Source organism: Salinibacterium amurskyense, from assembly GCF_002797685.1.
Classification (GTDB): domain Bacteria; phylum Actinomycetota; class Actinomycetes; order Actinomycetales; family Microbacteriaceae; genus Rhodoglobus; species Rhodoglobus amurskyensis.
Genome location: NZ_PGFH01000003.1, coordinates 113,732 through 170,813 on the forward strand (window position 1 = coordinate 113,732; position 57,082 = coordinate 170,813).

At 62.4% G+C, this 57,082-nt stretch carries 53 protein-coding genes (2 of these 53 cut by a window edge); 44 read left to right on the forward strand and 9 right to left on the reverse strand.

The window, feature by feature from the left end:
* Nucleotides 1-537 carry the final stretch of a 1-deoxy-D-xylulose-5-phosphate reductoisomerase gene (locus CLV85_RS12630; protein ID WP_100389999.1) on the forward strand. The gene continues 546 nt to the left of window position 1, outside the view, so only the last 537 of its 1,083 coding nucleotides appear in the window; its start codon lies beyond the left edge, outside the window; it ends in the stop codon at nucleotides 535-537.
* A gap of 102 nt (nucleotides 538-639) precedes the next feature.
* Nucleotides 640-1,968: a M50 family metallopeptidase gene (locus CLV85_RS12635; RefSeq protein ID WP_100390000.1), complete on the forward strand. Its 1,329-nt coding sequence runs from the start codon at nucleotides 640-642 to the stop codon at nucleotides 1,966-1,968.
* Between the two features lie 134 nt (nucleotides 1,969-2,102).
* Here CLV85_RS12635 and CLV85_RS12640 read toward each other — a convergent pair whose 3' ends face one another.
* On the reverse strand, nucleotides 2,103-3,299 hold the full coding sequence (locus CLV85_RS12640) for an acetyl-CoA C-acetyltransferase (protein WP_100390001.1): 1,197 nt from the start codon (nucleotides 3,297-3,299) through the stop codon (nucleotides 2,103-2,105).
* Between the two features lie 127 nt (nucleotides 3,300-3,426).
* Between CLV85_RS12640 and CLV85_RS12645 the strand changes: the two genes are divergently transcribed.
* From CLV85_RS12645 to rbfA, 18 genes are all read left to right on the forward strand, one after another.
* Nucleotides 3,427-4,617 (forward strand): substrate-binding domain-containing protein, encoded by a 1,191-nt coding sequence (locus CLV85_RS12645; protein WP_100390002.1) that lies wholly within the window; start codon nucleotides 3,427-3,429, stop codon nucleotides 4,615-4,617.
* A gap of 14 nt (nucleotides 4,618-4,631) precedes the next feature.
* Complete coding sequence (locus CLV85_RS12650; protein ID WP_100390003.1) at nucleotides 4,632-5,387, forward strand: ABC transporter ATP-binding protein; 756 nt, start codon at nucleotides 4,632-4,634, stop codon at nucleotides 5,385-5,387.
* The gene (locus tag CLV85_RS12655; protein ID WP_189621858.1) at nucleotides 5,384-6,091 is read left to right on the forward strand and encodes an ABC transporter ATP-binding protein; all 708 of its coding nucleotides are present in this window, start codon (nucleotides 5,384-5,386) and stop codon (nucleotides 6,089-6,091) included. The genes CLV85_RS12650 and CLV85_RS12655 overlap by 4 nt, the downstream gene beginning before the upstream one ends.
* On the forward strand, nucleotides 6,088-6,963 hold the full coding sequence (locus tag CLV85_RS12660) for a branched-chain amino acid ABC transporter permease (RefSeq protein WP_100390004.1): 876 nt from the start codon (nucleotides 6,088-6,090) through the stop codon (nucleotides 6,961-6,963). The genes CLV85_RS12655 and CLV85_RS12660 overlap by 4 nt, the downstream gene beginning before the upstream one ends.
* Nucleotides 6,960-8,039: a branched-chain amino acid ABC transporter permease gene (locus CLV85_RS12665; protein WP_100390005.1), complete on the forward strand. Its 1,080-nt coding sequence runs from the start codon at nucleotides 6,960-6,962 to the stop codon at nucleotides 8,037-8,039. The genes CLV85_RS12660 and CLV85_RS12665 overlap by 4 nt, the downstream gene beginning before the upstream one ends.
* On the forward strand, nucleotides 8,036-9,598 hold the full coding sequence (locus tag CLV85_RS12670) for a class I adenylate-forming enzyme family protein (protein WP_100390006.1): 1,563 nt from the start codon (nucleotides 8,036-8,038) through the stop codon (nucleotides 9,596-9,598). Before CLV85_RS12665 ends, CLV85_RS12670 begins: the two co-directional genes overlap by 4 nt.
* On the forward strand, nucleotides 9,595-10,251 hold the full coding sequence (locus tag CLV85_RS12675) for a TetR/AcrR family transcriptional regulator (protein ID WP_100390007.1): 657 nt from the start codon (nucleotides 9,595-9,597) through the stop codon (nucleotides 10,249-10,251). The genes CLV85_RS12670 and CLV85_RS12675 overlap by 4 nt, the downstream gene beginning before the upstream one ends.
* Nucleotides 10,248-10,994, forward strand: coding sequence for a 3-hydroxybutyrate dehydrogenase (locus tag CLV85_RS12680; protein WP_100390008.1), 747 nt, complete (start codon nucleotides 10,248-10,250; stop codon nucleotides 10,992-10,994). Before CLV85_RS12675 ends, CLV85_RS12680 begins: the two co-directional genes overlap by 4 nt.
* Nucleotides 10,991-11,899, forward strand: a complete 909-nt coding sequence (locus CLV85_RS12685; protein ID WP_229820459.1) for an alpha/beta fold hydrolase — start codon at nucleotides 10,991-10,993, stop codon at nucleotides 11,897-11,899. The genes CLV85_RS12680 and CLV85_RS12685 overlap by 4 nt, the downstream gene beginning before the upstream one ends.
* Nucleotides 11,900-11,913: 14 nt before the next feature.
* Nucleotides 11,914-12,672, forward strand: a complete 759-nt coding sequence (locus CLV85_RS12690) for a CoA transferase subunit A (protein WP_100390128.1) — start codon at nucleotides 11,914-11,916, stop codon at nucleotides 12,670-12,672.
* A complete protein-coding gene (locus CLV85_RS12695) occupies nucleotides 12,672-13,313 on the forward strand; it encodes a CoA transferase subunit B (protein ID WP_189621860.1) in 642 nt (213 codons plus the stop codon). Before CLV85_RS12690 ends, CLV85_RS12695 begins: the two co-directional genes overlap by 1 nt.
* A gap of 45 nt (nucleotides 13,314-13,358) precedes the next feature.
* Nucleotides 13,359-14,417: an alpha/beta fold hydrolase gene (locus tag CLV85_RS12700; protein WP_100390009.1), complete on the forward strand. Its 1,059-nt coding sequence runs from the start codon at nucleotides 13,359-13,361 to the stop codon at nucleotides 14,415-14,417.
* Between the two features lie 40 nt (nucleotides 14,418-14,457).
* The gene (gene ispG, locus CLV85_RS12705) at nucleotides 14,458-15,606 is read left to right on the forward strand and encodes a flavodoxin-dependent (E)-4-hydroxy-3-methylbut-2-enyl-diphosphate synthase (protein WP_189621863.1); all 1,149 of its coding nucleotides are present in this window, start codon (nucleotides 14,458-14,460) and stop codon (nucleotides 15,604-15,606) included.
* Between the two features lie 18 nt (nucleotides 15,607-15,624).
* Entirely contained in the window at nucleotides 15,625-17,406 is a 1,782-nt protein-coding gene (locus tag CLV85_RS12710; RefSeq protein WP_100390010.1) for a proline--tRNA ligase, read from the forward strand.
* A 75-nt stretch (nucleotides 17,407-17,481) separates the two neighbouring features.
* Nucleotides 17,482-18,483, forward strand: coding sequence for a transcription termination factor NusA (gene nusA, locus CLV85_RS12715; protein WP_100390011.1), 1,002 nt, complete (start codon nucleotides 17,482-17,484; stop codon nucleotides 18,481-18,483).
* A gap of 118 nt (nucleotides 18,484-18,601) precedes the next feature.
* Complete coding sequence (locus CLV85_RS12720; RefSeq protein ID WP_100390012.1) at nucleotides 18,602-18,892, forward strand: YlxR family protein; 291 nt, start codon at nucleotides 18,602-18,604, stop codon at nucleotides 18,890-18,892.
* Between the two features lie 90 nt (nucleotides 18,893-18,982).
* A complete protein-coding gene (gene infB / locus CLV85_RS12725) occupies nucleotides 18,983-21,793 on the forward strand; it encodes a translation initiation factor IF-2 (RefSeq protein WP_100390013.1) in 2,811 nt (936 codons plus the stop codon).
* Nucleotides 21,794-21,919: 126 nt separating this feature from the next.
* On the forward strand, nucleotides 21,920-22,420 hold the full coding sequence (gene rbfA, locus CLV85_RS12730; RefSeq protein ID WP_100390014.1) for a 30S ribosome-binding factor RbfA: 501 nt from the start codon (nucleotides 21,920-21,922) through the stop codon (nucleotides 22,418-22,420).
* 51 nt (nucleotides 22,421-22,471) lie between these two features.
* On the opposite strand, the gene CLV85_RS12735 is transcribed toward rbfA, so the two are convergent.
* Both CLV85_RS12735 and CLV85_RS12740 read right to left on the reverse strand, forming a co-directional pair.
* Complete coding sequence (locus CLV85_RS12735) at nucleotides 22,472-23,365, reverse strand: HhH-GPD family protein (RefSeq protein WP_189621867.1); 894 nt, start codon at nucleotides 23,363-23,365, stop codon at nucleotides 22,472-22,474.
* On the reverse strand, nucleotides 23,362-24,366 hold the full coding sequence (locus CLV85_RS12740; protein ID WP_100390015.1) for a ketopantoate reductase family protein: 1,005 nt from the start codon (nucleotides 24,364-24,366) through the stop codon (nucleotides 23,362-23,364). Before CLV85_RS12740 ends, CLV85_RS12735 begins: the two co-directional genes overlap by 4 nt.
* A 132-nt stretch (nucleotides 24,367-24,498) precedes the next feature.
* Between CLV85_RS12740 and truB the strand changes: the two genes are divergently transcribed.
* From truB to CLV85_RS12760, 4 genes are read left to right on the forward strand one after another with little or no spacing between them, the layout of a single operon-like run.
* A complete protein-coding gene (gene truB, locus CLV85_RS12745; protein WP_100390016.1) occupies nucleotides 24,499-25,473 on the forward strand; it encodes a tRNA pseudouridine(55) synthase TruB in 975 nt (324 codons plus the stop codon).
* A complete protein-coding gene (locus tag CLV85_RS12750) occupies nucleotides 25,466-25,834 on the forward strand; it encodes a hypothetical protein (RefSeq protein WP_100390017.1) in 369 nt (122 codons plus the stop codon). The genes truB and CLV85_RS12750 overlap by 8 nt, the downstream gene beginning before the upstream one ends.
* A 25-nt stretch (nucleotides 25,835-25,859) precedes the next feature.
* Complete coding sequence (locus CLV85_RS12755) at nucleotides 25,860-26,273, forward strand: hypothetical protein (protein WP_100390018.1); 414 nt, start codon at nucleotides 25,860-25,862, stop codon at nucleotides 26,271-26,273.
* A gap of 1 nt (nucleotide 26,274) precedes the next feature.
* Nucleotides 26,275-27,231 carry a bifunctional riboflavin kinase/FAD synthetase gene (locus tag CLV85_RS12760; RefSeq protein WP_100390019.1) on the forward strand — a complete coding sequence of 319 codons (957 nt, stop codon included), beginning with the start codon at nucleotides 26,275-26,277 and terminating at the stop codon, nucleotides 27,229-27,231.
* A gap of 9 nt (nucleotides 27,232-27,240) precedes the next feature.
* On the opposite strand, the gene CLV85_RS12765 is transcribed toward CLV85_RS12760, so the two are convergent.
* Nucleotides 27,241-27,510, reverse strand: coding sequence for a hypothetical protein (locus tag CLV85_RS12765; RefSeq protein ID WP_100390020.1), 270 nt, complete (start codon nucleotides 27,508-27,510; stop codon nucleotides 27,241-27,243).
* 90 nt (nucleotides 27,511-27,600) lie between these two features.
* Here CLV85_RS12765 and CLV85_RS12770 point away from each other — a divergent pair, with 90 nt between their 5' ends.
* Nucleotides 27,601-28,848, forward strand: coding sequence for an MFS transporter (locus CLV85_RS12770; RefSeq protein WP_100390021.1), 1,248 nt, complete (start codon nucleotides 27,601-27,603; stop codon nucleotides 28,846-28,848).
* Here the strand turns inward: CLV85_RS12770 and CLV85_RS12775 are convergent.
* Entirely contained in the window at nucleotides 28,845-29,810 is a 966-nt protein-coding gene (locus CLV85_RS12775; RefSeq protein WP_100390022.1) for an ROK family protein, read from the reverse strand. The two genes, CLV85_RS12770 and CLV85_RS12775, sit on opposite strands and share 4 nt — an antisense overlap.
* Before the next feature lie 189 nt (nucleotides 29,811-29,999).
* Here CLV85_RS12775 and CLV85_RS12780 point away from each other — a divergent pair, with 189 nt between their 5' ends.
* From CLV85_RS12780 to CLV85_RS12815, 8 genes are all read left to right on the forward strand, one after another.
* Nucleotides 30,000-30,944, forward strand: a complete 945-nt coding sequence (locus tag CLV85_RS12780; protein WP_100390023.1) for a sugar-binding transcriptional regulator — start codon at nucleotides 30,000-30,002, stop codon at nucleotides 30,942-30,944.
* Entirely contained in the window at nucleotides 30,941-31,954 is a 1,014-nt protein-coding gene (gene deoC / locus CLV85_RS12785; RefSeq protein ID WP_100390024.1) for a deoxyribose-phosphate aldolase, read from the forward strand. The genes CLV85_RS12780 and deoC overlap by 4 nt, the downstream gene beginning before the upstream one ends.
* Nucleotides 31,955-31,962: 8 nt before the next feature.
* Entirely contained in the window at nucleotides 31,963-33,474 is a 1,512-nt protein-coding gene (locus CLV85_RS12790; protein ID WP_100390025.1) for an aldehyde dehydrogenase family protein, read from the forward strand.
* Nucleotides 33,471-34,328: an aldehyde dehydrogenase family protein gene (locus CLV85_RS12795; RefSeq protein WP_100390026.1), complete on the forward strand. Its 858-nt coding sequence runs from the start codon at nucleotides 33,471-33,473 to the stop codon at nucleotides 34,326-34,328. The genes CLV85_RS12790 and CLV85_RS12795 overlap by 4 nt, the downstream gene beginning before the upstream one ends.
* A gap of 58 nt (nucleotides 34,329-34,386) precedes the next feature.
* Nucleotides 34,387-35,223: a CAP domain-containing protein gene (locus CLV85_RS12800; RefSeq protein ID WP_100390027.1), complete on the forward strand. Its 837-nt coding sequence runs from the start codon at nucleotides 34,387-34,389 to the stop codon at nucleotides 35,221-35,223.
* A gap of 66 nt (nucleotides 35,224-35,289) precedes the next feature.
* Nucleotides 35,290-36,765 (forward strand): SDR family oxidoreductase, encoded by a 1,476-nt coding sequence (locus CLV85_RS12805; RefSeq protein ID WP_100390028.1) that lies wholly within the window; start codon nucleotides 35,290-35,292, stop codon nucleotides 36,763-36,765.
* A gap of 36 nt (nucleotides 36,766-36,801) precedes the next feature.
* Nucleotides 36,802-37,704, forward strand: a complete 903-nt coding sequence (locus tag CLV85_RS12810; protein WP_100390029.1) for a ribokinase — start codon at nucleotides 36,802-36,804, stop codon at nucleotides 37,702-37,704.
* A gap of 89 nt (nucleotides 37,705-37,793) precedes the next feature.
* Complete coding sequence (locus CLV85_RS12815) at nucleotides 37,794-38,726, forward strand: glycerophosphodiester phosphodiesterase (protein WP_100390030.1); 933 nt, start codon at nucleotides 37,794-37,796, stop codon at nucleotides 38,724-38,726.
* Nucleotides 38,727-38,758: 32 nt separating this feature from the next.
* On the opposite strand, the gene CLV85_RS12820 is transcribed toward CLV85_RS12815, so the two are convergent.
* Entirely contained in the window at nucleotides 38,759-40,090 is a 1,332-nt protein-coding gene (locus CLV85_RS12820; RefSeq protein ID WP_100390031.1) for a M20/M25/M40 family metallo-hydrolase, read from the reverse strand.
* A 129-nt stretch (nucleotides 40,091-40,219) separates the two neighbouring features.
* Between CLV85_RS12820 and CLV85_RS12825 the strand changes: the two genes are divergently transcribed.
* The 4 genes from CLV85_RS12825 to CLV85_RS12840 all read left to right on the forward strand — a co-directional run bounded on the left by CLV85_RS12825 (nucleotide 40,220) and on the right by CLV85_RS12840 (nucleotide 46,469).
* Nucleotides 40,220-42,040: a DUF2207 domain-containing protein gene (locus CLV85_RS12825; protein ID WP_229820462.1), complete on the forward strand. Its 1,821-nt coding sequence runs from the start codon at nucleotides 40,220-40,222 to the stop codon at nucleotides 42,038-42,040.
* 137 nt (nucleotides 42,041-42,177) lie between these two features.
* Nucleotides 42,178-42,522 (forward strand): DUF6804 family protein, encoded by a 345-nt coding sequence (locus CLV85_RS12830; RefSeq protein WP_100390033.1) that lies wholly within the window; start codon nucleotides 42,178-42,180, stop codon nucleotides 42,520-42,522.
* Nucleotides 42,523-42,730: 208 nt separating this feature from the next.
* Nucleotides 42,731-44,875, forward strand: a complete 2,145-nt coding sequence (locus CLV85_RS12835) for a DEAD/DEAH box helicase (protein ID WP_100390034.1) — start codon at nucleotides 42,731-42,733, stop codon at nucleotides 44,873-44,875.
* Between the two features lie 145 nt (nucleotides 44,876-45,020).
* The gene (locus CLV85_RS12840; protein ID WP_169925823.1) at nucleotides 45,021-46,469 is read left to right on the forward strand and encodes an aspartate ammonia-lyase; all 1,449 of its coding nucleotides are present in this window, start codon (nucleotides 45,021-45,023) and stop codon (nucleotides 46,467-46,469) included.
* 77 nt (nucleotides 46,470-46,546) lie between these two features.
* Here CLV85_RS12840 and CLV85_RS12845 read toward each other — a convergent pair whose 3' ends face one another.
* Both CLV85_RS12845 and CLV85_RS12850 read right to left on the reverse strand, forming a co-directional pair.
* Nucleotides 46,547-47,164: a protoporphyrinogen oxidase gene (locus CLV85_RS12845; RefSeq protein ID WP_100390036.1), complete on the reverse strand. Its 618-nt coding sequence runs from the start codon at nucleotides 47,162-47,164 to the stop codon at nucleotides 46,547-46,549.
* A 36-nt stretch (nucleotides 47,165-47,200) separates the two neighbouring features.
* Entirely contained in the window at nucleotides 47,201-48,649 is a 1,449-nt protein-coding gene (locus CLV85_RS12850) for an AlkA N-terminal domain-containing protein (RefSeq protein WP_100390037.1), read from the reverse strand.
* A gap of 124 nt (nucleotides 48,650-48,773) precedes the next feature.
* Between CLV85_RS12850 and CLV85_RS12855 the strand changes: the two genes are divergently transcribed.
* Together CLV85_RS12855 and CLV85_RS12860 are read left to right on the forward strand one after the other, a co-directional pair.
* On the forward strand, nucleotides 48,774-49,604 hold the full coding sequence (locus tag CLV85_RS12855) for a hypothetical protein (RefSeq protein ID WP_100390038.1): 831 nt from the start codon (nucleotides 48,774-48,776) through the stop codon (nucleotides 49,602-49,604).
* Between the two features lie 39 nt (nucleotides 49,605-49,643).
* Nucleotides 49,644-50,885 (forward strand): PrsW family intramembrane metalloprotease, encoded by a 1,242-nt coding sequence (locus CLV85_RS12860; protein WP_100390039.1) that lies wholly within the window; start codon nucleotides 49,644-49,646, stop codon nucleotides 50,883-50,885.
* Nucleotides 50,886-50,933: 48 nt separating this feature from the next.
* Here CLV85_RS12860 and CLV85_RS12865 read toward each other — a convergent pair whose 3' ends face one another.
* Entirely contained in the window at nucleotides 50,934-52,010 is a 1,077-nt protein-coding gene (locus CLV85_RS12865) for a hypothetical protein (RefSeq protein ID WP_100390040.1), read from the reverse strand.
* Nucleotides 52,011-52,373: 363 nt separating this feature from the next.
* Between CLV85_RS12865 and CLV85_RS12870 the strand changes: the two genes are divergently transcribed.
* From CLV85_RS12870 to CLV85_RS12890, 5 genes are all read left to right on the forward strand, one after another.
* Nucleotides 52,374-54,644, forward strand: a complete 2,271-nt coding sequence (locus CLV85_RS12870) for a UvrD-helicase domain-containing protein (protein WP_100390041.1) — start codon at nucleotides 52,374-52,376, stop codon at nucleotides 54,642-54,644.
* Between the two features lie 218 nt (nucleotides 54,645-54,862).
* Entirely contained in the window at nucleotides 54,863-55,660 is a 798-nt protein-coding gene (locus CLV85_RS12875) for a nuclease-related domain-containing protein (protein WP_229820464.1), read from the forward strand.
* Nucleotides 55,661-55,703: 43 nt separating this feature from the next.
* Nucleotides 55,704-56,165: a VanZ family protein gene (locus CLV85_RS12880; protein WP_100390043.1), complete on the forward strand. Its 462-nt coding sequence runs from the start codon at nucleotides 55,704-55,706 to the stop codon at nucleotides 56,163-56,165.
* Between the two features lie 19 nt (nucleotides 56,166-56,184).
* Entirely contained in the window at nucleotides 56,185-56,847 is a 663-nt protein-coding gene (locus tag CLV85_RS12885; RefSeq protein ID WP_147433376.1) for a lysoplasmalogenase, read from the forward strand.
* Nucleotides 56,844-57,082, forward strand: partial view of a hypothetical protein gene (locus CLV85_RS12890; RefSeq protein WP_100390045.1) — the start only. The gene runs 439 nt beyond the window's last position; only the first 239 of its 678 coding nucleotides appear in the window; the start codon lies at nucleotides 56,844-56,846; the stop codon falls past the right edge of the window. Before CLV85_RS12885 ends, CLV85_RS12890 begins: the two co-directional genes overlap by 4 nt.

Consider the following 57,082-nt stretch of genomic DNA (forward strand, 5'->3'; position numbering starts at 1 on the left):
ACGACGAATTCCTCAACCCTCGTGAACAAGGGCCTCGAAGTGATCGAGGCGCACTTGTTGTTCGACGTACCTTATGACCGTATTGCTGTGACGGTGCATCCGCAGTCGATCGTTCATTCGATGGTCGAGTTCGTAGACGGCTCCACCATTGCCCAGGCCAGCCCGCCCGACATGCGGTTGCCGATTTCGCTCGGTTTGGACTGGCCGAACCGCGTCGCGGGCGTCGGCGCTCCACTCGACTGGACGACGGCGAGCACCTGGAACTTTGAGCCTCTCGACAACGAGGTCTTCCCTGCGGTGGAAATGGCGAAAGCTGTTGGCGCGGCCGGCCTCACCTTCCCCGCGGTCTTCAATGCAGCGAACGAGCAGGCAGTGTTGGCCTTCCATGCCGGTGCCATTGGCTACCTCGACATCTTGGATGTCGTTGAGCAGGTCGTGCAGAGCCACGAGACAACCGAGCTGACGTTGGATGCTCTCGCCGAGGCAGAGTCGTGGGCGCGACGTACCGCTGATGCTGTGGTCGCCACTCGCTCCTAGCGGCGGCACTGAACGGGTAGTTCGCCCCCAGTGTGGGGTTGTTCTGCCGCTTCCACAGCACCGGTACAGGTGACCGTCGGTGCGCGTGGCTATTCTTAGCGGGTGGAAAACGTGCTCTTGTACATTCTTGGCATCCTCGTCGTTCTCGTCGGGCTTGCTGTGTCTATTGGCCTGCATGAAATCGGACACTTGCTGCCCGCCAAGCTCTTTGGCGTGCGCGTCAGTCAGTACATGATTGGTTTCGGACCAACGATCTTCTCGCGCAAGCGTGGGGAGACGGAGTACGGCGTGAAGGCGATTCCGCTTGGTGGCTATATCTCGATGGCGGGCATGTTCCCTCCCGGCAAATCTGAGAGTGGAAGTCGCACGGCCACCACCGGCGTTTTTCAAGCGCTCGTTCAAGACGCTCGTACCGCCAGCGCCGACACCCTGGTCGACGTGGATGAATCGCGCGCGTTCTACAAGCTTCCCGTGCTGAAGCGCGTGGTGATCATGCTCGGTGGTCCGGTGATGAACCTGCTCATCGCGATCGTGATGTTCGCCATTCTCTTCATGGGATTCGGTGTCGCGCAGCCCTCCACGACAGTAGGCAGCGTTTCTGAGTGCGTTCTCGCCGCGACCTCCGAACGACAGACGTGTGAAAGCACCGACCCCGACGCTCCCGGCTTCGCCGCGGGAATCATGCCCGGAGACCGACTCGTGTCAATGGATGGCCAAGCCGTCTCCTCGTGGGCCGAAGCGACCGAATTCATCCGTGCCGCCGCTGGCGATGAACTGAACATCGTTGTCGAGCGCAACGGTGCCGAGGTCTCTCTCGTCGCTGAGCCATTGCTCACTGAGCGCTACGTTTACGACGATCGCGGTCAGATCGTTGAGGATGCCGACGGCGTCGCCCAGACGGAAGAATACGGCTTCTTGGGCATCGGTTCCGCTCTCGAGACCGTGCAGCAGCCGGTAACCGCCGTGCTGCCTGCGGTCGGCGACAACATCGTTTCGGTGGCCAATGTCATCCTCAACCTGCCTCAGCGCATGGTCGACGTCGCCAACGCGGCCTTCGGTCCTGACGAGCGTGACCCCAATGGCCCCATCAGCGTAGTGGGTGTCGGTCGTATCGCTGGTGAGATCACGAGCCTCGATAACGCCCCCGTGGCCGACAAAGTAGCGTCTCTCGTGGGCCTCATTGGCTCGCTCAACGTTGCACTCTTTGTCTTCAACCTCGTGCCGCTCATGCCGCTCGACGGTGGACACGTGGCTGGTGCGCTGTTTGAGGGCGTTCGCCGTTTCTTCGCCAAGCTCTTCGGTAAGCCCGACCCGGGCCCCTTCGATGCCGCGAAGTTCATTCCGCTCACGCTGGTTGTCGTCGTTCTGTTGGGTGCCATGAGCGCCATGCTGATTTACGCGGACATCGTAAAGCCGATCTCGATCTTCTAGGCCGCTGCGGCTGCCGCTGCCGTGCTGCCGCTCGAGCGCTCGCTATCGCGACCGCTGCTGCGGTTGCGGCAGAACGGTGGCCGGAGTCTTGTCGACTCCGGCCACCGTTGCTGTCGGTCTAACGATCAGCGTTTCTAGCGGGTGAGTAGCAGCGCGTCGCCCTGACCGCCGCCACCACAGAGCGCTACGGCCGCGCGGCCCGAGCCACGGCGTGCCAACTCGTGAGCGGCGTGAACCACTAGGCGAGCACCGGATGCCCCGACGGGGTGGCCAATGGCGATAGCGCCACCGTGGATGTTCACGATGTCGTGGCTGAGCCCGAGTTCGGCGGTGGAGCGCAGACTCACGGCCGCGAACGCTTCGTTGATTTCGGCAAAGTCGAGATCTCTGGCACTCCAGCCGGCGTTGTCGAGGGCAGCGGCAATAGCGCGAGCGGGCTGCGAGTGCAGGGAGTTGTCGGGGCCGGCGACATGACCCGAGCGGTCGAGCACAGCAAGCCACGTGAGGCCGTGTTCTTCGGCCCATGCGCGACTGGCCAGAATCACGGCGGATGCTCCGTCGCTCAGCGGCGAAGAGTTGCCGGCGGTGATGGTGCCTTCGGGGTCGAAGGCGGGGCGCAATCCGGCGAGGGTTTCAACGGTGGTGTTGGCGCGGACGCCCTCATCGGTGTCGAGAACGAGGTCGTCACCCTTGCGCTGCGGGATCGTCACCGGCGCGATTTCGTCGGCGAAGATGCCGGCTTCGATCGCGGCGGTGGCACGCTGGTGCGAAGCGGCGGCAATCTCATCCTGCTCAGTGCGTCCGATATCGAGGCGGCCGTTGTGGCGCTCGGTGCTGGCGCCCATCGATTCGGCGTCGAAGGCATCCGTGAGGGCATCGTGCGCGGCGGAGTCGAGGGCAGAGACTGTTCCGTACGCCCAACCCATGCGCGATCCGGGGAGCACGTGCGGGGCGTTGGTCATGGATTCTTGACCACCGGCAGCCACGACGTTGGCTTCTCCGAGACGGATGAGGCGCGCAGCATCCACGATCGCAGCGAGCCCGGAGAGGCAGACCTTGTTGATGGTGACGGTGGGGGTTTTCCACGCGAGTCCGGCGGCAATGGCCGTCTGGCGAGCTGGGTTTTGCCCGGCACCGGCCTGAATGACCTGGCCGAAGATCACTTGGTCGATGGAGTCAACGTCAACACCGGAGCGTTCGACTGCGGCGCGGAGGGCAACAGCGCCGAGCTCGACGGCGGAGAGTGAAGCGAGTTGTCCGCGCAATTTTCCCTGTGGGGTGCGTGTTGCGGAAAGGATCACTACATCGTTGGGTGCGGGGGTATTGGCCACTGTGCAAACTCCTTTGTTTGGTCGCCGTTGTTGACAGCGTGGTTGCGCAACCATAGGCTACATGAAACCTGAACCGGGTCTCAGGTTCAGATCACAATCCTCCTAAGGCAGCAGGAAAGGTCCCATCATGCGGGTCAGTAAAAAGTACCTCGCTCCGGCGTTAATTGCGACGGTTGCACTCACACTGGCGGGTTGTGCTCCCGCCGTCGACAGCGGAAGCGGCGGCGATGACCTCGCCCCCGTCGATGTCTCGGTCATTACCTCGCAGACGGGCCCTCTTGCGGCCTATGGTGAGGCCTATCTCGCCGGCTTCGATGCCGGTCTCGACTACGCCACCGACGGCACAGGCACCGTCGATGGTCGCGAACTCAACATCACGATCACGGATGACGCGGGCGACGCCGATAAGGCAGTCACCGCAGCCAAGGACGTGATTGGTCAAGGCCAAAAGATCATCGTCGGTACGGTTTCTTCGGGAATCGCGCTTGCCCTCGCTGAGCAGGCCGAGCAGAACAAGGTTCTCTACATCTCCGGCCCGGCCGCAGCAGACGGCATCACGGGCGTGAACGACTACACGTTCCGCTCGGGTCGCCAGAGCTTCCAAGACGTCGCTACCGCGGGTACCTTCATCGGTGACCCGGCAGGCAAGTCGGTTCTGGTCTTCGCTCAGGACACGGCCTTCGGTCAGGGCAACGTTGCCGCCGCCACCGCCGTTCTTGGCGGCCAGGGCGCTGACGTCACGAGCCTTCTCGTTCCTGAGGACGCCACCGAGTTCACTCCCTTCGCCCAGCAGATCGTTGATGCTCAGCCCGACCTCGTGTTCGTTGCGTGGGCCGGAGCAACATCCGGTGCCATGTGGGAGGCACTCAGCCAGCAGGGCGTGTTCGACAGCGTTCCTGTCGCGACCGGTCTCGGTGATGTCTCGACCTACGGTGCTTACGGCGCTGCGAGCGACCAGATCAGCTTCCTCAACCACTACTTCGGTGGTGCTACGGACAACGACGCGAACGCGGCAATGGTCAGCTACCTCGAAGCAGAGGGCAAGCAGGCTGACCTGTTCTCGCCCGACGGTTTCGTTGCAGCACAGATGGTCGTTCAGGCCGTTCGTGAAGGTGGCGACGATGTGGATGCCATGATCGCCGCTCTCGAGGGCTGGACGTTCGACTCGGTCAAGGGCTCCATCACGGTTCGCGCCGAGGACCACGCCATGATCCAGCCGATGTTCCAGGTCTCCCTTGTTGCCGATGGTGACTCGTGGATTCCTGAACTGGTCACGGCCGTTGACGCTGACGCCGTAACCCCGCCCGTCGCAGAGTAAGTAGCTAACGAACTATGTCGAACCAGCCCGTGCTCACGGTCGAGCACCTTGCCCTCACGATCGGGGGTGCCGTCATCATCGATGACGTGTCACTCTCGATCGCTCAGGGTGAGATGCTCGGCGTGATCGGCCCTAACGGGGCCGGCAAAACCACGCTCTTCAACCTCATTTCTGGGGTGATGACTCCCACCGGCGGAGTCGTCACGCTTGAGGGGCGTGACGTCACGAATCAGTCCATTGATGCGCGGGCCCGGGCTGGGCTCGGCAGAACCTTTCAAACATCCAGTCTCTTTCCGGCGCTCAGTGCGCTCGAGAATGTTCGCCTTGCAGCCCAAGTGAAACTGGGCGGCGCGACCTCGGTCATCCATTTTCCGCGGGCGCACGACAAAGCAACAACCATCGCTCGAGCTCGCCTCGACGAAGTGGGGCTCAGCCACCACAGCGAAACCGAAGCCGGGGTTCTTTCTCACGGCGACAAGCGCAAGCTCGAGATCGCGATGCTGCTGGCCACCGACCCGAGCGTGATCCTGCTCGACGAGCCGATGGCCGGTGTCGCTTCGGGCGACGTGGCCGGGCTCACCGAAGTGATCCGTCAGGTGCATCAGTCGGGTCGTACCGTGCTCATGGTCGAACACCACATGGATGTCGTACTCGGCCTGGTCGATCGCGTTGCGGTCATGCACCATGGCCAGCTTCTCGCCTGTGACACCCCGGATGCCGTGATGGCTGACGAAGCGGTGCAGAAAGCTTATTTGGGGGCTCCACTATGACCGAGATTGTGACCGAGTCGATTCTGTCGGTTGCTGGCTTGAGTGCGAGTATCGCCGGCCAGCAGGTTGTCGAAGACGTCAGTTTCGAGATGCTGCCCGTCGGCGTGACGGCGCTTCTGGGCCGTAACGGCGTGGGAAAGACCAGCACGTTGCGCGCCATCATGGGCTTGATCGAACGCTCCGGCGAGGTGACGATTGCGGGCCAGCGCGTTGATCGCGAACCCACTCATCGCATTGTGCAGCGCGGCGTCGGCTATGTGCCGGAGGACCGCGAAGTCTTTTCCTCGCTTACCGTTGCCGAAAACTTGCGGTTGGCCGAGCGCGATTCTTCGCCAAACCGCCAATTGATTCACGAACTTTTTCCTGATCTTACGGATCGGGCCGGCCAGCTTGCAGGCACGCTTTCGGGCGGTCAGCAGCAGATGGTGTCGCTTGCTCGGGCTCTCGTCAACGACAATCGTGTGCTCCTGGTCGACGAGCCCACCAAGGGTCTCGCTCCACTCATCGTGATGGATGTCGCTAAAGCTCTCGAGCGTGCGGCCCAGACGGTGCCGGTGCTACTCGTTGAACAAAACCTGCAGGTCGTGCGGATGCTCGCCGAGAAAGCCATTGTGCTTGAAGGCGGTCGCGTGGTCTACGACGGCAGTGCCGAAGAACTCTTGAGCAACGAAGCGCTCACGAAAGAACTGTTGGGGGTCGCATGAGCACCATAATTCTTCTGCTCATCACGGGCCTCGGGCTCGGTGCGCTCTACTTCTTGGTCGCCTCCGGCCTCTCGCTGATTTACGGACTCATGGGTGTGCTGAACTTTGCGCACGGCTCGTTCCTCACGCTCGGCGCTTTTGCTGGCTGGGAGCTGGCACGGCGGATGGACGGCAGCAGTTGGGGCACCCTCATCGCCTCGCTGGTGCTCGGAATGGCGGTCGGTGCCTTTGTGGCTGCCGCTACCGAGTTCCTTCTCATCCGACGGCTCTACAACCGACATATCGAGCAAGTGCTCGTGACGGTCGGTCTGGCTCTCGCCTCGGTTGCTCTCTTCGAGGGTATTTGGGGTACGGACGCGATCTATGTCACCGCCCCTGAATGGCTCTCGCAGACAACCGAAATCTTGGGCGCCCGCGTTCCTAACGATCGCTTCTTAATGATCGGCGCCGCGGTGCTGGTGCTGCTCGGTATTGTCGCCTTCCTGCGGTACACCCGCTTCGGGCTCATCATCCGGGCCGGCGTTGAAAACCGTTCGATGGTGACCGCTCTCGGTATCGACGTGCGCAAGGCCTTTACGGTCGTGTTCGCGATCGGTGGCGCTGCCGCAGGTCTGGGCGGAGTGCTCGCCTCGCACTACTTCGGCTACGTGTCGCCCCAGCTCGGTGGATCCCTGCTGATCTTCGCATTCATCGTCACCGTGATTGGTGGGCTTGGTTCGCTCGCGGGTGCCGCTATCGCTTCGGTTGTTGTCGCGGTGCTTCAGCAATTCGCTAACTACTTTTGGGGCGGAACTGGCGACTTGATGGTCGTCCTGTTGCTCGCCGTCGTGCTGTTGGTTCGCCCGACCGGAATCTTGGGGAAGAAAGCATGAAGTCGCTCTCGAAGTTGAGCCAGCGCACCTGGTGGATCGTCGGTGGCGTTCTCGTAGTCATCGCCGCTCTCTTGCCGTTGCTGAATATCTCGATCCCGGGTGTACTGCCCGGGGCAACCTACACGCCGGGCACGCTGCAACTGCTCGCCCTTGCGCTGCTCTTCGCCTCGCTCGCACTGAGCTACCACCTGCTGTTCGGTACCGCTGGGATGCTCTCCTTCGGTCACGCGCTGTACTTCGCTCTGGGGGCCTATGGCCTTGGCATCGTGCTGCACGAGACTGAACTGACACTGTTGCCGGCCCTGGGTCTTACGCTCGCGATTGTTATTACGGCGGCCTATTTGCTGGGCTCGTTGAGTCTGCGAGTGACCGGCATCTCCTTCGCGATGGTGACGCTGGCCTTCGCTCAAGCAGGCAACGTGCTCGTGCGCCGCAACCCCGGCATCACGGGCGGTGAAGAGGGTCTGCGACTCGACACCGAGCACATCCCGGATTTCTTCATTGGTGTCGTGAATACGCGCAACCTGTACTGGCTCGCGCTTGCGCTGCTCGTCGTCGTGTTCGTGGTTGTCGCCTGGTTCGAGAACTCCCGCGCCGGTCATGCGGTGACGGCCACGCGCGAGAACGAGTTGCGCGTGCGAGTGCTTGGCCTCCGCCCCTTCGGCGTCAAGCTCATGGCGTTTGTCATCGCCTCCGTGTTGGCGTCGCTCGTGGGAATGGTGCACTTGCTGCTGCAGAGCGGCACAACACCCCGCGCCACGTCTGCTGACTTCACCCTCACGATCCTCGTGATCGTGGTGCTCGGTGGTGTCGGCTCGCGCTGGGGCGCGATCGTCGGCGGCATCATTTACACCCTGCTTGATCAGCGCCTCACGGCACTGGCCAGCTCGGATGCCATCGACGGACTTCCGGCAATCTTGCGGATTCCACTCTCCGAACCGCTCTTTATCCTCGGCACGCTGTTTATCCTTGTGGTGTTGTTCCTTCCCGGAGGAATCGCCGGTGCGGTGCAGCGCCTCTCCACAGGCACCAGTCTCGCGCCGCAGAAGCGTCAGCGGCTCGAGGAGGCAGAATGACCCAGTCTGAAGGGCTACACACGCTCGGGCGGTGGACTGCCGATCGCGCCCTCGCTACGCCCGACAGAGTGGCCGTCGACGACCGCGGCGTCGTGCTGACCTACCGTCAACTGGATGACCGGGCCACGGCGCTCGCCGAAGCCTTCCTCGCGGGCGGCTACGGTGTCGGTGATCGCATCGCCACCATTACGGGCAACAGTTCGGACCACGTGGTCGTGTTCTTCGCGTGTGCCAAGGCCGGACTCGTGCTCGTTCCGCTCTCGTGGCGCCTGTCACCGCGGGAGATCGCTCAGCAGCTTGAGCAGGCTGATCCTGCACTGCTCCTCGTTGAGGACGAGTTCTCGACGCTGGGCACCCTCGCCACCGATCGTCTTGTCGCACCAATTGCTCGCGGTATCCTCGGCACCCACGGTATTGAGCGGGACATCGTGGCACCGTTGCGCAGTGAGGCAACGACTCCCGTGCATCGCCCCGTGCGCGACGAGGATGCCCTGCTCATCATCTTCACCTCGGGAACGCTCGACCAGGCCAAGGGTGCCATTCTCAGCCACGCTAATTGCTTTTGGACCAACCTCTCGCTTTCGCGCACGGCCGAGATCACGAGTGCCGACACGGTGCTGGCCGTCATGCCCCAGTACCACGTGGGCGGCTGGAACATTCAGCCACTGCTGGCCTGGTGGATGGGCGCGACGGTCGTGCTCGAGCGCACCTTCGACCCCGCTCGCGTGCTGCAGCTCATCGCCGACCGCCGCATCACCACGATGATGGGCGTGCCCGCCAACTACCTGATCCTCTCGCAGCATCCGCGATTCGCCTCGAGCGATCTCTCGAGCCTCGCGCACGCCATTGTCGGGGGAGCGCCGATGCCCGAACCGCTCTTGCGCGTGTGGCACAGCCGCGGTGTGGCCTTGACCCAGGGGTATGGCCTGACCGAGGCAGCGCCCAACGTGTTGTGTCTGCCCGATGAAGAAGCGCGCACGCGCATCGGTTCAGCGGGCAAGCCCTACCCGCACGTGGATGTCGACATTGCCGACCCCGTGACGGGAGAGCGCATCGAGGGTGCTGGCCAGGGCGAACTACTGGTCAAGGGCCCCGGAGTATTCAGCGGCTACTTCCGTGCCCCCGAGGCCACCGCGCTGGCGCTGCGCAACGGCTGGCTCGCCACCGGCGATCTTGTCAGCCGCGATTCCGAAGGCTACTACCGCGTTCTCGATCGCCTCAAAGACATCTTCATCACCGGGGGAGAGTCCGTTGCTCCCGCCGAGATTGAGGGCGTTCTCTTCGGGCATCCCGCGATCGCCGATGTGGCTGTCGTTGGGGTTCCCGATGAGAAGTGGGGCGAAGTCGCCGTGGCCTGGGTTGTCGTGCGCTCCGGAGCCTCCACGGATGAAACCGACGTACTCAACTTTGCGAGCGCCAGCCTGGCGAAGTACAAAGTGCCCCGGCGCGTGATCTTTACCGAACACATCCCACGGTCATCCAGCGACAAAGTTCGTCGCCGGGTGCTGCTGGGGCAATGGACAGAAGAGTCCGCACAAGCAGGACGGATCAGTTCATGAGCACACCACTCACCGCTCGCGGCACCCGCACCAAGGCGAAGCTCATCGAGGCCGCCGAAACGGTCTTTGCGCGCTACGGCTACACGGATGCCTCGGTCGTGCGCATCACCGAAGAAGCGGGCGTCGGCCAAGGAACGTTCTACCTGTACTTCGCGAGCAAGCTCGAGATCTTCGAGGAGCTCGTGGAAGACCTCAACCGCCGCGTACGTCGCGCCATGAGCGAAGCCTCGGGCGCAGCATCCAACCGCATCGAATCTGAGCGGGCCGGCTTTCGTGCGTTCTTCGAGTTCACCGCGGAACACCCCGCGCTCTATCGCGTGGTGCGCGAAGCAGAATTCGTCTCGCCCAAGTCGCTGCGCCTGCACTACTCGCGCATTGTCGACGGCTACATCGAAGGTCTCAAAGAAGCTCAATTGCTGGGCGAGATCGGCGACATCGACCCGACCGTTGCCGCCTGGGCCCTCATGGGCATTGGCGAAATGATCGGGATGCGCTGGGTGCTGTGGGGAGACTCAGCCGACGCCGGTAACGACGCCGACCCCACCGCCAGCGGCACCTCGCGCGTGCCCGACGACGTTCTCGATCAGATGATCACGTTTATCCGCCGCGCTTTGGCCGTTCCAGAGCCGAGCACCGAAGGAGTCGAGAAATGACCGATCTCACGGGCCGTCGCGCCCTCGTCACCGGTGGTGCGAGCGGTATTGGTGCCGCCTGTACCGTCGCACTCGCGAAAGCGGGAGCCCACGTGATCGTGGCTGACCTCAATGGCGATGCCGCTCGGGCTCAAGCCGAACTTGTGGGCGGCGAAGCCTGGCAGGTCGACCTGACCGATACGGCGGCGCTCGCCGACCTCTCACTCGACGTCGACGTGATCGTGAACAACGCAGGCATCCAACATGTGAATCCCATCGAGACGTTCGACCCCGTGATGTTTAGCCGCATCCTCGACCTCATGGTCGAGGCACCCTTCTTGCTCGTGCGAGCGGCTCTGCCGAAGATGTATGAACGCAGCTTCGGGCGCATCATCAACCTCAGCTCTGTTCACGGATTACGCGCTTCGCCCTACAAGTCGGCGTACGTCACCGCCAAGCATGGGCTTGAAGGCTTCTCCAAGGTCACCGCGCTCGAGGGCGGCGCCCATGGCGTCACGAGCAACTGCGTGAACCCGGGCTACGTGCGCACGCCACTCGTCGAGAAACAGATCGCTGATCAGGCCAAGGTGCACGGCATCCCGGAATCCGAAGTGGTCGAAAAAGTCATGCTCACCGAGAGCGCCATCAAGCGCCTCGTTGAGCCGGCTGAAGTGGCCGACCTCGTGCTGTGGCTAGCGGGCGACAGCGCCGGCATGGTCACGGGCGCTTCGTACACGATGGATGGCGGCTGGAGCGCACGATGACTGAACCACACACGACCATCACCGTTCCCGTCATCGGCGGCGAACTGACCGCGGCCGTCTGGGAACCCGAGTCGGAACCTGTCGCCACGATCCTTCTGATTCATGGCATTACGGCCTCTCATATGTCGTGGCCGCTCATCGCCGCGGCGTTCCCCAACTGTCGGGTTATTGCTCCCGACCTTCGCGGTCGCGGTGCGAGCCGCGACCTTCCCGCTCCGTTCGGGATGCCGCAGCACGCCGCCGACATGAACGCTCTGTTAGAAGCAACCGGCACTGACTCCGCGCTCGTCGTCGGGCATTCGATGGGCGGATTCGTCGCTGCAACCCTGGCGGCGCAGCACCCGGAGCGTGTCTCCAGCCTGCTCCTCATCGACGGCGGCTTGCCGATCCCAGCACCGGAGGGCACCTCGATGGAGGAGCTGCCGCAGGTGATTTTGGGCCCGGCAGCGGAGCGGCTTTCGATGACGTTCCCTGATCGAGAGAGCTACCAAGAGTTCTGGCGCGTGCATCCGGCCTTCGCCGACAACTTCACGTCGGCAGTGCGTGACTACGTCGACTACGACCTCGTCGGCTCGGCACCGCACCTGCACCCCGCGAGCTCGATCGACGCGGTGAGCTTCGATGCCTTGCAGTTGAGCGGGGACGCCCAGTATCGCGCGGCTCTCGAGGGACTCAGCATGCCCGTTCACTTCATTCGGGCACCGCGGGGTCTTCTCAATCAGGTACCGGCGTTGTATCCTCCGGAACAGTGTGACCACTGGCGGTCAGAGCTTCCTCATGTGGAATTTCACGAAGCGTCAGACGTCAATCACTACACAATTACTTTGACGCAACGAGGCGCAGATATCGTCGCGGGCGTCATGACTCAACTAATGGCGAACCAACCGCGGGAGGTCCGAGCGTGAGTATCGACAAGACAATGGGGTCGGCGGCAGAGGCGGTCGCTGATATTCCGAGTGGAGCATCCTTGGCAGTCGGCGGCTTCGGCCTGTGCGGCAACCCGATGGTGCTCATCCAAGCGCTGTTGGAGTTGGGCTCCGACGACCTCAGTATCGTGAGTAACAACTGCGGTGTGGATGACTGGGGGCTCGGCGTGCTGCTGGCCGCCCGCCGCATCCGCAAAATGACGTCGTCGTATGTGGGGGAGAACAAAGAGTTCGAGCGCCAGTTCTTGACGGGGGAGCTCGAAGTGGAGTTGACCCCGCAGGGAACCCTCGCCGAGAAGCTCCGGGCCGGCGGCTCGGGAGTAGCCGCGTTCTTCACGCAGACCGGCGTCGGCACTCAGGTAGCCGAGGGCGGCCTGCCGCGCCGCTACGACGGTTCGGGCGGCATTGCGATTGCCTCGCCGCAAAAAGAGGTCCGTTCGTTCGACGTCAATGGCACCGCCAAAGACTTCGTGCTCGAAGAGTCGATCACGACAGACTTCTCGCTCGTCCACGCGCTCAAGGGAGACCGCCACGGCAACCTTGTCTTTGCCAAGTCGGCGCGCAACTTCTCACCGCTCGCTGCGATGGCCGGGCGTATCTGTATCGCCCAGGTCGAAGAACTCGTCGAGCCCGGCGAGATTGATCCGGATGCCGTTCACCTGCCCGGCGTGTACGTCTCGCGAGTGATCGAAGTTGGCTCCGATGTCGAGAAACGAATCGAACGTCGCACAGTGCAGAAGGTGGTCGCATAATGGCTTTGACTCGCGAAGAGATGGCGGCACGTGCCGCTCTCGAACTGGCCGATGGCTCGTATGTGAATCTCGGAATCGGTCTTCCGACGCTCGTGCCGAACTATGTGCCGGAAGGTCGCACGGTGGTGCTGCAATCGGAGAATGGCATCCTCGGTGTCGGCCCGTATCCGACCGAAGAGAACGTTGACCCCGACCTGATCAACGCAGGCAAGGAGACGGTGACGACCCTCCCGGGCACGGCCTTCTTCGACTCCGCCATGAGCTTTGGCATGATCCGCGGCGGCAAGATCGATGCGGCCATCCTTGGTGCCATGCAGGTCTCTGTTGCTGGCGATCTTGCGAACTGGATGATCCCCGGCAAGATGGTCAAGGGCCCCGGCGGTGCCATGGACCTCGTGCACGGTGCAGCGCGCGTCATTGTGCTGATGGAACACGTCGCAAAAGATGGCAGCCCCAAGATCGTGAATGAGTGCTCGCTGCCCCTGACCGGCCGCGGTGTCGTTCACCGCATCATTACCGACCTCGCGGTCATCGACGTGACCGATCGCGGTCTCGTGCTTCGCGAACTCGCTCCCGGCGTTGACGAAGATACCGTGCGCGCCGCCACCGGACCCGAGCTCATTGTCGAGCTCACCGGCTAACCAGTTTCGCCACTTCCCGTAGTTCAACTCACCAAAGGACACACCATGGCTACCCTTCTCGACGGCATCGTTCAGCACAGCGTCACGACACCGCGCATTGTCGCATCGGTGTTGGAGCGCCCGGCCGACAACCCCACAGCGACCGTCGTGTTCGTGCACGGCAACGTGTCCTCGTCGCTGTTCTGGCAGCCAACAATGCTCGCGCTCGACAGCAGCGTGCGCGCACTGGCCATCGATCTGCGTGGTTTTGGTGACAGCGAAACGCTTCCCGTGGATGCCACGCGGGGCGTTCGTGATTTCTCCGACGACATCGCCTCGGTTCTCGACGCGCTCAATATCGAGCGGGCGAGCTTCGTCGGCTGGAGCATGGGCGGTGGGGTCGTTATGCAGTTCATGCTCGACTATGCCGAGCGCGTCGACACCGTCTCGTTTGTGTCTCCCGTCTCACCCTTCGGCTTCGGCGGAACCAAGGGTGCGAATGGCGAACTGCTGAACCCCGAGTGCTCCGGCACGGGCGGCGGGGGAGCGAATCCCGACTTCGTGGCCCAGCTGAACGCGGGCGATGCGGCCGACGAGTCGCCGACATCCGCTCGCATGGTGTTCCGCACGGCGTATGTGGCGGATGCCGCAGCCCACACCGAACACGAAGATCTCTGGGTCGAATCAATGCTCACGACCGCGACGGGCGAGGACAACTACCCGGGCGACTCGGTTGCTGTTGACGCCTGGCCTGGCTTCGGCCCCGGCGGACGTGGCGTACTCAACACCATGACACCCAATCACTTCAACGTCAGCGCCATTACTGAACTGCCCACGAAGCCGCGTGTTCTGTGGGTTCGTGGTCTGCAAGACGCGATCGTGTCGGATGCCTCAGGCTTCGATCTCAACTTCTTGGGGCAGCTTGGTGTTATCCCGGGCTGGCCCGGCGCAGAAGTTGCTCCGCCGCAGCCGATGATCGAACAGACTCGCGCGGTCTTCGAGCAGTACAAGGCCAATGGCGGCGAGTACACCGAACTGGCGTGGGAGAACTGTGGTCACTCCGCTCATCTTGAGCGTCCGGAGGAATTCGTGGCGGCACTGACTGCTCACCTCGGCGCGCGCTAGCGTTCCGCCGATGTTCAGGTGTCGGCTTTAGGATAGATGAGTGCCAGCAATCAATCTCGGAATGCCGAAAGTCCCCGAAGTCCTCGCTCCCCGTCGCAAGACCCGGCAGATCAAGGTCGGTTCAGTAGGCGTCGGTAGTGAGTCGCAAGTCAGCGTTCAGTCCATGACGACAACGCAAACCACCAATATCGATGCCACTCTGCAGCAAATTGCAGAGCTGACAGCATCGGGTTGCGACATTGTGCGCGTTGCTGTGCCTCATCAAGACGACGCGGATGTGCTGCACATCATTGCGAAGAAGAGCCAGATTCCGGTTATTGCCGACATCCACTTTCAGCCCCGTTACGTCTTCTCGGCGATTGATGCCGGAGTGGGCGCCGTACGCGTCAACCCCGGAAACATCCGCAAGTTTGACGACAAGGTCGGCGAGATCGCTAAGGCTGCCAAGGATGCGGGCACAAGCCTGCGCATTGGTGTCAACGCTGGTTCGCTCGAGCCGAGCCTGCTGCAGAAGTATGGCAAGGCCACGGCAGAGGCGCTCGTGGAGAGCGCTGTCTGGGAGGCAAGCCTCTTCGAAGAGCACGACTTCCACGACTTCAAGATTTCGGTCAAGCACAACGACCCCATCGTCATGGTCAAGGCCTACCGCATGCTTGCCGAGCGCGGTGACTGGCCGCTGCACCTCGGTGTGACCGAGGCCGGGCCGGAGTTCCAGGGCACGATCAAGAGCGCTACCGCGTTCGGCATCCTGCTCTCGGAGGGCATCGGAGACACGATTCGTGTGTCGCTGTCGGCACCTCCCGTGCAAGAAATCAAGGTTGGCCTGCAGATTCTGCAGTCGCTCAACCTGCGTGAGCGCAAGCTCGAAATCGTTTCATGCCCGTCGTGTGGTCGCGCTCAGGTAGACGTCTACAAGCTCGCCAACGATGTTACTGAGGGCCTTGAGGGCATGACGGTTCCGTTGCGCGTCGCTGTAATGGGCTGTGTCGTCAATGGACCGGGTGAAGCCCGCGAAGCTGACCTCGGTGTGGCCAGCGGTAACGGTAAGGGCCAGATCTTTGTCAAGGGTGAAGTCATCAAGACGGTTCCCGAAGCAGACATCGTGGCCACGCTGATCGAAGAGGCGAACCGCATCGCAGCAGAGATGCCTGCCGGTGCTACGGGAAGTCCGCAAGTTCTCACCCCGTAGGCGCACTACCATTGAGGCGTGTCTACACGTCTCTCTCAACTCTTTGTCCGCACGCTTCGCGAAGATCCCGTCGATGCTGAAGTAGCCAGCCACCGCCTTTTGGTGCGCGCCGGCTACATCCGTCGTCAGGCTCCCGGTGTTTTTGCGTGGTTGCCTCTCGGTCTTAAGGTTCGCCGCAAGATCGAGGCGGTCATCCGTGAAGAACTCGAAGCGTTTGGTGCGCAAGAAGTGTTGTTCCCGGCTCTGCTGCCGCGCGAACCCTACGAGCTCACGGGGCGTTGGACCGAGTACGGTGACGGAATTTTCCGCCTCAAAGACCGCAAAGATGCCGACTACCTGTTGGCACCCACGCACGAAGAGGTCTTCACGTTGCTCGTGAAAGACCTGTACTCGAGCTACAAAGACTTGCCGCTGTCGCTCTACCAAATCCAGGACAAGTACCGCGACGAGGCCCGCCCCCGTGCCGGTCTGCTCCGCGGTCGCGAATTCTCGATGAAGGACAGCTACTCCTTCGACTACACGGATGCCGGTCTCGACCTGTCGTACCAGCAGCACCGTGATGCCTACGAGCGTATTTTCACCCGCTTGGGCCTCGAGTACGTTGTGGTGTCAGCGGATGCCGGAGCGATGGGTGGCTCGAAGAGTGAAGAGTTCCTGCACCCGACTCCCATCGGGGAAGACACTTTCGTGCGTTCGGCTGGCGGTTATGCGGCCAACGTTGAGGCGTACCGCACGACTCCGCCTGAGGCGCAGCCGATCGAGGGCCTGCCTGCGCCGCTCGTCTTTGATTCGCCCAACACGCCCACGATCGACACCCTCGTTGCTCTCGCGAACGAGCAGCAGCCTCGCGCTGATCGTCCGTGGACGGCGGCCGACACCCTCAAGAACATCGTGCTGGCGCTCACCTCGATCGATGGCTCTCGCGAACTCGTCGTCGTTGGCCTCCCTGGCGACCGTGATGTCGACATGAAGCGTGCCGAAGTGGCGTTTGCTCCGGCTGAGGTCGAGCCCGCCACCGAGAAAGACTTTGCAGAACTGGCCAAGCTCGAGGGCAACCCCGGCTTCGTCAAGGGCTACATCGGTCCCTGGTCGCCCGAGGGCGCCGTTATCGGCGAGAAGTCGGCTACCGGAGTGCGCTTCGTTCTCGACCCCCGCGTTGTTGATGGCACCCAGTGGATCACGGGCGCCAATGTTCATGAGAAGCACGTTCTTGGCCTCGTGGCTGGGCGCGACTTCATCGCTGATGGCACCGTTGAAGTGGCGGATGTCCGCGCCGGCGATCCTGCTCCTGACGGAAGTGGTCCCATTGAGACCGCTCGCGGCATGGAGATCGGTCACGTCTTCCAGCTCGGCCGCAAGTACGCCGAGGTTCTCGGGCTCAAGGTTCTCGATGAGAACGGCAAGCTCGTCACCGTCACGATGGGTTCCTACGGAATCGGTGTCACGCGGTTGATGGCAGCAATCGCCGAGACTACGAACGATGGCAAGGGACTCCTCTGGCCCAAGAACATCAGCCCCTTCGACGTTCACATCGTCGCAGCGGGCAAGGATGCCGTGGTCTTCGAGACTGCGGAGACCCTCGTTGGTTCGCTCGAGAGCGCTGGCCTCGACGTTGTATTCGATGACCGCCCCAAGGTCTCGCCCGGCGTCAAGTTCGGCGACGCTGAGCTTCTGGGTGTTCCCATGATCGTGATCGTGGGCCGCGATGCTGCCAACGGAATGGTCGAAGTCTGGGATCGCGCTACTAACGAACGCACGAGTACGCCGGTTGCCGACGTCGTCGCTGCACTCACTAAATAAGCCAGCTAAACTAGCAAGTTCGGAGCCGCAGACGGTTCTGAGTCACAACCCCTAAATGAATATCGGAGGTCCTCAATGGATATCGACTTGAGCGTGCTGCGCATGATGGAGCGCGAGCGAGAGATACCGTTCGAAGAACTGGTGCAGATCATTGAGCAGGCGATTTTGAGCGCCTATCTCAAGCACGTTGAGGCTCCCGAAGGTAAGGCTGTCGAAGTACAGCCGACCGCTCGTGTTGTGCTTGACCGCAAAACCGGCCACGTGAGTGTCTGGGTCCCTGAGTACGACGAAGAGGGTGCGGTTATTGGCGAGGCTGAAGACAGCCCCAGTGATTTCGGACGTATTGCCGCGTTCGCAGCAAAACAGGTCATCAACCAGCGCTTGCGCGACATCGGTGACGACAAGGTTCTCGGTGAATTCAAAGGTCGCGAGGGCGACATCGTTGCCGGCGTGATTCAGCAGGGTCCTAACCCGCGCATGATTCACATCGACCTCGGCACCGTAGAGGCAATCATGCCTCCCGAAGAGCAGGTTCCCAGCGAGGAATACACCCACGGTGCGCGCATCCGCGTGTATGTCACCGCTGTGAACAAGGGCGACAAGGGGCCGCAAATTACGGTCAGCCGTACGCACCCCTCGCTCGTTCGCAAGCTGTTCGCTCTTGAGGTTCCTGAAATCGCGAGTGGACTCGTCGAAATCACTTCGGTTGCTCGCGAAGCCGGGCACCGCACCAAGATGGCGGTTCGTGCCACGGAAGCCGGCATCAACGCTAAGGGCTCGTGCATTGGCGAACTCGGTCAGCGCGTTCGCGCGGTTACCGCCGAGCTCAACAGCGAGAAGATCGACATCGTTGACTACTCAGAGAACCTCGCTGAGTTTGTGGCCAACGCGCTTTCGCCGGCTAAGGTATCGAGCTCCTACGTAATCGACGAAGCCACTAAGGCTGTTCGCGCCCTCGTGCCTGACTACCAGCTGTCGCTCGCGATCGGTAAGGAAGGTCAGAACGCCCGCCTTGCTGCCAAGCTCACGGGTGCTCGCATCGACATCCAGCCCGACTCTATTCTCGACGAAGACTAATCGTTCGCCCGGGTCGGCCCCGCTCGCCAGTGTGCGGCGGGGGTGACCGGGTGCGTTGCGCCGCTGCCCGCGCTCCTGATGGGCGCGGGGGAGTGCGCGATTGCAGAGTAGGGGTATTATGGATGCAGTAAGAACGTGTGTTGGCTGTCGCGCGAGCGCCAGCAGAACCTCGTTACTGAGGGTTGTCGCATCTCACGGTGCGGTGGTGGCCGACCAATCGGCCACACTTCCGGGTCGCGGTGCGTGGCTTCATCCCACAATTTCGTGTTTTGAGTCTGCAGTAAAACGCAGAGCTTTTGCGCGTGCGTTGAAGGTGGATCCACCGCTAGATACCGGAACACTTCTTTCAGTGTTAGCTGAATATGAGGCGGGACATCAACCGATGTCCCCTAACGAACAGGCTGATTGACCTATGGACAACTAATGAGCGGCTCGAAATGAGTTCCGTCCGTAATTAGTGGTCTGCCCCTGTCTGGGAGCAGACCCAGACAGGAGAAAAGTGGCTGCAAAACCACGCGTACACGAAGTCGCCGCCGAAGCTGGCGTCGATAGTAAGGCTGCCCTAGCGAAGCTCAAAGAAATGGGCGAATTCGTTAAGGGCCCATCCTCGAGCATTGAGCCCCCCGTCGCCCGACGGTTGAAGGCTGCTCTCGAGGCTGACGCCGCGAAGGCACCGGCCGCAGAAGAGAAGCCCAAGGCTGCTCCGAAGGCCGCACCCAAGGCCGCCGCGAAAGCGACGCCTAAGCCGAAGACCCCCATGCCCAGTGCACCGACCCCGGCGAACGTTGCTGAGGAAGCACCCGCTGCGGCACCAGAACCTGAGCAGCCTCGCGAGCCAGAAGAGGGAGCGGTTCCCGCTCCGTTGACGGTCGCTGAGCGTCAAGCACAGGCTCTTGCCGCCGAGAAGGCGGCAGCTGCTGAGAAGGCTTCCGCCGAGTCTGGTGCGAAGCCCAAGGGAGCGGCCGACGCGCCGAGCCCCTCCGCCGTTCCTCGTCCGGGTACGCCCCGTCCGGGAAACAACCCCTTCGCCTCTAACCAGGGAATGGGTCGTCCGGCACCCGCCGGCGGTGCAAGTTCAATTCCTCGTCCCGGCGCACCTCGCCCCGGACTTCCTCGTCCGGGCGCACCGCGTCCCGGTGCACCTCGTCCGGGCGCTCCGCGTCCCGGTTCGCCGCGCCCCGGCGCTCCGCGTCCCGGTGGACCTGGCCAGGGCCAGCGTCCCGGTGGCTTCGGTCAGCGCCCCGGCGGTCCCGGTGGAGCAGGTGCTGGTGCCCGTCCCGGCGCAGCTGGTGGCGGATTCCGTCCCGGTGGAGCACCGAACAACTTTGGTCCTAACCGTGCACCAGGAGGCGGCCGCGGCCGTGGTCCCGGTGGAGGTACCGCAGGTGCCTTCGGTCGCGGTGGCGGCAAGAGCAAGGCACGTAAGTCGAAGCGGGCGAAGCGGGCAGAGTTCGAACTGAGAGAAGCACCTTCGCTTGGTGGCGTTAGCGTCCCGCGCGGAAACGGCAAGGAAGTAATTCGCCTTCGTCGTGGTGCCTCGATCACCGATTTCGCCGACAAGATCGACACGAGCCCCGGAAACCTCGTCACCGTTCTGTTCCACTTGGGACAAATGGCGACAGCAACCGAGTCCCTCGATGAGGCGACCTTCGACATCCTGGGCGAGGAGCTCGGGTTCAAGATCGAAATGGTCTCGCCTGAAGAAGAAGACCGCGAACTGCTGCTCGGCTTCGACATGGACCTCGACCAAGAGCTGGAAGACGAATCGGACGATGAACTCGTCGTTCGCCCTCCCGTTGTCACGGTCATGGGTCACGTCGACCACGGTAAGACCAAGCTGCTCGACTCCATTCGTAACGCCAACGTTGTTGCTGGCGAAGCCGGTGGCATCACGCAGCACATTGGTGCGTACCAGGTCGTCAAGGAGCACGACGGTATCGAACGTCCGATCACGTTCATTGACACCCCGGGTCACGAAGCGTTCACCGCAATGCGTGCTCGTGGTGCTCAAGTAACCGACGTTGCGATCCTCGTGGTTGCAGCAGACGACGGAATCATGCCCCAGACGGTTGAAGCACTCAACCACGCTCAGGCAGCCAACGTTCCGATCGTTGTCGCGATCAACAAGATCGATAAAGAAGGCGCCAACCCCGCAAAGGTTCGCCAGCAGCTCACCGAATTCGGCCTCGTTGCCGAAGAATACGGTGGAGACACGATGTTCATGGACGTTTCGGCGCTCAACAACGTCGGTATCACCGAGCTGCTTGATGCTGTGCTCCTGACGGCGGATGCCGGACTCGACCTGCGCGCAAACCCCAACAAGGATGCTCGTGGTGTCGCGATTGAAGCCAAGCTCGACAAGGGTCGCGGTGCTGTTGCTACCGTGCTCATCCAGTCGGGAACGCTTGAAGTGGGAGACCCCATCGTTGCGGGTACCGCTTACGGTCGCGTTCGTGCAATGTTCGACGAAAACGGCGAATCGGTTACTCATGCGGAGCCTTCGCGCCCCGTTGCAGTGCTCGGTCTGACCTCCGTACCCAAGGCCGGCGACGTGTTCTTGGTTACCGATGACGACCGTATGGCTCGCCAGATCGCTGAGAAGCGCGAAGCAGCAGAGCGTAACGCCCTGCTGGCTCGTAGCCGCAAGCGCATCAGCCTCGAGGACTTCACGAAGGCCCTCGAAGACGGCAAGGTCGAATCGCTCAACCTCATCATCAAGGGTGACGTATCGGGTGCTGTTGAAGCCCTCGAAGAGTCGCTCCTCAAGATCGAGGTCGACGATTCCGTACAGCTGCGCATCATCCACCGTGGTGTGGGTGCTGTCACCGAGAGCGACATCAACCTCGCGACCGTCGACAACGCCATCATCATTGGATTCAACGTTCGCCCCGACCCGAAGGCACGCGAGCGCGCCGTTCGCGAAGGTGTCGACGTACGTTTCTACTCGGTCATCTACGCCGCACTCGAAGACGTCGAGAGCTCGCTCAAGGGCATGCTCAAGCCGGAATTCGAAGAAGTGCAGTCGGGTGTTGCAGAGATCCGCGAAATCTTCCGCTCCTCCAAGGTCGGAAACATCGCTGGTGTCATCGTGCGCTCGGGAACGATCACGCGAAACGCCAAGGCACGAGTTATCCGCGAAGGTGTCGTCGTTGGCGACAACCTCGCTATCGACTCGCTGCGTCGCTTCAAGGATGACGTCACTGAAGTTCGTACCGACTACGAAGCCGGTATCGGTCTTGGTAAGTTCAACGACATCCAAATCGGTGACGAGATCGAGACAATCGAAATGAAGGAAAAGCCGCGGGTCTAGCCTGTTGGCTTCTGACGGCAACCTGAGCAGGAAGCGGAGCTACACAGGCTCCGCAAGCTTCCTGCTCAGGTTGCCGTCAACGCCTCGGTACACCCCGAGGCAGTGAACGTTATAGAAGGAGTAGAGATGGTTGACGCAGCTCGCGCCGCGAAAATGGCGGACCGCATCAAGGTAATCGTTGCCAAGACGCTTGAGCGTGGCATCAGAGATCCTCGCTTGGGTTTCGTGACCATCACTGACGTTCGGGTAACCGGCGACCTCCAGCACGCCTCCGTGTTCTACACGGTCTACGGCAGCGACGAAGAACGTGCCGAAAGTGCCGCCGCTCTTCAGTCGGCGACCGGGCTCGTGCGCCGCGAAGTGGGAAAGAACCTCACCGCGCGTCTCACTCCGTCGATTCAGTTCATTGCCGATGGCATCCCCGAGAACGCGGCGCTCATCGACTCGCTTCTCACCGAAGCGCACAAGCGTGATGCTTCTGTTGAGGCGCTCAAGAAGACCGCTCAGTACGCGGGAGACGAAGACCCCTACGTGAAGCCGCGCGACATCGCCGCCGAAGAAGAGGCCGCTGGCTTCGACGACGACGATGATGACGAAGACGGTCACTACGTCAGCGGTAACGCTTAAGCGTTCTCCTTCAGGCCGCCTAAGCGGTTTGTGTGCTCCTCAGCGGTCGCCCTAGGGCAGAACGTAGCCCGAGCCTTCGGCGACGGCGAGTCCGTCTTTCAGAAGCCCAGCCAGTGCGCGCTCTCGCTGGGCGGCATCCGCCCAGACCTGCTCAATTTCGGCTGCCGTCACGGGGATATCGCTCGCGCGCAGCTCGGCGAGAATGAGCCCGCGCACCTGGCGATCCGAGCCTTCAAACTTCTTCTGCACGACCTGCTTCTTGCCCTCGTAGGCCGGGTAGCCCGCGGTACGCCACGCACAGAGATCACGTACGGGGCATTGCTCGCACAGCGGCTTCTTGGCGGTGCAGACAATAGCGCCGAGCTCCATGACGGCGGCGTTCGTTGCTTGAGCGGCAGCACGTTCCTCGGGGAGCAGGAGTTCCATTGCTGCGAGATCGCGCTTGGTCGACGGAGGACCGGCCTCCCCAACGCCATCTACAGCTCGAGCGATGACTCGTCGCACATTGGTGTCGACCACCGGATGCCGGTGCCCGTAGGCGAAAGCGGCCACAGCCCGTGCGGTGTAGTCGCCGATGCCGGGCAGCGCCAAGAGGGTCGGCACGTCTTCGGGCACCACGTTGTCGTGCTGCTCAGCGATCGCGGTCGCCGCGGCATGCAAATTGAGGGCGCGTCGGGGATAGCCAAGGCGCTCCCACGCTCGCACCGCATCGCCTGGAGCAGAAGCAGCAAGCGCTGCGGGCGTCGGCCACCGCTCAAGCCACTGCTCGAGGCGAGGGATCACCCTCACCACGGGAGTCTGCTGCAGCATGATCTCGCTGACGAGAATGCCCCACGCGCCAAAATCGTCGTGACGCCAGGGCAGGTCACGCCCGGCTTCAGCAAACCACTCGCGAATCTGGCGCGAAAGTTCAGCGCGATCCGGCGCAGGTGCAGCAGCGGTCACTGCTGTGTTGCGGCGGCAAACCGTGCTACGGCGTCGTCGATGCTCAGGAAGTTGCCGGTGGCTTCGACGTCGTGCACAAGCTCGACCATGAGCGCGTTCACGGGAGCTTCGCGACCACTTTCTTGCGCTGCTCGCACTACGGCACCGTTGAGGGCATCCACCTCGCTCGGTTGGCCGCGACGAATGCTCTGCAGGGTGGAGCCAGGGTTCGGGGTACGGCCCATGCGCCGGCTCATCGCCCGCGGGATGAGCTGGCCCAACCACAGTGGCGAACTCGCAAGCTTGCGCAGGCGACGGTGGGAGAGTCCTTGGAGGGTCTCGAAACGGATTCCTTGGGCGAGAGCGATCTTGGCGGTCTCGCGCATGCTTGCGGTCATGATGCGACGCAGCCGGGCGTCGGCGATGACCTGTTGCACGCTGAGTCCGGTAATGGCGGGGAGCGCGTTGACCTGATTGATGACGAGCTTGGTCCACTGAGCACCGCGAAAGTTCGGCACGGCAAAGGTGGGCATAACGGCGTTGAGCACGTCAGCGGCGTAGCGAGCAGGCACGTCGTTGTCGCCGGCAACGCCGAGGTAACTCGGGCCCGCAGCAGTCACGTGGATGGTGCCGGGGGAGAGGAACGAGGAGGCGAAGGTGGCGAGCCCGCCAATGATGTCGGATCGCGGCGAGGCGTGGGCAGCGGTTTCGAGGGAGTCGAGACCGTTCTGGAAGATGACGACAGGAACATCGCGCACGAAACGAATATTGTCGCGAAGGGCTTGTTCGGCGTCGTGCGCTTTCGTGGCCACGATGACGAGTTCGTTGACGCGGCTGAGGGTTGCGGCGGCACGGACCCGGGACACGCTATCGCCCCACGCTCCTGTGAGCGTGAGGCCTGACTCTCGAATGGTGTGGAGGTGGGCGCCACGTGCCGTGACTTCGACATCATTGCCGGCGCGCGCGAGTAATCCTGCAATTGCGCCGCCGACGGCACCTGCCCCAATAATGCCGATTCGCATAGCGGCAGTCTAGGCGCAGCGGATGAAGATATCTCGTCAGGGCGGTGCAGGGACACGCGCGCGTAGGCGGCGTCAGAATTGGCTAAAGTTGATGGGCTACCCATCCGGGGTCGCCAGGGTGGAGGGAATCGCATGGCTAAGCCGCCGCGCAATCCTGCCAGTGGAATCTTGTTTGTCGACAAGCCCCAGGGCATCACGAGTCACGGCGTTGTCTCGCGCGCCCGCAAGTCGGTCGGCACCCGCAAAATTGGGCACGCTGGCACTCTCGATCCGATGGCGACAGGGCTCCTCGTTCTCGGGGCGAACAACGCCACGCGACTACTCACCTACCTCGTCGGCCTCGATAAGCAGTACACCGCGACGATTCGACTGGGAGCATCCTCCACCACCGACGACGCCGAAGGCGAGCTTTCTGAACCGGTGGATGCCGCGGCTCTCGCCGCTGTCAGCGACGAAGACATCGCGCACGCCGTCGCCAACCTCACCGGAGCTATTTCGCAGCGCCCGAGTTCCGTCAGCGCCATCAAGGTTGATGGCAAGCGTGCGTACACTCTGGCGCGAGCAGGCGAAGACGTCGTTCTCGCAGAGCGCACGGTCACTGTTTCTCGCTTCGAAGTGCTCGAGACCGCGCGCGGAGAGTTCATCGATCTAAAGGTTCTGGTCGATTGTTCGTCGGGCACTTACATCCGGGCACTGGCTCGTGACCTCGGCGAGGCGCTCAACGTCGGTGGGCACCTGACGGTGTTGCGCCGCACCAAGGTTGGCCCGTTCTCTGTGGAGAACGCGAGCGCTCTCGATTCCGATCTGGAGACGCAGTTGGTTGCTCCTGCCGTGGTCGCTGCCCAACTTTTCGAGACCGTGCAGCTGGATGCCGAGCAGTCGAAAGATCTCTCCGACGGCAAGCGAATCGCGCTTGAACCGCAGCAAGCATCACCCATCGCCGCGCTCGCGCCCGATGGTCGCCTTCAGGGGCTCATCCACATCGTTGATGGGCGCGCCCGCGTGCTCTCTAATTTCCCGCGCGATGCGCAGCCTCTCGAACCTCAGGAGCATACTGCTACTGAGGGCGAGCCCGCTTCTGAGGAAGGAACCCCGAACAATGGTTGAGTGGTTTGTGTGGGTGCAAGTAGTCATTGCGGTTCTGGCCGGAACGGCCGCCGTTATCGCCGGCTTTGCCAAGGTCACGCCCAACGATTATTCCTTGGGGGCAACGCTCCTCGTTGAAGCACTGCTGATCGTGCAGCTCGTCATGGCCATCGTCGCTCCTTTCTTGGGCAACGTGGCTACCGGTAGCGCCCTTGAGTTCTGGATCTACCTGGTGTCGGCCATCCTGATTCCACCCGCCGCCGTTATGTGGGGCCTCATCGAACGCAACCGCTGGAGCACCGTGATTCTGGGGGTCGCGTGTTTGTCGATCGCTGTGATGGTCTACCGCATGAGCCAGATCTGGTTTGTGCAATTGGCCTAGCCAAGAGCGCCTAAAGTTGAGAGAGATGACAAGCACACGTTCTTCGACTGCCTCGGGTATTGGCCGAGTACTCATTGCCGTCTACGCCGTGATGGCGTTGGGCGCTACCGCGCGTTCGCTGTTTCAGATTGCGACGAAGTTTGACGAGGCTCCCTTCGCCTATCTCTTGTCGGCGGTAGCCGGGCTCGTGTACATCGTTGCGACTGTTGCGCTGATCCGTTCGGGGCGCACGTGGTATCGAGTTGCCGTTGTCGCGATCGTGTTTGAACTTGTAGGAGTTATCACAGTCGGCACGCTCAGCCTCGTGGATGCCGTGCTGTTCCCAGCAGACACCGTCTGGTCGGCTTTTGGAGCTGGCTACCTCTTCATCCCACTCGCTCTTCCCGTGCTTGGCCTTATCTGGCTGTACCGGGTACGTATCGCTGAGGGGCGTCGCTGATATGGATCTCTTCGAATCACTGGATGCCGTACCCGAGGCGTACGGCCCGGTCGCCATCACGATCGGCAAGTTCGACGGCGTGCACAGCGGTCACCGTGCCGTGCTCGCGCGTCTGCGTGAGGTCGCGGCTGACCGCGGATTGCGTTCGGTCGTGGTCACGTTCGATCGCAACCCCATGAGCTTGCTGAACCCCGCTGCATGCCCGCAACCCTTGCTGAGCAAGGAACAAAAGCTTGAGCGTCTGGCCACGACCGACGTCGACGGCTCGCTCGTGCTGACCTTTGACCGGGCGCTCAGCGAGGTCTCGGCCGAGGACTTCGTCTCGACGGTACTCGCCGGGGCGCTCGACACGAAGGTTGTTCTTGTCGGTGCTGATTTCCGCTTCGGCGCTCGCGGCGCTGGCGACGTGGCACTACTGCGCGAACTGGGCGAAGTGCATGGCTTCGAGGTTGTCGTCATTGACGACATCGCTCTCGAAGAGGGCCGCCGGGTCTCGTCCACTTTCGTGCGTGAACTGCTGTCGGAAGGTCGGGTGGCTGAGGCTGCGCAGTTGCTCACGGCAGCTCACTCTGTGAGGGGCGTCGTCGTGCTCGGCCAACAGCGCGGGCGCGAGCTCGGGTATCCGACCGCTAATCTCGATCGCAACTCGGAAGGGTTCATTCCGGCCGATGGCGTCTACGCCGCGTGGCTCGTGGTTGACGGCGTTCGCTTCGCCGCCGCTGTCTCTATCGGCAACAACCCGACTTTTGACGGGGTGCCTGAGAAGCAAGTAGAAGCCCACGCTCTCGACCAAGATTTCGACATTTACGGCAAGCGAGTCGAGATCGAATTCGTCGAATATGTGCGCGGGATGGTCAAGTACACAACGGTTGAAGCCCTCATCGATCAGATGTGTCTCGACGAGGTCGCCGTGAGAGAAATCTTGGGCGTCCCCGCGAAAGAGACGCCCAAGAAGTAGGTCGTACGACTAGCCCTTGATGAGCTTGTTGAGCGGAACCTTTACGCCGTTCTTGAGGTTCTCCACGATGTCGTCGGGGACATCGCCGATGAGGGGCAGGTTGAGGTCCTTCGCCCAGTTGGCGATGGTCTCGAGAATGGTGTCGGTGTCGAGTCCCTGCAGCGTCGGCTGGATGCCTTCCCAAATGGGCTCGAGAGCGTCGGTGTCGAGGCCCTTACCCTGAACGAGGCCGCCGACAACGTCGCCGATGTCTCCGAGGTCGAATCCGCTGTTACCCATGTGTGTCTCCCTGAGATATCAGCCGACACGAGTTGTCGGCGATATCCACCATCGTAGGGGTTGGTGTTTTCGCACCGTAGACTCGTGCGAATGACTACCCCCACGCGCACCCTCTGGAGGGGGCGCCTTCTTGCGCTTGCTGGCATCCTTTTCGTCGCGCTGAACGTGCGCACCGCGGTTGCCGCCATCTCGCCGATTATCGGCATCATTGAGAACGACATTCCGATCTCCAGCCTCGGGCTTGGCGTGCTCGGGATGCTGCCTCCGATTGCCTTTGCAATCGCCGGACTTGCCGCTCCGGCTCTCGCTCGCGCCCGCGGCCTCGACGCGAGTCTGCTGATTGCAGCGGCCGCCATGGTTGCCGGCTCTGCGCTTCGTGCGGTCAGCGACAACTACATTCTTTTGGCGCTCGGTAGCCTCATCGCGCTTGCGGGTATGGGCGTCGGTAACGTGTTGCTGCCCCCGGCCGTGAAGAAGTACTTCCCGGACCGTCTCGCGACGGTGACCGGTGGTTACGTCATGCTCATCTCCTTGGGCGCCGCCATCCCTGCCTTCTTCGCGGCTCCGGTGGCTGAGGTCGCTGGTTGGCGGGCATCCGTCGCAGTGTGGGCAGTGCTCGCGCTCACGGCCTTCGTCCCGTGGCTTGTGCTCACGGTGCGCGGCCGTCGCGTGAAGCGCAACGCTGCCCTTGACGCGACAGTGGTCCCGGTGGCATCCAGCATCTCGGTGTGGGCTGTGGCCAAGTCGCGCACGGCGTGGGCAATCACGATTGCGTTTGGCGTCTCGTCGATCGGGTTCTATTCGTTCTTCGCCTGGTTGCCCGAGATTTTGATCGAATCAGCGGGGTTCACTCCCGTCGAGGCGGGCGCGATGCTTTCGCTCTTCGGCCTCATTGGCATTCCGCTGGGCATCCTGAGTCCGATTCTGGCCAGCAAGGTCTCGAACATTGGCGCCGTCATGGCCGGGGGAGTGTTTGCCGGGGCCATCGGCTATCTTGGGCTCGCCTTCATCCCGTCAACGCTTACATGGCTGTGGGTCGTGCTCGTCGGGTTCGGCACCATTCTGTTCCCGCTCTGCCTCGTGCTTATCAACCTGCGCACGCGCAGTCATCAGGGATCAGCGGCGCTGAGCGGTTTCGTGCAGAGCGTGGCCTACACGGTTGCCGCTCTCGGCCCCTTCGCCGTCGCGCTCGTTCGTGAACTGAGCGGTGGCTGGGTCTGGCCGTTGATGTTCTTGCTCGTCTCGAGCTTGCTGGCGCTCATCAGTGCCGTAATGCTGGCGCGCCCGAGCTTCGTCGAAGACGAACTAGGGATTGCTGTAGGGGCGCTCGAGGACTAGCTCGAGCTGAGTGCAGACGTGCTCAGTCGCTCCGGGTGATGCACGAGAGCGGCAGCGCCGATCAACGGGCCATCGCTGGATAGCCCGGATGCCACGACGCGCACCTTCGTGATGAAGGGGAACGGTGCGCGGTCGGTGATCGCTTCGGCAACGAGGTCGATGTAGTCGGCGGCCACGTGCGAGAAGCCGCCGCCGATGGCGACGAGTTCGAGGTCAACGAGGGCCGTTGCTGACGCAATTCCGTGGCCGACGGCACGAGCCGAGCGACGTACGGCGCTGATCGCGATGTCGTTCCCAGCGGCGTAGTCTGCGGCAAGTTCTTCACCGGTCGAGCCGGTCCAGCCTTGGGCTCGCGCCCATTCGACAGTTTTGGGGCCTGAGGCAACCGCTTCGACACAGCCGGTTCCGCCGCAGCCGCACACTACGGTTTCTCCGCCGACTTCGACGTGACCGAAGTGGCCGCCGTTGCCGGTGGGGCCGTCGATGAGCTGGTTGTCAAGAATGAGACCGCCGCCAACGCCGGTCGAGACGACCATGCCCATGAAGTACTTCACTCCCTGAGCAGCACCAATCCAGTGTTCGGCCAGGGCGATGCAGTTTCCATCGCCGCGAAGGGCTACCGAAGTTCCGGGGAGCTCTGCTTCGACGAGCGCGCGCACGCCGTAGTCGCGCCAGGCGGGCAAGTTGAGGGGCGATACTTCGCCGCGCGATACCGAGATGGGGCCGGCGCTACCGATGCCGACGCCGAGGAGTTCAGCGCCTTCGGGCAGAGCGGCGGTCGATTGGCGCACGACCGTGCGCACGCTCTCGGCAAGTTGCTCGCTCGACGATGCGCGGCCCGTGGGCGCGCGGAAGCGGCTTGTCGCAAGGACGACACCGTTCGGGTCGACGAGGGCAGCCTCGACTTTGGTTCCGCCAATATCAATGGCGAGGGCATAGCGATTCGATGTGGTGGTGGTCACGGCATCCACCTTATTGGGTGCAGGGGGAGTGCTGCGCCCACAGACTCCCGTTCGTGTGGTGTTCAGGTTCGGGGTGTTGGCTGCGCATGTGCGCACTCGCTGCTCCCCGTGTCTGCTCATGTGAGCAAGCACTACTGCATATGTTGCAGCACGGTGTGCAGGACTCTATCGTTGAGGGAGGAGGCAGCAGTGGATGAATCAACCGAGCTATTGGCCGTGCGCGTTGCCGAGCTCTACTACGAAGAGAACAAGACTCAAGACGAAGTCGGCGCTCTTCTCGGTATAACCCGCTGGAAAGTGGGCCGCCTTCTTACCCGCGCCCGTGAAGCGGGCATCGTTCGCATCGAGATCATTCACCCCCGCGCCCGTCGACTGGATGTCGAACGCCAGCTGAGAGATCGCTTCGGTCTGAAAGACGCGGTCGTGGTTCCGCTGCCCACCGACGACGAAGAAGTCAACCCTCGCGTGGCCCAAGCGGCTGCCGATTACTTGGCTGCCGTTCGTCCTGTGCCTCGCACTCTCGGTGTGAGTTGGGGGCGCACGCTTGATGAGGTTGCTCGCTTGCTTGCTCCCGGCTGGACCGTGGGCGTGCAGGTCGTGCAGATCAATGGTGGTGTGAGCCTCAACAGCAAGCAAGGCACCGCTGCCCAAACTGCTGTGACCATTGCCCAGAAGGGACACGGTCAAGCGACGCTGCTGCCGATCCCCGCGATTCTGGAGCAGGTCGAAACGAAGCGTGCGATTGAGCGCGACCGGGCTGTTGCGAGCGTTCGTGCTCTGGGTGCTTCGGCATCCGCCTATTTGTATAGCGCCGGTGTTGCCGGTGCTAGTTCGGTTCACGTCGATAGCGGCTACCTGAGCGAGAGCGATGTCGATGACCTCGTCGCTAAGGGGGCCGTGGGCGATGTGGTTGGTCGCTACATCAACAGTGCAGGCAAGATCGTCGACTCTGCTCTGGATGAGCGCACTGTCGGTCTCGGTCTTGACGAGCTTCGTGCTGCCGAGCACGCAATTTTTGTCGTCGCTGGCGACGCTAAACATGACGTCGCGCGCGCCGTCGTTACCAGTGGGTTGTGTTCCGTCATCGTCACCGATGAGGCCACCGCTCACGCCCTTCTGGAGGAAACCACATGACAATCGAAAAGGCCATCGCGCTCGCTCCTGCTGAGCGCGCGGTCAACCTCATCGGCTCAGATCTGACCGAGAAGTCACTCAAGCTGCACCTCGAGGGGCTCTCGGGCGTCGACGCGGTCGGGCTTGAGCAGCGTGCTGCGGGGCTGGGCACGCGATCGATCAAGACCACGTCAAAGGCCTGGGCTCTCGATACCATCATCAAGCTCATCGACCTCACGACGCTCGAGGGCGCAGACACCCCCGGCAAGGTTCGCTCGCTCGCCGCAAAAGCCATGCTGCCCGACCCCGCGGATGCCTTGACCCCGCAGGTTGCAGCAGTGTGCGTCTATGGCGACATGGTTCCCTACGCGGCAGACGCCCTGGGCTCGGCCTGGTCGAACGGCTCAGACAACGGAATCAACGTTGCCGCCGTCGCCACCGCGTTCCCGAGCGGACGCTCGTCGCTGCCGATCAAGATCATGGACACCAAAGAAGCCGTCGCCAATGGCGCGGACGAAATCGACATGGTCATCGACCGTGGCGCCTTCCTCTCCGGCAAGTACGGTGTCGTCTTCGATCAGATCGTGGCCGTCAAGGAGGCCTGCCGCCGCGAGAACGGTACCTACGCTCACCTCAAGGTGATCTTGGAAACCGGCGAACTCAACACCTACGACAACGTGCGCAAAGCCTCGTGGCTGTCGATCCTGGCCGGCGGAGACTTCATCAAGACGTCAACCGGAAAGGTATCGCCGGCAGCGACCCTGCCCGTCACGCTGCTCATGCTTGAGGTTGTGCGCGACTGGCACCTGCTCACCGGCGAAAAGATCGGTGTGAAGCCTGCTGGCGGCATCCGAAGCTCCAAAGATGCCATCAAGTACCTCGTGACCGTTGCAGAGACCGTGGGCGAGGAATGGCTTCAGCCGCACCTCTTCCGCTTCGGCGCATCGAGTCTCCTCAATGACGTGCTCTTGCAGCGTCAGAAGCTCACCACCGGCCACTACTCCGGCCCCGACTACGTCACGATTGACTAAGGCACACCATGACTGAGAATGACAAAGCAGTGAGCGCGAAGGCCCCGAGCTTTCTCGACTACGCTCCCGCCCCCGAATCGACGTCGGTTCTGCACCTGAAGAAGCACTACGGTCTCTTCATCGATGGTGAGTTTGTGGATGGCCGCGGCGACGCGTTCACCACGATCTCCCCGGCTACCGAGAAGGAGATCGCCTCGATCTCCAACGCCAACAACGCCGATGTGGATGCCGCTGTCGCTGCAGCTCGCAAGGCCTACGACCGCACCTGGTCGAAGCTCTCGGGCGCAGACCGCGGTAAGTACCTCTTCCGCATCGCTCGCCTCGTGCAGGAGCGGGCTCGCGAGCTTGCCGTTGCCGAGAGCCTCGACAACGGAAAGCCGATCAAGGAGAGCCGCGACGTTGACGTGCCGCTCGTCGCTGCGTGGTTCTTCTACTACGCCGGCTGGGCCGACAAACTCGACTACGCCGGTCTCGGACCGAACCCGCAGTCGCTCGGTGTTGCCGCTCAGGTAATCCCGTGGAACTTCCCGCTGCTCATGCTCGCGTGGAAGATCGCTCCGGCGCTCGCCGCAGGAAACACCGTCGTGATCAAGCCGGCAGAAACCACGCCGCTGAGCGCGATGATCTTTGCCGAGATCCTGCAGCAGGCTGACCTGCCCAAGGGTGTCGTCAACATCGTTACCGGCGCGGGAGACACGGGCCAGGCGCTCGTCAACCACCCGGACGTCAACAAGGTTGCCTTCACCGGCTCGACCGGCGTCGGCCGGGCAATCGCCAAGTCGGTTGCCGGAACGGGTAAGAAGGTCACCCTCGAACTCGGTGGCAAGGCCGCGAACATCGTCTTCGATGATGCTCCGATCGACCAGGCCATCGAAGGAATCGTCAACGGCATCTTCTTCAACCAAGGTCACGTCTGCTGTGCAGGTTCGCGCCTTCTGGTTCAAGAGAACATCCACGACGAGGTCGTCGATCGCCTCAAGGCGCGACTCTCTACGTTGCGCATGGGCGACCCGCTCGACAAGAACACCGACATCGGTGCGATCAACTCCAAGGCTCAGCTCGACCGCATCCGCGAACTCAGCAACGTCGGCGAAGCCGAAGGCGCCGAGCGCTGGACCGCCGATTGCGCGATCCCCGAGAACGGTTTCTGGTTCGCTCCGACGATCTTCACGAACGTCTCGACCTCGAGCCGTATCGCTCGCGAAGAGGTCTTCGGGCCGGTTCTGAGCGTTCTGACGTTCCGCACGCCGGCCGAGGCCATCGCCAAGGCCAATAACACCCCTTACGGGCTGTCTGCGGGCATCTGGAGCGATAAGGGCTCACGCATCCTCGCCGTGGCTGACAAGCTGCGCGCCGGTGTCATCTGGGCCAATACGTTCAACCGTTTCGATCCTGCGTCGCCGTTCGGTGGCTACAAGGAGAGTGGCTACGGCCGCGAGGGTGGCCGTCACGGACTGGCCGCTTACCTAGAATCCGCTGGATGGGCCGCGCCCGCCGTCACGAAAGGTGGCAAGAAATGACCCGTCTCACGGTTCCTAAGACCTACAAGCTCTACATCGGTGGCAAGTTTCCGCGCAGCGAAAGCGGCCGCACCTATGAAGTGACAACCAAGAAGGGGGCGTTCCTCGCGAATGCCTCGCTCGCTAGCCGCAAGGATGCTCGGGATGCTGTTGTTGCAGCCCGCGCGGCCGTCAACGGTTGGTCGGGCGCCACGGGCTACAACCGCGGCCAGGTGCTCTACCGCATTGCTGAGCTCTTGGAGGGTCGTCGCGAGCAGTTCGTCGACGAGCTCATGGCTACCGAATCACTCTCGAAGTCGGCAGCGACCACTCAGGTCGACACCGCTATCGATGCGTGGGTGTGGTACGCCGGTTGGGCTGACAAGTACGTGCAGGTTGCCGGAAACGGAAACCCGGTGTCTGGCCCGTACTTCAACCTCTCGACTCCCGAGCCCAGTGGTGTCATTGCCATCGTTGCTCCGCAGGACTCGTCGTCGCTACTGGGCCTCGTGAGCGTCATCGCTCCGGCTCTCGTCAGCGGTAACACCGTTGTCGTCGTCGCCCACCAGAACGCTCCGCTCAGTGCGATCAGCCTCTCTGAGGTTCTCGCTACGAGTGACGTTCCCGGGGGAGCCGTCAACATCCTCACGGGCTCGCCCGCCGAGATTGCGCCGTGGCTTGCGAGCCACGCGGATGTCAATGGTCTCGACCTTGCCGGAGCAGAACAGCTCGAGTGGGTTGACCTTCAAATCGCGGCTGCCGACACGCTCAAGCGCGTCTCAGGCCCGGTCGTGGGAGTTCCCGCACCGTCCATCGAACGCATCGTTCAGTGGACCGAAACGAAGACGGTCTGGCACACGAAGTCTCTGATTTAGCCGAGAGGTGTGGCGTGGGGGTTGCCCAGCGCGCGTATCTACGGATACTTGCTGAGTAATGATTTTTTCACGCCACACTCCCTCTCGTATCGCCAGCGGATTTTTTGCCCTTCTTCTCGCGATTTTCTTAGTCCCCGTCGCCGCTGCTGCCCCCGCTTCAGCTGCCGAGGCTGACACCATCCACGGTCTTGTTAATCAGGCCCGGTGGGATAACGGTCAGCAGGGACTCATTCGGAATGCGGACATGGACGCCGTCGCTCTGGCCTGGGCCAAGAAGATGGCGGCGAGCAGCACGATGTCGCACAACCCCGACTACTCCACGCAGATTCCGGCGGGCTGGCGTTCTGCCGGCGAGAATGTGGCGCAGGGATATCGCACGGCACAGGCCATGCACGATGGCTGGATGGCGTCTCAGGGCCATCGGGAGAACATTCTGGGGGCGTTCACCGACATCGGAATCGCGTTCTACTCGAGCGGTGGAACGACGTGGGGCGTGCAGGTGTTTGCCACCTACACCGGCCACACCGGCCCCAGCGCTCCTGCCGCTGCAGCGCCGGAACCAAAGGCAGAGCCGGCGGATGATCCGAGTGAAACAGCAACTCCGACCCCCACCGCAACGCCGAGCGCGAGCGATTCGGCGGAATCGTCCTCTGGCTCGGATGGGTCCTCTGATAGCTCGGCTGGCGAAGGCACCGTGGGGCAAGTCGATGCCGATGCAGCGCCGACACTCACTCAAGCTGAACTGCAAGCGAGTGTGTACGGTGCGAAGCCCGACTACACCTGGATCGCGTGGACAATCTTCTTCAGCATCCTTGCCGTCGGTGGTGCGGCCTGGTTCCTGTTCTGGCGTCGAATCAAATCGCGCCGACCGGTAGCGCGTCGAGCCCGTCAGTAATAGAGCAGCGGCGGATACCGAGCTAACTGTGCGCTGCTTCCCAGCGGCCCTGCCTAGGGTTACGGAATGCGCGTTCTTGTAACTGGAGCAACTGGATACCTCGGCGGCCGACTGGTGCCTCGACTCATCGAGGCGGGGCACAGTGTGCGGGTGCTTGTGCGCAATCCGCGCAAGCTGCGCGATGTGCCGTGGAGCGACGATGTCGAAGTCATCGTGGGGGATCTCACCGACGCTGACAGCCTCGTCGACGCCGTCGACGGAGTAGACGCGCTTTACTACCTCGTGCACGCCATGGGCGCCGCCGGTGACTTCGAAAAGACCGAGAAGCTCTCGGCCACGAACGTGGCCACAGCGGCGAAGAAAGCGGGAGTCTCCCGCATCGTCTATCTGGGCGGCCTGCACCCCGAGGGCGACATCTCTGAGCTCAGCCGACACTTGCGCAGCCGAGCTGAGGTCGGCAACATCCTCCTTGAATCGGGCGTGCCGACGATCGCGTTCAACGCGGGAGTCGTGATTGGATCTGGTTCGGCATCCTTCGAGATGATCCGCCACCTCACCGAGGTGCTGCCCTATATGCCTGCCCCGAAATGGGTGCGCAACTTCATTCAGCCGATCGCCGTGCGCGACGTTCTCTACTACTTGGTGTCGGCGCTCGATCTGCCCGACGACCTCAACCGCAGTTTCGATATTGGTGGACCGGATGTGCTGCGCTACGGCCAGATGATGAACGGTTACGCCCTCGAGGCGGGGCTTCACCAGCGCCCCATCGCATCTCTTCCCGTGCTCACCCCGTGGCTTGCTTCGCAGTGGGTCAACCTGGTGACGCCGATCCCGCGCTTGCTGGCGGTGCCGATCATCGAGTCGCTGCAGTTTGACTGTGTCGTTCGCGACGAGTCGGTCTCAGAGTTTATCCCTGAGCCCGAGGGCGGACTCACGAGCTATCGTGCTTCCGTTCGCTTAGCTCTCGTAAAGATGGGCGACGGCGAAGTCGAAACGAGCTGGCAAGACGCCACCGTCGTTGGCGCGCCAAGCGACCCCATCCCGAGTGACCCGGAATGGACCGGTCACACTGTGTACACCGACCTGCGCGAACGCGCGACGCCCGCTTCTGCGGAAGCGCTGTGGGCTGTGGTCGAGGGGATCGGCGGCGAGAACGGGTGGTATTCGTTCCCGCTGGCGTGGGCTCTGCGTGGCTGGCTCGACAAGCTGGTTGGCGGGGTCGGCCTGCGCCGTGGCCGCCGTCATCCGACCACTTTGAACACGGGCGACGCCTTGGACTTCTGGCGCGTGGAGAGCATCGAGCGCGGGCACAGCTTGCGGCTGCGCGCCGAGATGAAGTTGCCGGGCCGAGCGTGGCTTGAACTGGGCGTCGAAGATCGCGGCGAAGACGGAGCGTTCTATCGCCAGCGCGCGGTGTTCTTTCCGAGCGGACTCGGCGGGCGACTGTACTGGGCTGCAATCCTGCCATTCCACGGCGTGATTTTCAGCGGAATGGTCAACCGCATCGTTGCGGCAGCAGAATCGGATTCTGGCGCGAAATAAACCCCACGCGTGGTCGTAATGCGTTACTTTTGACTAATGTCTGGAATCGTCGTCGTTGGTAGCGCAAACATTGATCAGGTCTTTCGAGTGGACCGCATCCCCTCGCCGGGCGAAACCGTGCTGTCGCGCAGCTTGAACACCGCTCTGGGCGGCAAGGGCCAGAACCAAGCTGTCGCTGCCGCGCGCGCCGGCGTCGCGACGACGTTTGTGGGAGCTGTCGGTGACGATGGCTTCGGTGAAATGGTGCGCTCGGGGCTCGCCGCAGACTCAATCGACGTCACTCACCTCAAGACCACCGGCAAGCCCACCGGAACCGCCCTCATCGCGGTCGACAACACGGGCGAGAACACGATCATCGTTGAGGCCGGAGCGAACACCGATGTCGCCGACCTCACGGCCGCTGACTCCGCAGCGATCAGTGCGGCATCCGCGCTGGTCATGCAGCTCGAAATCCCGCTGGCCACCGTAATTTCCGCGGCGAAGATCGCCCGGGCTGTCGGTACGAAGGTAATTCTGAACGCCGCCCCTATTCAGGCGCTGCCCGCAGAGCTTCTTGAGAACCTCGACATCCTCATCGTGAACGAACACGAAGCTGCCGAGCTCGCCAAGGACAACGGTCTTTCTGACGAACTCGATGGCATTGGCGAACGCCTGCTCGGTCTGGTGTCGACGGTCATCGTCACGCTCGGCTCCAAGGGTGCCGCGCTTCACCGTGTGGGCTCCGAGCCCGTCATCGTTCCGGCTCATCGCGTCACCGCGGTCGACGCCACTGGCGCAGGGGATACCTTCTGCGGTGCCTTCGCCGCGGGAGTGGTGGAGGGCATGATGTTGGATGACGCCCTGCGCTTCGCGGGAGCCGCGGCATCCATCTCGGTAGAGAACCACGGCGCAGTGCCGTCGATCCCTCATCGCGAGGCCATCGAGACACGCCTCAAGTAATTCGCCAATAAGGTAACGGATTGGTAACAGGCTCGCTATAGTGGGGTCACCGCGAACGTGCGGCAACCCGACACAAGGATGGCGAGTCAATGGCGACATCGCAGAACCTGGAACAACCGAAACATCATCTTCGAGCGCGGCGAGCGGCCCTAGCGGCCACGATTGTCACCGCCATCACCCTGGCGCTCGTGCTGAACGCCAACGTCGTTCGGGTGCATGCCGTCGGCGCGTTCACCTCGCTCAAATCGCCGGGGGAGGCCGCCTTCATTGCCGGTCACCGCGGTGACAAGACGGTAGCGCCTGAGAACACTCTCGAAGCCTTGAGCCTCGCGCTCGACAGCGCAGCCGACTACGTCGAGACCGACGTTCAGCTCACGGCCGACGGAGTGCCCGTGCTCATGCACGACTGGACCGTCGATCGCACCACGAATGGCACCGGACCGGTGTGGAAGTACACCTACGAAGAACTCTCGGCCCTCGACGCCGGCTCGTGGTTTGGTGAAGAATTTGCCGGCGCGACGGTGCCGACCCTCGAGCAGTTTCTCAACGTGCTGCGCTGGTCAACCAAGAATGCGATCCTCGAGCTCAAAGGCTCGTGGACTGACGAGCAAGTGGCGCTCGTGGCCGATCTCATCGCTCGCAACGGCGTGACCAATCACGTCATTCTGGGCAGCTTCGACATCATGACGCTCCAAGCGGTGCAGCGCGTGAGCCCTGAACTGCCCGGCATGCTCATCGTGCGCGACATTGTGGGCGACCCGGCCAAGCTGGCCGCCGCGGCGGGAGCCGTCGCCCTCGTAACGAGCAAGAGCGCCATCACGCGCAACCCCGAACTCGTGCAGCAGGTTCATGATGCCGGTTTGGGCATATTGATCTACACCCTCAACGACTCTGACACGTGGTCGGATGCCGTGGCCCTAGGCGTTGACGGAATCGTCACCGATCGTCCGGCCGAACTCGGCACCTGGATCGCGAAAGAAGTCAGCGACTCGAACTCACTGCCCTTCGCACCACGCCGCTAAATACGCGGCGGAGTGCTCCGCCGCGCACGGCCCTAAAGCGACGCGATGAGCGATCGGTAGAACTCGATGCCGTCGAGGTAACTGCTCACGAGCATCCGTTCGTTGCGGGCATGGAGCGTGTCTCGCACTTCGCGCGCCATCGCGAAGGGGGTGAAGCGGTAAACACCATTGCTGATGCGCGTGAAGTGGCGGCTGTCGGTCGCACCATTTTGAACGTAGGGCGTGACGATTGTGCCGGGGAAGCTTTTTTCGATCGTGGAACGGAGAAGCTCCCAGGCGAGGCCCGAGGTAGCCGACACCGGCGACGGTTCGCCAGGAGAATCGACGGAAACCCGAACGCGCTTGTCGTTGATCGCGCGCGTGACGTGGGCAAGCGTCTCGTCGAGGCTCGAGTTCACGGCGATGCGCACGTTGATGATGGCGCTCACCCGTTCGGGCATCGCGTTGACGGCATGGCCGCCTTCCAACATCGTCACGGCCTGAGTGGTGCGCATCATTGCGGCGAGCTCGTCGCTCTTGCGCACCAGAATCGGCAGAAGAAATGGCTTAGTCCACGAAACATTGCGCAGCAGGTAGCCGGTCATGCCGCCCGCGTGCTCGCCGAGCAAGCGCATGAGGTCTGCGCCGGTAGCGGTCAGGCGCGAGGGGAAGGGGCGCGAATTGAGGCGAACAATAGCCTGGGCCAGGCGAACGGCAGCGGGAAATTTCGGGGGAGTCGAGGCGTGGCCACCCGACTGGTCGACCGTCAAACGCAGTGTCGCAGTGCCCTTCTCGGCTACGCCGACCACCGCCATGGGGGCATCGACCTGATCGAACACGTCGTCAACAATCGCGCCGCCCTCGTCGAGCACCAGCGTGGGCTTCACGCCCCGGCTTTCGAGGAGATCGACGATGGCGGAGGCGCCGGTGCCGTGGGTTTCCTCGTCGTGACCGAAGCACAAATAAATGTCTTGAGCAGGCACGAGCCCCGCTTCGAGCTGAGCCTCGACGGCCTCGAGAATGGCGACGACAGAGCCTTTGTCGTCGAGGGTGCCCCGCCCCCAGATCAGTTGCTCGTCACCCTTGCCGCTGAGTTCTGCCGCGAAAGGCGGTCGCTTCCACCCTTCGTCGGTCGCCGCGACGACGTCGTAGTGCCCCATCAGTACGGCAGGCTCGGTGGATGCACGGCCGCGCCACCGGAAAAGAAGGGAATGGTCCAGCACCGTCTCGCGCTCGAGTCGGCTGTGGCACAGTGGATACAGCTTGCGCAATGTCTGAGCGAAACGGTCGAATTCTGTCCATTCCGTGGCGGAGGGATCCACTCGGGAAATTGTCGGGATTCGAACGAGTTCCTGCAGGTGTTCGACAGCCAAAGCACTCTTCATACCTCGACTCTAGCGAGCAGCACCCGGTGCTCGCTTTCACTCGAGGGGTAAGGAAACGGAGACACGATGACAGTCAGAGCGCAGCGACGCCCTCGATTCCGGTGGAGTGCGCGGCTAAGCGCGCGGCTGGTGGGGGCAATTGCGGTGGTGGTGGCGCTGGGCGCAGCACCTCTCGCGGCGACGGCAGCCGGGCATCCGCACCACCTTGCAGGCGAAGGAGCCGCAGCGACCGGGCTCGTGCACGCCGGTGTCGACGACTTCGTTTTTGACAGCTACGAAGGCGAGTTCTTCCTCGATCGTGACGACGAGGGGCGTTCGACGTTACTCACCGTCGAGACCTTCGTTGCTGTGTTTCCAGCCGATCAAAACCGGGGGATGCGCCGCGCAATTCCGAGTACCTACAAGGGCGAACCGCTCGACATCCGTGCGATCTCTGTCACGGATGAGAATGGCCAACCCCGCGACTTCGAGGTTGAAGAAGACGGCAACTTCACCCTGGTGACGAGTGCGGCCGATTCCTTTGTCGAAGGAACCCAGACGTATGTCTTTACCTACATGCGATCGAACGTGACGCGGTTCGCCGCCGACACCGGCGCTGACGAGTTCTACTGGGATACCAACGGAACGGGATGGAATCAGCCCTTCGGCTCGCTCACCGCCACAATTCATCTAGGCGAGGGCCTGAGCGACGCGCTCAGCGTGGCGCCCGACTGTTACTGGGGGATCGACCGGTCGACCCAACGCTGCGACATTGTCGCTCTGGATGACGATACATACTTAGCAACGCAGGGGATGCTGCAGCGGGGGCAGAACGTTACGGTCGCCTTCGGGTTCGAGCCCGGCACGTTCGTTGCCCGCGACAGCTCTTACTTCGGCTCGGCAGCAGGCTACGGCCAGCCGCTGGGTTTCATCGGTGCGATCGCTGCAGTGATCTGGGCTATTCGCGTCCGGCGGTCCAAGCTCGCGGATGACGGGGGCCGCCCCACGATCATTGCGGAGTATTCGCCCCCACGCGATGTCTCGGTTGTCACCGCGGCGCTCGTGATCAAGAAGCGTCACAAAGCGGTTGCCGCGCAGATTCTGGACTTCGCCGTGCGAGGTAAGTTGCGCATTCTCGAAGAGGAATCGACAGGCTTCTTCTCCGCGGGAACCACCTACCGTCTCGAGTTGATGGACCCCACCGGCGTGACGGGGCGCGAGCTGGAAATCTTGCGCGCGCTCTTCGGGCAGTCGCTGCAGCATGGCGCCATCCGGGAAATGAAGAAAACGGATTCCAAGCTCAGCAAGAAGATGTACTCAATTCTGACGGCGGAGAACTCCGCGCTCGCGGCGAACGGCTACCGGCGGAAGCTGAGCGCGCGCAATTATCTTCCCTTGCTCATTTCGGTCGTTGCCGTGATCGTGTCGATCGTTTTCGGTATCGCACTGATCGATGGCGACTACGGTTCCGCTGTCCCTTTCTTGGTCATCATGGTGTCGTTCATGGCAGCGGTTCTGACGATGTCGCTGCTGTCGCGTACTCCGCTGACGGCGCAGGGCTCCGAACTGCGCGATCACCTTGAAGGGCTCAAGCTGTACATCAGACTCGCTGAGGCTGATCGCCTGCAGATGTTGCAGAGCCCCGAGGGTGCGTTGCGGGAGAGAAACGAGGCGACGGGCGCCACCGACGTGCTCAAGATCTACGAGAAGCTTTTGCCGTACGCGGTGCTGTTCGGTCTCGAGAAAGAGTGGTCGACAGAGCTCAGCCGGTACTACACCGAGAGCTCCCCGGACTGGTATCGCGGTTCTAGCGGCTTCAACGGCGTGCTGTTCGCCTCGAGCATCTCAAGTTTCTCGACTGCGGTGGCCAGTTCGTACTCTGGCAGTTCGTCAAGCAGCTCGAGCGGTGGCTCGGGCGGTGGCGGTTCCTCTGGCGGTGGCGGCGGTGGCGGAGGCGGAGGCGGCGTCTAGCCGCGCCAACGACGCAGCGTCGAAGCCGCAGGGCCGGAGACGCCGGGCCGAAGACGCGGCGTCGAAGCCGCAGGGGTCATGGCCTCGTCGTTCGCGCGTGCGAAGTCCAGCACCAGCAGACGGGTATATTCGAACGAGTGAGCGCAACGTACCCGAATCGTCCCCGACGCGTTGCGTTGCCCGCTGCAATCCTGGCGGTTCTCGTGCTGTTGGTGGGTGCTGGTGTCATCGGCACCGAAATCTTCACGATCGTGCGCTACGTCGTGAGCATCCTCGCCCTCATCTGCGTCGTTTTGGTATGGCAGGCGCGGCAGTGGTGGTGGGCGATCGGTCTCATTCCGATTGCGATTCTCTGGAACCCGATCGTGCCCATCGTGATTGATGACACCCAACTTTTCGCGGGATTGCACTACACAGCGGCTCTCGTCTTCATCGCGGTGGGTGTCGGCGCGCGCGTCACAGACTCCACAAGTCGAGGTTAATTCGCTGCAGTAGCGCGCTCGCGCCTATTTCTGCGTACACTGGATACCGCATCCCTTGAGACCACCAATCGCATCGCAGTTGGGTCTGGCTCACTCGAGTGGAAGTTGTCGTTCAATTGAAGTTACCTTCGAGGCAGCAACTACTCGTTCTACGTCCCTGAGTCGTCGTACCCACTACTGAGCCGCTTGCCTAGCGCCAGGAGAATAATTGACCAACTCGTCACAGACCGAGTCCTCGCAGCGCAATAAACGACCCAAGAACTCGGGTCAGCGCCAAGGCAACACTCAGCGCCGTCGCGCTCGTCCCGGCGACGACACGGGCGTTATCCCCGTGTTGGCTCGCGCCGCACGCGAGGTTGAGACAGCTGTTCAGAAGGGCCCGCTCAAGCCGACCAACCGCGCACGTTTCCAGGTCGCAGCACTGTTGCTGCGTGAAGAGCGTGCCCGCGTGAAGACGGATGCCACGCTCACCGAATCCGAGCGTGCCAATGAACAAAAGCGCCTCGATGGCCTCGCGGGCATCCTCGCCAAGACGGCCGCTCGCGACACGAGCTTGCTCTCGATGTTGGGGGAATCGGCGCCGATCACTCCCGCGGCTAAGGCGCTGCGCCGCGACCTCCTACTGGCTGCCGGTGTCGAACTCAGCCCCGATGAACTGATCATCGCTGAAGAACCGAAGCCCGTCGACAAGCAGGTCGAGAAGCAGGTTGTTCCGGCATCCGTTCGCCAAATGCAAATGGCGAACCCTTTCTTGGCACCTGATTTCAGCGCGATTGCGCCCAAGCCCGAGCACAACAACCGTCTCGCAAACTGGGAACTCATCGACCCACTATTCCGTGCATTCGAGCACGGCTCTGGCGGCGGAGCAGCGTCGATGGAGCTGCCCGAAGCTGAATCGCTGCGTACCCGGGGAGATCTTGAGCTGATGCGCCACCAGGCGCGGTTCGTCGAGGTTGTGAAGCAGGGCCACCGCACGTTCTTGCTCGCCGATGAGCCTGGACTGGGTAAAACCGCTCAGGCGCTCATGGCCGCCGAAGCCTCTAACTCGTACCCCTTGCTCGTTGTCGTGCCCAACGTCGTGAAGACCAACTGGGAACGCGAAGTTGAACTGTGGACTCCTGGCCGCAGCGCCACGGTGGTTCACGGCGACGGCGACACCGTCGATGCGTTCAGCGATGTCGTCATCGTGAACTACGAAGTTCTCGACCGTCATGTCGGCTGGCTCGGCCGTTTCGGCTTCAAGGGCATGGTTGTCGATGAAGCTCATTTCATTAAGAACCTCAAATCTGAACGCTCCAAGCACGTCTTGAGCCTGTCGCAGAATATTCGTGCAACGTACCCGAAGGCGCTGCTCATGGCGCTCACGGGAACCCCGCTGATCAACTCGATCGAAGACTTCCGAGCCATCTGGCAGTTCCTCGGCTGGATCGACGGCACCAAGCCGCTCGCCCCGCTCATGTCGAAGCTCGAAGACACCGACCTCACGCCGGCTGATCCCGGCTTCTTCTCCGAAGCGCGTCGTGCCGTTATCGATATGGGTATCGTGCGCCGCAAGAAGGTCGACGTTGCTGCCGACATTCCTGCTCGACGCGTCGCCGACATCCCGGTCGAACTCGACAGCGACCTCGGTCGCTCGATCCGTGCCGCCGAGCAGGCCCTCACCGCTCGCCTTGTCGACCGCTTCACTCGCGTTCGCAAGCTCAAGCCCGATGTGGCCATCGAAGATCTCATTCGCGTTGTCGCTCACGCCGAACTCGAAGAGTCGAAGAGCGCCACTACCGGTGAGAACGTTTTCACCATGGTGCGGCGAATCGGTCAGGCCAAGGCAACCCTGGCCGCGGACTACACCGCGCAGCTCGCTCGTTCGGTGGGCAAGGTCGTCTTCTTTGCTAAGCACATCGATGTCATGGACACCGCTGAGGCGCACTTCGCCAAGGTCGGCCTCAAGGCCGTCTCGATCCGAGGCGACCAGAGCGCCAAAGCTCGCCAGAACGCGATCGACTCGTTCGCTAACGATCCCGAAGTTTCGGTTGTCGTAGCTTCGCTGACTGCTGCTGGTGTCGGCCTCAACTTGCAGGCGGCATCCAACGTCGTTCTTGCCGAGTTGAGCTGGACGAACGCCGAGCAGACGCAGGCGATCGACCGCGTTCACCGCATCGGTCAAGAGCTGCCCGTCACGGCCTGGCGCATTATTGCCGCGCACACCATTGACGCCCGCATCGCCGAACTCATCGATAGCAAGGCCGGCCTCGCCGCGCGTGCGCTCGACGGTTCTGATGAGGATGTCGTGGCTGAAGCGAACATTCAGTTGCAGGCGCTCTCATCGCTGCTTCGCGACGCTATTAAGGAATAGCTGATTCGTTAAGAAATGGCTTTCTGGCCATGGCTTTTTCTCCAAGTCTCCGGGTGCGCGAGCGTACACTTGAGGCGTGATCACAGTGTGTGTGTATCGCGCCGTAAATCAATGGAGATGAGAAAAAGAGTTGAGCAACGCCCCTGTGCAAAACACCGCTACCCGTATCGAATCCGATTCACTCGGTTCGCTTGAGGTTCCAGTAGACGCGTATTGGGGAGTGCACACGCTTCGCGCGATGCAGAACTTTCCCATCACGCGTCGTGCTATCTCCGTTTATCCCGATCTCGTTCGAGCGCTCGCTCACATCAAGCAGGCTGCGGCACGCGCCAATGCTGAGCTCGGAGTGCTCGAGTCCCGCAAGGCTCATGCGATCGACCAGGCCTGTCAAGAGATTCTCGATGGCTCCTTGCACGCAGAGTTCTGCGTCGGCGTTATTCAGGGCGGTGCCGGTACCTCCACGAACATGAACGCGAACGAAGTAATCGCGAACCGTGCTCTGGAAATTTTGGGGCACAGCAAGGGCGAGTACTCGTTCTTGCATCCCATCGACGACGTTAACCGCAGCCAGAGCACGAACGACGTGTACCCCACGGCGATCAAGCTTGCGATGGTTTTCGGTGTTCAGCGACTGTTGGTGGAGCACCAATTGCTCTCCGAATCGTTCGGCGCCAAGGGCCGCGAATTCGTCAACATCCTCAAGATCGGCCGTACCCAGATGCAGGATGCGGTGCCGATGACCCTGGGTCAAGAGTTCACCGGCTTCTCGCACACGCTCGAAGAGGACTACGCGCGCCTCACCGAAGTTCTGCCGTTCATGAGCGAAATCAACATGGGCGCTACCGCGATCGGTACCGGCATTACCGCCGACTCGCGCTACGCCGAAGCTGTGCGCCGTCACCTCACCGAGGCCACGGGCATCGAGATGAAGACGGCGTTCGACCTCATTGAGGCCACGAGCGACGTTGGAATCTTCATGACTCTCAGCAGCGTTCTCAAGCGCTCTGCAGTGAAGCTTTCCAAGATCTGTAACGACCTTCGCTTGCTCTCGAGCGGACCTCAGGCTGGCTTCGGCGAAATCAACTTGCCTGCCAAGCAGGCAGGGTCGTCGATCATGCCCGGCAAGGTCAACCCGGTTATTCCCGAGGTCGTCAACCAGGTCGCCTTCAGCGTGATCGGTGCGGATGCCACGGTTACCGCCGCGGCGGAGGGCGGCCAGTTGCAGCTCAACGCGTTCGAGCCCGTAATTGCGCACTCGATTCTGCAATCGGTGGCGTGGATGACCAACGCCTGCCGCACGCTGCGCGAGAACTGCATCGACGGCATCTCTGCCAACGAGGAGCGCCTTGCGGCTCAGGTCGAGTCGAGTGTGGGCGTCGTCACCGCCTTGACCCCGTACATCGGTTACGCGGCAGCAGCCAACCTCGCGCACACGGCGCTCACCACGAACGCCTCCATCGCACAACTGGTGGTCTCCGCGGGACTCATGAAGGAAGAAGATGTTGCCCGCGTTCTTACCCCGGAGCGTCTCAGTGGAGTTTCCCCGATGACGGCCGCGATTTCTCTTCCGTGGTTGGAAGAAGAAGCTAAGTAGTCACTACGCACACAACCCGGGCCCTCTCAGCGAGAGGACCCGGGTTGTGGTGGTGTCAGAGCAGGGGAGCGGCGCCGCTATTTAGCGGGGAGCTCGTCGTCGTCATCCTCATCGTCGAGAGGCGCGAGCGCTTCGTCGCGTGCTTTACCCGCGGTCGTGAATGCGCGGTCGATGGCGTTCTCGCCGCGTTCGCGCAGTTCAGCGAGTTCTTTGTTTGCGTTCTCGCGCACGTCTTCGGCTGTGTCGGTGACGCGGCCGACAGCACCGCGAGCGGTAGCCGAGGCGCGATCGGCGATCTCTTTGGCGGACTCTTTCGCGTTGTCCGCAAGGTCCTTGGCGGTTTCCTTCGCCGTGCCCGCGAAGTCCTTGGCAGACTCCTTGGCGTTCTCGGCAAGCTTGGTGGCGGTGGTGCGAGCAGTCTCGGCGAATTCGCGAGTGTTCTCGGCGACATCCTTTGCCTTCTCGCTGACAAAGCCGGGAGTCGCCTTAGCTACTGCTTCGGCCTTGTCGAGCAGAATCGGGCCCTGAGTGCGCGCGTAATCTTCGACAGACGTGCGTGCTTTAGTCACGCGAGGGCTCTCCCACACTTCGGTGGCTTTGCCCTTCATCTGGTCGTAGCGTTCACGGCCTGCGCGCGCGCCAACGACGTATCCAACAGCGATACCAAAACCGAGAATCAAGAGTCTGACGTTCATGTGCCCAGCCTACGGTGAGGTTGCGTTCTGCTCTACCTAGAATGGCCGCGATCTCCACAAGTGCATGCACGCATAGCTGCGCCAGGGAGCCCACTGGCGTGAGTACTGGGTGAGCGCTGTCGCGGTGGCGGGAAGCCCCAACTCGCCAGCACCTTGGCGCACAACGAGGTCACTGCTGAGCATGATGTCGGAGTTGCCGAGTACCCGCATTGCCATGTAGCCGGCCGTCCACGGGCCGATTCCGGGCATTGCTACAAGCTTTGCTGTGAATTCATCGACAGGGGTGGAGACATCCAACTCGAGCTCGCCCGACGCGATTGCTTCGGCAACGCCGAGGATGCTGGCGATACGTGTTTTGGGGCCACGCAAAACCTCGGCCCCGGATGCCGCCAACACTGCTGCGCTCGGGAACAGCCCGTCACTGCCCAGCTCGGTCACGATCCGGGCATGCACGGTGCGCGCAGCGGCAACCGAGATCTGCTGCCCGATGAGCGTGCGGAAGAGGGTCTCCTCGGTATCGACGCTGCCCGGCAACCGCATTCCGGGCACGCGGGCCACCGAGCCCGCGAGGGCCGGGTCGCTGCTGAGCGCGCGGTCGATCGCGAGCGAGTCGGCGTCGAGGTCGAAGAGGCGACGCACGCGGGCGACGAGCGGGGCGACATCCGAAATGGTGGCGAGCTGTGCTGTGCACGTGATGCCCTGGTCGCCGAGTTCCAGGCGCACGTGGGCGATACCACCGGGCAGACGGATGGCGCGCTCCAGGCTGGTGGCGCTGGCTGTCTCGATCCCCGCTACCGCATGATTCGCGAAGAACGTCATGAGCCCGGCGCCGTCGAAGGGCGCCCGAGTCGGCAACCGTAGGGTGAGGGCAGAAGGGCGCTCGTGTGCGGTCTGGGGATGCGCTGCTGCTCCGCGCCGAGCGAGCGTGCGCAATTGGCTTGGCGTGGTCTCGTACACGGCCTGGATGGTGTCGTTGAACTGGCGGATGCTCGAGAAGCCCGCAGCGAAAGCCACGTCGGAAATACTTAGTTCCGTTGCGCCGAGCAGTGTTCGGGCGGCTTGAGCGCGGTGCGCACGGGCGAGAGCGAGTGGGCCGGCTCCGAGCTCGGCGGTGAGCACTCGGGTGAGGTGGCGGCTCGTGTAACCGAGGCGAGTCGAAAGACCTTCGACTCCGTCGCGTTCGACGACTCCGTCGGCGATGAGGCGCATGGCGCGCGAGGCGAGGTCGTCGTTAAGGTTCCATTCCGGGGAACCGGGAACGGCATCCGGTTGGCACCGTTTGCAGGCGCGAAGTCCGGCTTCGTGGGCTGCAGCCGCGGTGCGATAGAAACGCACATTGCGTGGTTTCGGTGCCACGGCGGGGCAACTGGGGCGGCAGTAGATTCCGGTGGAGTGCACGCCCGCAATGAACTGTCCGTCGAAGCGGGCATCCCGCGAACACAGCGCGCGGTATTGCTCATCGAAGCTGAGCGTGGGGGAGAGCATGTTCTCACTCTGTCACTAGCTCGGCGCTGTGACCAGCGGAAATCAGACATCACTCCACCGTGCTTCCGTGCGGAAACCACGGCAATTCTCGTCAGAAATCTGGGGAAGCGACTACAGTCGCAGCGTGGAATCTTCGTGGACAGCCCTTACCGTCGTGGCCGCACTCTGGCTCGTAGCTTTTTCAGCGCAGGTCGCTGACTACGCAACGGCACGCTTCGACCACTTGCGACTGGCTCGCGGTGTTCGCACGCGACTACGCCTGCATCCGGTGGCGTGGACCGTGCCTCTCGCGGGAATCGCCATTGTGGCGCTCACGATCTCGGCTGATTGGAGCACTCGCCTCTTCTTCGCCGACCCCGCTCAGGCTCCCGCCGCCATTCTGATTGCGCTCGGCACGGTGGTCGTCGCCGTGATTATCGTGGCCATCATTGCGGTCGTCGTCGTGCGCCCGCCCGCCGATAGCTACCGGCTCGTGCGCGACGAACTGCTCGAATCAGCGGGTCTGCGCATCCACCAAGACCAGGTCGACGAGTTCCGCGCTCGCGTCACCGCCATCGACAACGCCACCAAAGCCCACCGTGCTGCGGATGCCGCCACAGTTTCAGCGGCCCTGCAACTGAGCGTGCGCACCCCGCATCGTCTCATCGCCCCCGTGTTGGCAGTCGTTCTTGTAGTGGTGTCTGGCATCGCTGCGGGGCAGGACTCGGCGTCCCCCTGGGTAGTGCTTGGTGCTGTTCTCGCGGTTGTGGTGAGCGTCGTTGTGGGAATTGTGGCGGCCCAGGCATCGCTGGCGCTCGCGATGTCGGTGCGCTCGACTCAAGACGTGTACCGCGGCGAGCTCATGAGCCTAATTGTGGAGGCGGAGCGATCGTCAAAGAAGCGCGTCGCGGGACTCGGCGACCGCGTCAATCGTGCGCTCAGCATCCTTCGAGAGCAGCAAGAGGGCACCAAGTAGCAACGGGAGCTGCAGCGCCCGCACGCTAGTCTCGATGTCATGACCGCGAGTGATCCTTCTTCCGTGACTCCTGACTACACGGCGGCATCGGGGCGCACCGCACCCAGCCCCACCGCGGCATCCGCTGAGATTGCGCAGGAAGCGCAACAGCACCAGTTGCCGCCCCACGTGCCGCAGCCTCGCGGCCCCGGCCTTCTTATCTTGGGGATCCTGGGCGTCATCGCGCTGTCTTTCGTGCTGCTCTTTGTGATCGTCTATGTGATCTCGGGCATCGGAACGGATGCCTTCGCGCTCGGTGGCATCTTGGCTATCGTGCCGCTGGCTGTGGTCTTCTTCGCGGTGCGATGGATCGACCGGTGGGAGCCTGAACCTCGCCTCGCCGTGGTCTTCGCGTTCCTGTGGGGTGCCGGCGTTGCAGTGCTCCTGGCGCTCATCGTCGGGGCTGAGATCGACAACGTCATCAACGCTCTGGGCGGCCCCGGCCCGGCCTACGACTTCTTCTCTGCCGCCATTCAGGCGCCGATCGTTGAAGAGGCAGGCAAGGCCCTCGGCATCCTCGTTATCTTCTGGGTGGCTCGACGCCACTTCGACGGCCCGGTGGATGGTCTCGTCTACGCCGCGTGGATTGCCGGCGGCTTCGCCTTCACCGAGAACATTCTCTACTTCGGCTCGGAGCTTGCCAGCATCAACGGCAGCGGAACTGGCATCCTGCAAATGTTCCTCGTCCGCGGTCTGATGTCGCCGTTCGCGCACGTGATGTTCACCGCCTGCACAGGGATCGCGCTCGGCTTAGCTGTGCGTTCCCGCAGCAATGGTCGCGCTGTCGGTGTCTTCGCCGTGGGGCTCTCCCTTGCGATTGCGCTTCACGCGCTGTGGAACGGTGCGCTCTTCTTCGTCAACGACTTCTTCGGCTACTACGCGATCGTGCAGTTCCCGCTCTTCGTCGTCGCCATTGTGATCGTGGTCTACCTGCGTCGTCAGGAAGCGCGGATGACGTTCGACCGGTTGGCCGAGTACGCCAATGCTGGCTGGTTCAATCAGGATGAGGTCGCCGTGTTGGCCACTCCGGCTGGTCGTCGTCAGGCGCTCGCGTGGGCAGCGCGCAACAACAAGCGCGCGGTGATGAAGGTCTACATTCAAGAAGCCACCCGGCTCGCGTTTGCTCGCCAGCGCATCATCACCGGTAGAGATCAGATCGGTGCCATTGCCGATGAAGCCGTTTTGCTGGGCGCCATCGTCGAAGCTCGGCACGCTCTTACGGGAGCACAGCGAGCGCACTAGCAAATTCTCTGCCGCGCGCGTCAGCGAGCCGTCGTTAGCCAGCGATCGTTAGCCAGCCATTCTGAGGAAGAACTGGAGGCCCCATACCGCGATGAAAATACCAGCGGTGATGAGGGTCGCCGTGGGAACACCGCTCTTGAGGCGTTGACCGCGCGGCGCGACGAGATTCACGCTGCGATCGCCGATAGTTTCGTCGGCGTAGTTGCGGGATTGGCGCAGAGCTTTCGTGCCTACCGTGTCGGCGATGCCCAATAGGCGACGGTGAACGGCGGGGTCGACAAGATCGAAGGGCTTCGGCGAGTACACCAACAGCCAGCGATCAACGACTTCGACGTCGTAGGGGGCCGCTTTGTCGATGAGGAGCGCCATGAGGTCGGGCGTAAAAACGTACAGAGCGTCGCGTTCGTACGCTTTCGGGCAGTACAGCGTGAAGTGGGTGTCGAAGTCACCCTCGAGGCTCAGCGCCTGATTCTTTGCAAAGGTTTGCGGCAGATTGGTGACGCCGAACAGCTGATTGTTGGCCGTGGCATCCAACACCATATGGGGGAGCGCGCGATCGAGTTCGAGCGCGAGGAACCCCCAATTGTGCGTTTGGCGGTTCTTTCCGGAGCCCGTGGTGTACCGGTAGTTGCCGTAATCGAGAGTGCGCCCGCTCGCGCTGCGAAAACGATTGTGAATTGAGCGATTGCCACCCTGAGTGAAGATGAGCCCGGGATAGAACGCTGTGCTGTCGAGAGGCGAGAAGACGAGGTCGTTGTCGTCGGCAAACTTGTTCATGCGGTAGAAGCGCTGCCACGGTCCGCCGTGCTTGCGCCACGATTTCACGCCGACATAGCCGCCACCGACGATTAGCGCGAGCACCAGAAGGCTGAAGAACAGCACCGGGATCGCTGCGAAAAAATTGCCGCTCGAGAAAGCTGACTGAAACGAGCCGCCCACGATCCCCATGATGGGGGCTCCGAGAAAGAGTGCGAAGAACGCGACAACCACCACGATCAGCACGATGGTGCCGGTGCGTTGAATGTGTGAGTATCCGAAGTGGTCACGGCGAGATGACTTGAACACTGCGACATCGTGCGGGTTCACCGGATAAATCAACCCGGAATAGTCGATGGAACGCAGCATCCGACCATCGTAGGTCGCGGGAGGCCTAGGGGAGCAGCCTCAATTCGGGGGTGATCACTGCGTTCGCAACGCTGGCGGGCAGCGTTCGCAACGCTGGCGGGCAGCGTTCGCAACGCTGGGGGGCAGCGTTCGCAACGCAGGCGGTCAGTCTGGAAGAAACAGCGCGGAGCCGTAGCGGTGGGGCAAACCGGCCGTTAACAGACTCATCGCCCACCGGTGCGGCACTGCCTGCGACTCTGGTGAGCGATGAGTTTTAACTGCTTTCAGCGTGCCACTGACTTGAGCAGAGCGCAAGAGTTAATCGGCGAATTTATAGTCAAAAAGAGCGTACGATTGAAGGTCGCAATTTGGAGAGGACACCGGATGTCATCGAGTGAGCTTGAACGCGAACGGGCGTACGTCCACGGCCTCTATCGCCGGCTGGATGCGCTGCGTAATGCCGCGCAAGAGCAGCTGGAATCTGTGCGTCGCAGCGCGCCGGGTGGAACTCACCAAAATCGCTCGGAGCGAGACGCTTTCGCGCGCATCTACGAAGATCGCATCGGGCAGCTCCGTGAGATCGACGAGCGACTGGCCTTCGGCCGGCTCGAACTCGAATTGGATGCCGACAGCGACACTGATTCGGAAGGCACCGCTGAGCGCCCCGTGCGTTACATCGGCCGTATCGGCCTGCGGGATGAAGAGCAGCGCCCCCTGCTGCTCGACTGGCGTGTTCCTCAAGCGCGAGCGTTCTACCAAGCAACCGCGGCGACGCCTCTCGGCGCGCGCGCTCGCCGTCACTTGCAGAGCAATGGTCGCGACATCGTTCGTATCGACGACGAGATCTTCGACACCGAGCTTCTTCACACCGATGCTGCCTCGCTTCAGGGTGAAGCAGCACTGATGGCGAGCCTCACTGCTGAGCGCACGGGGCGCATGGGCGATATCGTCGCGACGATTCAGGCCGAGCAAGACGCCATCATCCGTTCCGAGCTTCGCGGCGCCCTCGTCGTGCAGGGTGGTCCTGGCACCGGCAAGACGGCGGTCGCGCTGCACCGTGCCGCCTTCTTGCTGTACTCGCATCGGGAACGGCTCTCGGCATCCGGTGTGCTCATTGTGGGGCCCTCGCGTTCGTTCTTGCGTTACATCGAAGCCGTACTGCCGTCGCTCGGAGAGACCGGTGTCGTGCTGGCGAGCCTCGGCCAGTTGTTCCCTGGAGTGGATGCCCGCCACGAAGACATCGACTCGGTGGCGCAGCTCAAGGGCTCGCTCGAGATGGCCGCGCTCATCAAGCGTGCGGTTCGTTCGCGTCGGGTGGTTCCGACCGAAACGCAGCGCATGGAAATCAATGGCGAGATTCTGGATGTTCCCGCCGACCTCATCCGGGCGGCGATGCAGAAGGCGTGGGATTCGCACAAGCCGCACAACCTTGCGCGCGTAGTTTTCAACAAGGCGGCGATCGCGGGAATCAGCCGTTTGCTCGCCGACCAGTTGCGCTCCCACGGCAATACGATTGACGATGCTGACCAGAAGTGGCTGCGCGAAGACATTCGAACGGCGCACGACGTGAAGGTTGCGCTCAACACCGCGTGGATGCCCCTCACGCCCGAGAAGCTCGTGAGCGATCTCTACGCCCGCCCGGGCTGGTTGCGCAGCCTCACGCCCCGCTGGACGCCCGAAGAGCGTGACCTGCTGCGTCGTGAGCGCGATGCCCCCTTCACAATCAGTGATGTTGCGCTACTCGACGAAGCGGCAGAGCTTCTCGGCGAAGTCGACGTCGCTCAGACCGCAGCGGAGCGCGAGCGCAAACAACAACGCAAGCGCGACGTCGAAAACGCTGCCGCCGCCATCCGGAACATGGATGTCGAAGGCATGATCGATGCTGAGACTCTCGCGGAGGGATTCGAGGCCAGTGCCGAGCGCGCAACCACGGCGGAACTCGCTGCGGCGGACCGCTCGTGGACGTATGGCCACATCGTTGTCGACGAAGCGCAAGAACTTTCGCCCATGCAGTGGCGACTGCTTGCACGCCGTAACCCGCTCAAGTCCTTCACGATTGTGGGCGATGTCGCTCAGGCCAGCGCGGCTGCCGCAACGAATAGCTGGGGTGCTGCGCTCGCCGCGGATATCGGTGATCACTGGCGACTCGAGGAACTCACGGTCAACTACCGCACACCGTCTCAGATTGTGGCGGTGGCCGAAGCGGTCGCGCTCGCCCACGATGTATCGATTACACCGTCGCGCGCTGTTCGCCGGAGCGAATGGCCTGTCGATGTCACCCTGGTCTCGGCAAGCGAGCTGGGTGCTCGTGTCAGTGATGTTGTGGGCGCTGATCGTGCAATTTCGAGCGACGGCACTGTGGCCGTAATCGTTAGTGATTCGCTCACGAGCAGCATTGTGGATGCTCTGCAGCAGTCCTTCGCGGGCGACGTGGGCGAGGGCGCTGCCGGCCTCAACAAGCCGATCGCCGTGCTCACTCCTCGCGAATCGAAGGGGCTGGAGTTCGATTCCGTTGTTGTCGTGGAACCGCAGCGCATCGTGGATGAGATTTCTCGTGGTGCTGCAGCTCTCTATGTGGCGATGACTCGATCGACTCAACGTCTCAGCATCGTTGCTTCTCAGGGGTTACCCGAAGGTATTCCCACCCCGGAATAAGGGTGGTCAAGGGAGTTGACCCCCACTCGGGTATGCCCAATAGTGGGGGTTTCGGCGGATTCACAGGTTGGGCACTATAGATCTAGAAGTTATTCCTCGGGGGAGGAACCTTCACTCGGGAGCGATTCTTCGCCACGAGTCGGGCCGGAGGCGGGGGAGCCTCCGGCCCAACGTATTTCTGCATGCATCTCACTGCATGGAAGAGCTGGAGGGTCTGCGTGCCGCAGAATAACGATCTTCGCGGCCGGATCGCTGGACAGTCAGCCATGGCCGCCGTCATCGCGGCGCAAGCGCACCATGCGCGTCGCGGTCTTCTTGCGCGCACCATCGGCCTCTCACCACTCACCGCTGAAGGCCGCGCGCACTATCGCGGGGCCGTCGGCGAGCTCCTTGTGGGGTCGATTCTTGACCATCTCGGTCACAGCTGGGACATTCTCCACGGAGTGCCTCTCGGGGAAACATCGCTCGATCACTTCGCCGTGGGGCGGGCGGGTGTGTTCGCTATTTCTGTCGTGAATTGTCAGGGAGATGATGTCGCGATCAACGGTGATGAGCTCGTTATCGCCAAGACCGTTAGCCAGGCCATTACGCAGGCGCGAGCTGCGGGGCAGCGTGTTGCCGCCGCTCTCAGCGCGGCAATGGGCTCACCCGTGAACGTCGTCCCGGTGCTCGTGGTCGTCGAGCCCGTCAAGGTCTCGACGCTAGCGGTGCCGGCTGACGTACGGGTATTGACGTCAATGCAGCTTGAGCAGTGGCTTCTGTCAGCGCAGGCAACGCTCACGGGGGAAGAAGTTGCGACCCTGTCGACGGTGGCCGAGTCAAGCACTACCTGGCCCGCTCCGCAGCAAGCGACGATTGCCTCGCGCACGATAACGCGCGAATTCGTTCGCATCCACCACGATGTGCGTCGAGCGAGTGCTCGACGCTTCGTCTGGGTGGTGGTCGCGCTCGTGGGGACCTTCCTGTGGGTATGGTCACTAGCCTCCGTTTTTGCATCACTTGTCGTAGGCCCCTAGCGCGTCGAGCACTTTCTTAGCTGTCGTGGGGCACGATTGGGGAATGTTTCGGCGTCATCCCTATCTGAGCGCTGCCACGTTCAGCTATCTCGCCGTGGTGGCTTGGCTGACGCTGAGCCCGCAAGCTCCCGACCAACGTGATGGTCCGCTCTGGCAACTGGCGGTTTTTCTCGACCGGTTTCAGGCTACGCAGTGGCTCACTTTCAATGACCTCGAGTTCATGGCCAACATTGCGTTGTTTGTGCCGGTGGGATTGTTCTTTGTTCTTCTCGTCGGCAAGCGCCAATGGTGGCTCGCGCTTGGCCTCGCGGTTCTACTGACGGCGGGAATCGAATGGGTGCAGCAGTTCATTCCCTCCCGCGTTTCTGACCCGCGCGACATCGTTTCCAACTCCGTCGGAGCGACGATCGGTGTGGTGGTCACTCTGAGCGTGGCCGCAGCACGCGAGCGGGCTCGTCGCCGGCGTCGTAATCGACCAGCAGGAAACTATTCCTCCGCACGCTAACCGGCCCTAGGCTGTGGTCGTGCTAATTCTTCGAGGCTTTCTCGCCTATTTTGCTGTGGCGGTACTCCATGTGGCGAGCCTCGCCGCGGGGTGGGATGACATGGCAGTGGTCACCAAGTTCTCGCTCATGCCCGCTCTTATGGTGGGCGTCGTTATCGTGCGGCGGCGCCCGTTCTCGTGGCCCGACTATCTGCTGCTCGCCGCTCTCACGCTGTCGTGGCTCGGTGACATTTTTGTGTCGGATGCCGCGAGCTCACGCTTCCTCGTGGGGCTCGGCTCATTCTTTGCCGCCCACGCGCTTTACCTCGTGCTGTTTCTTCGCGTGGTGAAATCGCGCCGGGTGCCCATGCTGGCGCTACTGCTCGTCGTCTGGTGGGCAGGCTTGCTGTTCCTGCTGCGCGATGATCTGGGCTTCTTCTTTGTTCCGCTTGCGGTCTATGGGGCAGTGCTGGCGGCATCCACAGCAGCGGCGTTGGCGACGTCGCGACTGATCGCCACGGGAGCAGTTCTTTTTCTAGCGTCGGATTCAGCGCTCGCCTGGGCTCTGTTCGCACCGAGCCCGGTCTGGTGGCAGTCGGATGTCGTAATCATGACTCTCTACATTGCTGGCCAGTTTCTGATCGCCACCGGGTTCATTCGGGCGCGGAACGCTCGGGGGAACACTGCTAGCGTGTCCGAGTGACTCCTGAGCCCTCCGACCCCGTCGTTCAGAGACGCGTTGCGGTGGGCCCGGTTGTGGCGGCTGTCGTGGCGCTCGTTGTTTTTGCCGTCATCGTGACCGTCGTGATTACGCTCGCCGCGGCATCCTTGTCGCCGACCGCCACTGCGACGCCAACGGCAGCGTCGTCGCTACCGTCGCCAGCGGCAACGAGTGTTCCGGCGCCCGAGTCGACTCTGATCCCGCCAAGCGCAGAGTC

Coding starts and splice junctions, on each gene's coding strand:
- CLV85_RS12645 (WP_100390002.1), top strand. CDS start 3,427: ATGCGGGTCAGTAAAAAGTACCTCGCTCCGGCGTTAATTGCGACGGTT.
- CLV85_RS12650 (WP_100390003.1), top strand. CDS start 4,632: ATGTCGAACCAGCCCGTGCTCACGGTCGAGCACCTTGCCCTCACGATC.
- CLV85_RS12655 (WP_189621858.1), top strand. CDS start 5,384: ATGACCGAGATTGTGACCGAGTCGATTCTGTCGGTTGCTGGCTTGAGT.
- CLV85_RS12660 (WP_100390004.1), top strand. CDS start 6,088: ATGAGCACCATAATTCTTCTGCTCATCACGGGCCTCGGGCTCGGTGCG.
- CLV85_RS12665 (WP_100390005.1), top strand. CDS start 6,960: ATGAAGTCGCTCTCGAAGTTGAGCCAGCGCACCTGGTGGATCGTCGGT.
- CLV85_RS12670 (WP_100390006.1), top strand. CDS start 8,036: ATGACCCAGTCTGAAGGGCTACACACGCTCGGGCGGTGGACTGCCGAT.
- CLV85_RS12675 (WP_100390007.1), top strand. CDS start 9,595: ATGAGCACACCACTCACCGCTCGCGGCACCCGCACCAAGGCGAAGCTC.
- CLV85_RS12680 (WP_100390008.1), top strand. CDS start 10,248: ATGACCGATCTCACGGGCCGTCGCGCCCTCGTCACCGGTGGTGCGAGC.
- CLV85_RS12685 (WP_229820459.1), top strand. CDS start 10,991: ATGACTGAACCACACACGACCATCACCGTTCCCGTCATCGGCGGCGAA.
- CLV85_RS12690 (WP_100390128.1), top strand. CDS start 11,914: ATGGGGTCGGCGGCAGAGGCGGTCGCTGATATTCCGAGTGGAGCATCC.
- CLV85_RS12695 (WP_189621860.1), top strand. CDS start 12,672: ATGGCTTTGACTCGCGAAGAGATGGCGGCACGTGCCGCTCTCGAACTG.
- CLV85_RS12700 (WP_100390009.1), top strand. CDS start 13,359: ATGGCTACCCTTCTCGACGGCATCGTTCAGCACAGCGTCACGACACCG.
- nusA (WP_100390011.1), top strand. CDS start 17,482: ATGGATATCGACTTGAGCGTGCTGCGCATGATGGAGCGCGAGCGAGAG.
- CLV85_RS12720 (WP_100390012.1), top strand. CDS start 18,602: ATGGATGCAGTAAGAACGTGTGTTGGCTGTCGCGCGAGCGCCAGCAGA.
- rbfA (WP_100390014.1), top strand. CDS start 21,920: ATGGTTGACGCAGCTCGCGCCGCGAAAATGGCGGACCGCATCAAGGTA.
- CLV85_RS12740 (WP_100390015.1), bottom strand. CDS start 24,366: ATGCGAATCGGCATTATTGGGGCAGGTGCCGTCGGCGGCGCAATTGCA.
- truB (WP_100390016.1), top strand. CDS start 24,499: ATGGCTAAGCCGCCGCGCAATCCTGCCAGTGGAATCTTGTTTGTCGAC.
- CLV85_RS12750 (WP_100390017.1), top strand. CDS start 25,466: ATGGTTGAGTGGTTTGTGTGGGTGCAAGTAGTCATTGCGGTTCTGGCC.
- CLV85_RS12755 (WP_100390018.1), top strand. CDS start 25,860: ATGACAAGCACACGTTCTTCGACTGCCTCGGGTATTGGCCGAGTACTC.
- CLV85_RS12760 (WP_100390019.1), top strand. CDS start 26,275: ATGGATCTCTTCGAATCACTGGATGCCGTACCCGAGGCGTACGGCCCG.
- CLV85_RS12765 (WP_100390020.1), bottom strand. CDS start 27,510: ATGGGTAACAGCGGATTCGACCTCGGAGACATCGGCGACGTTGTCGGC.
- CLV85_RS12770 (WP_100390021.1), top strand. CDS start 27,601: ATGACTACCCCCACGCGCACCCTCTGGAGGGGGCGCCTTCTTGCGCTT.
- deoC (WP_100390024.1), top strand. CDS start 30,941: ATGACAATCGAAAAGGCCATCGCGCTCGCTCCTGCTGAGCGCGCGGTC.
- CLV85_RS12790 (WP_100390025.1), top strand. CDS start 31,963: ATGACTGAGAATGACAAAGCAGTGAGCGCGAAGGCCCCGAGCTTTCTC.
- CLV85_RS12795 (WP_100390026.1), top strand. CDS start 33,471: ATGACCCGTCTCACGGTTCCTAAGACCTACAAGCTCTACATCGGTGGC.
- CLV85_RS12800 (WP_100390027.1), top strand. CDS start 34,387: ATGATTTTTTCACGCCACACTCCCTCTCGTATCGCCAGCGGATTTTTT.
- CLV85_RS12805 (WP_100390028.1), top strand. CDS start 35,290: ATGCGCGTTCTTGTAACTGGAGCAACTGGATACCTCGGCGGCCGACTG.
- CLV85_RS12810 (WP_100390029.1), top strand. CDS start 36,802: ATGTCTGGAATCGTCGTCGTTGGTAGCGCAAACATTGATCAGGTCTTT.
- CLV85_RS12815 (WP_100390030.1), top strand. CDS start 37,794: ATGGCGACATCGCAGAACCTGGAACAACCGAAACATCATCTTCGAGCG.
- CLV85_RS12820 (WP_100390031.1), bottom strand. CDS start 40,090: ATGAAGAGTGCTTTGGCTGTCGAACACCTGCAGGAACTCGTTCGAATC.
- CLV85_RS12845 (WP_100390036.1), bottom strand. CDS start 47,164: ATGAACGTCAGACTCTTGATTCTCGGTTTTGGTATCGCTGTTGGATAC.
- CLV85_RS12850 (WP_100390037.1), bottom strand. CDS start 48,649: ATGCTCTCCCCCACGCTCAGCTTCGATGAGCAATACCGCGCGCTGTGT.
- CLV85_RS12860 (WP_100390039.1), top strand. CDS start 49,644: ATGACCGCGAGTGATCCTTCTTCCGTGACTCCTGACTACACGGCGGCA.
- CLV85_RS12865 (WP_100390040.1), bottom strand. CDS start 52,010: ATGCTGCGTTCCATCGACTATTCCGGGTTGATTTATCCGGTGAACCCG.
- CLV85_RS12870 (WP_100390041.1), top strand. CDS start 52,374: ATGTCATCGAGTGAGCTTGAACGCGAACGGGCGTACGTCCACGGCCTC.
- CLV85_RS12880 (WP_100390043.1), top strand. CDS start 55,704: ATGTTTCGGCGTCATCCCTATCTGAGCGCTGCCACGTTCAGCTATCTC.